Source organism: Algoriphagus boseongensis, assembly GCF_004362805.1.
Taxonomy (GTDB): Bacteria; Bacteroidota; Bacteroidia; order Cytophagales; family Cyclobacteriaceae; genus Algoriphagus; species Algoriphagus boseongensis.
This window is the reverse complement of record NZ_SNYF01000005.1, coordinates 57,672-115,342: the sequence shown is the minus strand read 5'-3', so window position 1 is coordinate 115,342 and position 57,671 is coordinate 57,672. Positions and strand designations below refer to the sequence as shown.

At 42.4% G+C, this 57,671-nt stretch carries 50 protein-coding genes and 1 tRNA gene; 21 read left to right on the top strand and 30 right to left on the bottom strand.

Annotation, left to right across the window (positions count from 1 at the left end; all coding sequences use genetic code 11):
* Positions 1–25: 25 nt before the first annotated feature.
* Positions 26–403, bottom strand: coding sequence for a DUF4174 domain-containing protein (locus DFQ04_RS00500; protein ID WP_262709433.1), 378 nt, complete (start codon positions 401–403; stop codon positions 26–28).
* A gap of 108 nt (positions 404–511) precedes the next feature.
* Between DFQ04_RS00500 and DFQ04_RS00495 the strand changes: the two genes are divergently transcribed.
* Positions 512–1,042 carry a GNAT family N-acetyltransferase gene (locus DFQ04_RS00495; RefSeq protein WP_133551623.1) on the top strand — a complete coding sequence of 177 codons (531 nt, stop codon included), beginning with the start codon at positions 512–514 and terminating at the stop codon, positions 1,040–1,042.
* Between the two features lie 84 nt (positions 1,043–1,126).
* Here the strand turns inward: DFQ04_RS00495 and DFQ04_RS00490 are convergent, their stop codons facing one another.
* Together DFQ04_RS00490 and DFQ04_RS00485 are read right to left on the bottom strand one after the other, a co-directional pair.
* The gene (locus DFQ04_RS00490) at positions 1,127–1,951 is read right to left on the bottom strand and encodes a ferritin-like domain-containing protein (RefSeq protein ID WP_133551621.1); all 825 of its coding nucleotides are present in this window, start codon (positions 1,949–1,951) and stop codon (positions 1,127–1,129) included.
* Positions 1,952–1,975: 24 nt separating this feature from the next.
* Positions 1,976–2,671 (bottom strand): ferritin-like domain-containing protein, encoded by a 696-nt coding sequence (locus DFQ04_RS00485; protein ID WP_133551619.1) that lies wholly within the window; start codon positions 2,669–2,671, stop codon positions 1,976–1,978.
* Between the two features lie 224 nt (positions 2,672–2,895).
* On the opposite strand from DFQ04_RS00485, the gene DFQ04_RS00480 reads away from it, so the two are divergent.
* Both DFQ04_RS00480 and DFQ04_RS00475 read left to right on the top strand, forming a co-directional pair.
* Positions 2,896–3,705: a creatininase family protein gene (locus DFQ04_RS00480; RefSeq protein WP_133551617.1), complete on the top strand. Its 810-nt coding sequence runs from the start codon at positions 2,896–2,898 to the stop codon at positions 3,703–3,705.
* 85 nt (positions 3,706–3,790) lie between these two features.
* Entirely contained in the window at positions 3,791–4,351 is a 561-nt protein-coding gene (locus DFQ04_RS00475; protein WP_133551615.1) for a pentapeptide repeat-containing protein, read from the top strand.
* A 40-nt stretch (positions 4,352–4,391) separates the two neighbouring features.
* Here DFQ04_RS00475 and DFQ04_RS00470 read toward each other — a convergent pair whose 3' ends face one another.
* On the bottom strand, positions 4,392–6,029 hold the full coding sequence (locus tag DFQ04_RS00470; RefSeq protein ID WP_133551613.1) for a M28 family metallopeptidase: 1,638 nt from the start codon (positions 6,027–6,029) through the stop codon (positions 4,392–4,394).
* A gap of 166 nt (positions 6,030–6,195) precedes the next feature.
* Here DFQ04_RS00470 and DFQ04_RS00465 point away from each other — a divergent pair, with 166 nt between their 5' ends.
* Together DFQ04_RS00465 and DFQ04_RS00460 are read left to right on the top strand one after the other, a co-directional pair.
* Complete coding sequence (locus DFQ04_RS00465) at positions 6,196–6,618, top strand: nucleotidyltransferase substrate binding protein (protein ID WP_133551611.1); 423 nt, start codon at positions 6,196–6,198, stop codon at positions 6,616–6,618.
* Positions 6,611–6,940: a nucleotidyltransferase domain-containing protein gene (locus tag DFQ04_RS00460; RefSeq protein WP_133551609.1), complete on the top strand. Its 330-nt coding sequence runs from the start codon at positions 6,611–6,613 to the stop codon at positions 6,938–6,940. Before DFQ04_RS00465 ends, DFQ04_RS00460 begins: the two co-directional genes overlap by 8 nt.
* A gap of 3 nt (positions 6,941–6,943) precedes the next feature.
* On the opposite strand, the gene DFQ04_RS00455 is transcribed toward DFQ04_RS00460, so the two are convergent.
* From DFQ04_RS00455 to lepA, 8 genes are all read right to left on the bottom strand, one after another.
* A complete protein-coding gene (locus tag DFQ04_RS00455; protein ID WP_133551607.1) occupies positions 6,944–7,738 on the bottom strand; it encodes a 3-keto-disaccharide hydrolase in 795 nt (264 codons plus the stop codon).
* A gap of 151 nt (positions 7,739–7,889) precedes the next feature.
* Positions 7,890–8,942: a M42 family metallopeptidase gene (locus DFQ04_RS00450; RefSeq protein WP_133551605.1), complete on the bottom strand. Its 1,053-nt coding sequence runs from the start codon at positions 8,940–8,942 to the stop codon at positions 7,890–7,892.
* Between the two features lie 123 nt (positions 8,943–9,065).
* Positions 9,066–10,949, bottom strand: a complete 1,884-nt coding sequence (locus DFQ04_RS00445; RefSeq protein WP_133551603.1) for an amidophosphoribosyltransferase — start codon at positions 10,947–10,949, stop codon at positions 9,066–9,068.
* Between the two features lie 157 nt (positions 10,950–11,106).
* Positions 11,107–11,649, bottom strand: coding sequence for a DsrE family protein (locus tag DFQ04_RS00440; RefSeq protein WP_133551601.1), 543 nt, complete (start codon positions 11,647–11,649; stop codon positions 11,107–11,109).
* Positions 11,650–11,742: 93 nt separating this feature from the next.
* Positions 11,743–11,826: transfer RNA gene (locus DFQ04_RS00435), tRNA-Leu, on the bottom strand.
* Positions 11,827–11,904: 78 nt separating this feature from the next.
* A complete protein-coding gene (folD, locus tag DFQ04_RS00430) occupies positions 11,905–12,786 on the bottom strand; it encodes a bifunctional methylenetetrahydrofolate dehydrogenase/methenyltetrahydrofolate cyclohydrolase FolD (RefSeq protein ID WP_133551599.1) in 882 nt (293 codons plus the stop codon).
* 54 nt (positions 12,787–12,840) lie between these two features.
* On the bottom strand, positions 12,841–13,194 hold the full coding sequence (locus DFQ04_RS00425; RefSeq protein ID WP_133551597.1) for a four helix bundle protein: 354 nt from the start codon (positions 13,192–13,194) through the stop codon (positions 12,841–12,843).
* 63 nt (positions 13,195–13,257) lie between these two features.
* Positions 13,258–15,045, bottom strand: coding sequence for a translation elongation factor 4 (lepA, locus tag DFQ04_RS00420; RefSeq protein ID WP_133551595.1), 1,788 nt, complete (start codon positions 15,043–15,045; stop codon positions 13,258–13,260).
* A gap of 289 nt (positions 15,046–15,334) precedes the next feature.
* Here lepA and DFQ04_RS00415 point away from each other — a divergent pair, with 289 nt between their 5' ends.
* From DFQ04_RS00415 to DFQ04_RS00380, 8 genes are all read left to right on the top strand, one after another.
* The gene (locus DFQ04_RS00415; protein WP_133551593.1) at positions 15,335–15,874 is read left to right on the top strand and encodes a DUF4924 family protein; all 540 of its coding nucleotides are present in this window, start codon (positions 15,335–15,337) and stop codon (positions 15,872–15,874) included.
* Positions 15,875–15,993: 119 nt separating this feature from the next.
* Entirely contained in the window at positions 15,994–18,570 is a 2,577-nt protein-coding gene (locus tag DFQ04_RS00410) for a cation-translocating P-type ATPase (protein ID WP_133551591.1), read from the top strand.
* Between the two features lie 295 nt (positions 18,571–18,865).
* Positions 18,866–19,243 (top strand): GxxExxY protein, encoded by a 378-nt coding sequence (locus DFQ04_RS00405; RefSeq protein ID WP_133551588.1) that lies wholly within the window; start codon positions 18,866–18,868, stop codon positions 19,241–19,243.
* Positions 19,244–19,990: 747 nt separating this feature from the next.
* Positions 19,991–21,295 carry an APC family permease gene (locus DFQ04_RS00400; protein WP_133551586.1) on the top strand — a complete coding sequence of 435 codons (1,305 nt, stop codon included), beginning with the start codon at positions 19,991–19,993 and terminating at the stop codon, positions 21,293–21,295.
* Positions 21,296–21,527: 232 nt separating this feature from the next.
* A complete protein-coding gene (locus DFQ04_RS00395; RefSeq protein ID WP_133551584.1) occupies positions 21,528–22,394 on the top strand; it encodes a cation diffusion facilitator family transporter in 867 nt (288 codons plus the stop codon).
* Positions 22,395–22,725: 331 nt separating this feature from the next.
* A complete protein-coding gene (locus DFQ04_RS00390) occupies positions 22,726–23,244 on the top strand; it encodes a hypothetical protein (RefSeq protein ID WP_133551582.1) in 519 nt (172 codons plus the stop codon).
* Between the two features lie 167 nt (positions 23,245–23,411).
* Entirely contained in the window at positions 23,412–24,044 is a 633-nt protein-coding gene (locus DFQ04_RS00385; RefSeq protein WP_133551580.1) for a hypothetical protein, read from the top strand.
* Between the two features lie 831 nt (positions 24,045–24,875).
* Complete coding sequence (locus tag DFQ04_RS00380) at positions 24,876–25,421, top strand: REP-associated tyrosine transposase (RefSeq protein ID WP_133551578.1); 546 nt, start codon at positions 24,876–24,878, stop codon at positions 25,419–25,421.
* Positions 25,422–25,509: 88 nt separating this feature from the next.
* Here the strand turns inward: DFQ04_RS00380 and DFQ04_RS00375 are convergent, their stop codons facing one another.
* Positions 25,510–26,712: an acetate/propionate family kinase gene (locus DFQ04_RS00375; RefSeq protein ID WP_133551576.1), complete on the bottom strand. Its 1,203-nt coding sequence runs from the start codon at positions 26,710–26,712 to the stop codon at positions 25,510–25,512.
* A 302-nt stretch (positions 26,713–27,014) separates the two neighbouring features.
* Positions 27,015–29,114, bottom strand: a complete 2,100-nt coding sequence (gene pta, locus DFQ04_RS00370) for a phosphate acetyltransferase (RefSeq protein ID WP_133551574.1) — start codon at positions 29,112–29,114, stop codon at positions 27,015–27,017.
* Positions 29,115–29,298: 184 nt separating this feature from the next.
* On the opposite strand from pta, the gene DFQ04_RS00365 reads away from it, so the two are divergent.
* The 7 genes from DFQ04_RS00365 to DFQ04_RS00335 all read left to right on the top strand — a co-directional run bounded on the left by DFQ04_RS00365 (position 29,299) and on the right by DFQ04_RS00335 (position 34,839).
* The gene (locus tag DFQ04_RS00365; protein ID WP_133551572.1) at positions 29,299–30,780 is read left to right on the top strand and encodes an APC family permease; all 1,482 of its coding nucleotides are present in this window, start codon (positions 29,299–29,301) and stop codon (positions 30,778–30,780) included.
* 1 nt (position 30,781) lies between these two features.
* The gene (locus DFQ04_RS00360; RefSeq protein ID WP_133551570.1) at positions 30,782–32,236 is read left to right on the top strand and encodes an aldo/keto reductase; all 1,455 of its coding nucleotides are present in this window, start codon (positions 30,782–30,784) and stop codon (positions 32,234–32,236) included.
* A 62-nt stretch (positions 32,237–32,298) separates the two neighbouring features.
* A complete protein-coding gene (locus DFQ04_RS00355) occupies positions 32,299–32,838 on the top strand; it encodes a methylated-DNA--[protein]-cysteine S-methyltransferase (protein ID WP_133551568.1) in 540 nt (179 codons plus the stop codon).
* A 38-nt stretch (positions 32,839–32,876) separates the two neighbouring features.
* Positions 32,877–33,230, top strand: a complete 354-nt coding sequence (locus DFQ04_RS00350) for a hypothetical protein (RefSeq protein ID WP_133551566.1) — start codon at positions 32,877–32,879, stop codon at positions 33,228–33,230.
* 6 nt (positions 33,231–33,236) lie between these two features.
* Positions 33,237–33,932 (top strand): DUF1003 domain-containing protein, encoded by a 696-nt coding sequence (locus tag DFQ04_RS00345; protein ID WP_133551564.1) that lies wholly within the window; start codon positions 33,237–33,239, stop codon positions 33,930–33,932.
* Between the two features lie 4 nt (positions 33,933–33,936).
* Positions 33,937–34,371: a hypothetical protein gene (locus DFQ04_RS00340; RefSeq protein ID WP_133551562.1), complete on the top strand. Its 435-nt coding sequence runs from the start codon at positions 33,937–33,939 to the stop codon at positions 34,369–34,371.
* Between the two features lie 39 nt (positions 34,372–34,410).
* Positions 34,411–34,839: a nuclear transport factor 2 family protein gene (locus DFQ04_RS00335; protein ID WP_133551560.1), complete on the top strand. Its 429-nt coding sequence runs from the start codon at positions 34,411–34,413 to the stop codon at positions 34,837–34,839.
* Positions 34,840–34,876: 37 nt separating this feature from the next.
* On the opposite strand, the gene DFQ04_RS00330 is transcribed toward DFQ04_RS00335, so the two are convergent.
* The 12 genes from DFQ04_RS00330 to DFQ04_RS00275 all read right to left on the bottom strand — a co-directional run bounded on the left by DFQ04_RS00330 (position 34,877) and on the right by DFQ04_RS00275 (position 52,680).
* The gene (locus tag DFQ04_RS00330) at positions 34,877–36,076 is read right to left on the bottom strand and encodes a hypothetical protein (protein WP_133551558.1); all 1,200 of its coding nucleotides are present in this window, start codon (positions 36,074–36,076) and stop codon (positions 34,877–34,879) included.
* A gap of 90 nt (positions 36,077–36,166) precedes the next feature.
* Positions 36,167–37,843 (bottom strand): peptidase associated/transthyretin-like domain-containing protein, encoded by a 1,677-nt coding sequence (locus DFQ04_RS00325; protein WP_133551556.1) that lies wholly within the window; start codon positions 37,841–37,843, stop codon positions 36,167–36,169.
* Between the two features lie 2 nt (positions 37,844–37,845).
* Complete coding sequence (locus DFQ04_RS00320) at positions 37,846–38,814, bottom strand: FecR family protein (protein ID WP_133551554.1); 969 nt, start codon at positions 38,812–38,814, stop codon at positions 37,846–37,848.
* Entirely contained in the window at positions 38,811–39,416 is a 606-nt protein-coding gene (locus DFQ04_RS00315; RefSeq protein WP_317129580.1) for an RNA polymerase sigma-70 factor, read from the bottom strand. Before DFQ04_RS00315 ends, DFQ04_RS00320 begins: the two co-directional genes overlap by 4 nt.
* Before the next feature lie 86 nt (positions 39,417–39,502).
* On the bottom strand, positions 39,503–40,594 hold the full coding sequence (locus DFQ04_RS00310; RefSeq protein WP_243739602.1) for a phosphoglyceromutase: 1,092 nt from the start codon (positions 40,592–40,594) through the stop codon (positions 39,503–39,505).
* An 83-nt stretch (positions 40,595–40,677) separates the two neighbouring features.
* On the bottom strand, positions 40,678–41,826 hold the full coding sequence (locus DFQ04_RS00305) for an efflux RND transporter periplasmic adaptor subunit (RefSeq protein ID WP_133551552.1): 1,149 nt from the start codon (positions 41,824–41,826) through the stop codon (positions 40,678–40,680).
* A complete protein-coding gene (locus DFQ04_RS00300; protein WP_133551550.1) occupies positions 41,823–46,148 on the bottom strand; it encodes a CusA/CzcA family heavy metal efflux RND transporter in 4,326 nt (1,441 codons plus the stop codon). Before DFQ04_RS00300 ends, DFQ04_RS00305 begins: the two co-directional genes overlap by 4 nt.
* An 81-nt stretch (positions 46,149–46,229) precedes the next feature.
* On the bottom strand, positions 46,230–47,588 hold the full coding sequence (locus tag DFQ04_RS00295) for a sensor histidine kinase (RefSeq protein ID WP_243739601.1): 1,359 nt from the start codon (positions 47,586–47,588) through the stop codon (positions 46,230–46,232).
* A 23-nt stretch (positions 47,589–47,611) separates the two neighbouring features.
* Entirely contained in the window at positions 47,612–48,277 is a 666-nt protein-coding gene (locus tag DFQ04_RS00290; RefSeq protein ID WP_133551546.1) for a response regulator transcription factor, read from the bottom strand.
* Positions 48,274–50,535, bottom strand: a complete 2,262-nt coding sequence (locus DFQ04_RS18260; protein WP_166637221.1) for a lipid-A-disaccharide synthase N-terminal domain-containing protein — start codon at positions 50,533–50,535, stop codon at positions 48,274–48,276. Before DFQ04_RS18260 ends, DFQ04_RS00290 begins: the two co-directional genes overlap by 4 nt.
* Entirely contained in the window at positions 50,532–51,272 is a 741-nt protein-coding gene (locus DFQ04_RS00280; protein ID WP_133551544.1) for a glycosyltransferase, read from the bottom strand. Before DFQ04_RS00280 ends, DFQ04_RS18260 begins: the two co-directional genes overlap by 4 nt.
* 184 nt (positions 51,273–51,456) lie before the next feature.
* Positions 51,457–52,680, bottom strand: a complete 1,224-nt coding sequence (locus DFQ04_RS00275) for a PepSY-associated TM helix domain-containing protein (RefSeq protein WP_133551542.1) — start codon at positions 52,678–52,680, stop codon at positions 51,457–51,459.
* A gap of 187 nt (positions 52,681–52,867) precedes the next feature.
* Here DFQ04_RS00275 and DFQ04_RS00270 point away from each other — a divergent pair, with 187 nt between their 5' ends.
* The gene (locus tag DFQ04_RS00270; RefSeq protein ID WP_133551540.1) at positions 52,868–53,641 is read left to right on the top strand and encodes a DUF6503 family protein; all 774 of its coding nucleotides are present in this window, start codon (positions 52,868–52,870) and stop codon (positions 53,639–53,641) included.
* Here the strand turns inward: DFQ04_RS00270 and DFQ04_RS00265 are convergent.
* The 4 genes from DFQ04_RS00265 to DFQ04_RS00250 are packed head-to-tail and all read right to left on the bottom strand — an operon-like array spanning position 53,638 to position 57,663.
* Positions 53,638–54,501 (bottom strand): transglutaminase family protein, encoded by an 864-nt coding sequence (locus DFQ04_RS00265; RefSeq protein WP_133551530.1) that lies wholly within the window; start codon positions 54,499–54,501, stop codon positions 53,638–53,640. The two genes, DFQ04_RS00270 and DFQ04_RS00265, sit on opposite strands and share 4 nt — an antisense overlap.
* Before the next feature lie 2 nt (positions 54,502–54,503).
* Positions 54,504–55,247: a peptidase gene (locus DFQ04_RS00260; protein WP_133551528.1), complete on the bottom strand. Its 744-nt coding sequence runs from the start codon at positions 55,245–55,247 to the stop codon at positions 54,504–54,506.
* 7 nt (positions 55,248–55,254) lie between these two features.
* A complete protein-coding gene (locus tag DFQ04_RS00255; protein ID WP_133551526.1) occupies positions 55,255–56,223 on the bottom strand; it encodes an alpha-E domain-containing protein in 969 nt (322 codons plus the stop codon).
* A gap of 12 nt (positions 56,224–56,235) precedes the next feature.
* A complete protein-coding gene (locus tag DFQ04_RS00250) occupies positions 56,236–57,663 on the bottom strand; it encodes a circularly permuted type 2 ATP-grasp protein (protein WP_133551524.1) in 1,428 nt (475 codons plus the stop codon).
* Positions 57,664–57,671 lie beyond the last annotated feature (8 nt).

The window sequence follows — 57,671 nt, the reverse complement described above, 5'->3', positions numbered from 1 at the left end:
ATAAAAAATGAGGAGTTTAAGCTCCTCATTTTTGTTTATTGTCCTTTCTCATTTCTGATTGTCGCATGGGCATAGAGTCAATCAAACGGAATAGCTCCTCCATTGGAAGTTCGCTTCCCCCTTGACTTTTTACTCCTCCATCTAAACCTACCAATGCCCAGGTAGAAGTCGGACGAATTTTTTCCTTTAATTCCATAAAGCCTGATACGTCGAGACTTTCCTCTGCATTGGTCCATATCAAATTTTTCCCAACCAGATGAACCAATAACAATTTCCTGTCCCGTATTTCCTGCCGGTGATTGGAAAGAAATTCTGAATCAAATCCCTCAGAGGAATAATTCACGATAATCCGCTTTTGCCATCGGAAATCCTCTGGTGACTTAGGTGGTGAAAACACACTCATATGTAGTAGCAAACTGAAAATCAAAGCATTCATATTATCAAAACACGTTTTATAAGCACTTGTTTAAAGAACGCTCAGGTTCTATTTTTGAAAATCCCCAAACTCCTGATGAGCGCCTACCTTTTCACCACACCCAGACTTGGATTTCGGACATGGAAAGAATTTGACTTAGATGACTTTGCCGCCATCAATGCAGACCCTGAGGTGATGCGCTTTTTTCAAAAACCCTACACTCGAGAGGATACCCAAGCCATGATGGAACGCATGCAAAACATGTTTGAAGAAAAGGGGTATTGCTATTTTGCTGTTGATCTTTTGGAGACCAAAGAGCTTATCGGAGCTATTGGTTTGGGTTGGAAAACGTTCGAGTCTGACTTTACACCTTGCGTGGATATAGGCTGGAGAATCGGGAAAAAGTGGTGGAATAAGGGACTAAGTTCCGAAGGGGCAAAAGCCTGTTTGGATTTTGCAAAGGAGAAACAAATCCAGGAAGTACTATCTATGGCCTCCACCGGAAATCTTGCTTCAATTCAAGTCATGAAAAAAATCGGCATGAGTTACTGGAAAGATTTTGACCATCCTGACCTTAAAAACCATCCTGATATCCAGCGTTGCAGTCTTTATCGAATTCAGTTCTAAACCGAATTTTCCTATTCCTCATTCATAATTACGAAAAAAAGCCACCCTCTTTCGAAGATGGCTTTAGCCCAACTACCACCCAACTTAGTTGGTACTTAAAAATAATCCTGCTATTCCTAGCACTTCGTTCATGGACAAAGGCTCATCCCAAGCCTCTGAAACAGCTCCGGCATCAATTCCGGTCAAATTGACCACATTCACCCCTGCATGGCTAACATTTTCCTCACCTGCATAGATCGCTTGTGTAGCTGCTGGAAGACTTCCAATAGAGGCATTAGTCACCCAACCCTTTTGGGTATCCAATCCCTTTTTAGTCCTTAGTCTTCTTACCATGGAAGCATGTCTTGCCTCCACCGAATGAATGGACAAAGCCGCCGTCAACACCACATCGCTTTCCATCACATTGGCGGCTTGTCCTTTATAGGCTCTTACCCCAGTATCTTCAAATGCCTGCGCTAAGGCCAAAAAGGTCGGATAATCCGAGAATGGTGCAAATGCCCCTCCCACAGTAAAATCGAATTTCGGCTCTGTCACCGGAGTGCCATTCAGCACATTGGCAATCACCTCAGTCAAAAACTTCACATGAGCCAATTCATGATCTCTTATTTTCTGGAAAATCGGTCTTTCAGAAGCCATAATCACCCCTGAGTCTAATCCCATTTGATAATAGCGGTATTCCAAATGTTCCAAGGTCAAGGCATAATTCAGCACCCCAATCAGAGAAGCAGTATCTGCTTTTGCGACCTTTGGAAGAGCGGTAAGGATCGAAAGTGGAACAGCACCCAAGGCGACTTTTTTACTAAAATCTCCAAACTGCCGAAAGGCATCCCTCCGGGAATAAAATCGGTCTTTCTCTTCTGGGGTATTCGTATCTGGACAAATGCTGTCCAATAGTTTGATCAAATTCATGTCTTTAGTGTTTTGGTGAAAAGATTAACTTGGAAGTTGGCTGAAGTCGATTTCAGTCTTCACATAGGTACTTGCAGCGGTCAAAACCTGCTGAAAATTCAGAGTCCGTTCCAAACCATTTACATCAATCAGATCATCCCCGGCAAAGTCCACAGAGTTAGGATTGATCAAATCACGGATGGCAGCGGCATGCCTTGCCTCCACAGAAACTATTTTTCCGGCAATCAAAAGCAAGTCTGCGCTTTCCAAAAATTGACCTGCTCCGTTGTAGGCAGCTACTCCCAAGTCTTCAAAAGTCTTAGCTGCGGCCAAAACAGAATTTCTACTGCTGAAATCAATACTGCTAAAATCCACTTCCAAATCCGCAATTGCGCTAGCTCCCAAAGCCACTTTGAAAAATTCTCTGTGGGCACGCTCATGCTTTTCCAAGTCTCCGAAAATGATTTTTTCCTCGGCTGAGGCATTGGCAAAGAAACTTCCCATCATCACCTGGGCATAAAATGCAGCTTCCAGTTGCTCCAAAGCATAGGCATAATTCAAGATCCCAGTGTCTCCAGAGCCTAAGCTCACTTTTCCGCTCATCATTGGCATGCGGTCCTCATCATCACATCCCATTAGCAGCAAGCCAGCTCCCGCTACGGTCAGTCCGCTCATTTTGAGAAATTGTCTCCGGGGATTGGCTGTCTTCAGCCCTTCCGGCATAAATAATTCGTTTTTCATTGGTCTTATGTTTAGGTTAAAATCCGGTTTAGAATTCCATGGAAAAATCTGATCATTGACCGATTTGGAAAGATCTACGAAGTGGAGTAAAAGCTTGGATTGACCTCCACTTGAAAAAAATCAGATTTTATTTTGCGGGAAAAATGAAACTCGAATTGGATAGGTAAAATGATAGCTAGGCGAAAACAGGATAAAACCTTATTTTGCTCCAAAAAACCACAACTATGAAAACACTTTTCTCCATTCTTCTACTTTGTATTTTTTCTACTCCAATATTTGCTCAAGGTCCATCCACCCGAGAAATGGATCGAATTAATTGGATGGAGTTTGCGGAATTTGTCCCGGAAAAAATCAACACCGTGCTTCTGCCAACGGGGACCCTAGAACCACATGGAGTAGTGAACAATGGAGCCGATAACACCGCTCCTTTTGCCATGGCAAAAGCGATGGCCAATGACCTCAATGCACTGATTGCTCCAACGCTTAATTATGGAATTACCGGTTCGATGGCCGCTTTTCCCGGTGCTTTTCAAATCACAGAAGAGGCCTATGCTCCATTTATCAAGGATATTTTAAAAGGCCTGGCAAAAAACAAATTCAAAAACATCATTATTCTCAATGGACATGGGGGCGGACAAACAGCAGTTCTACAAAAAGTGGCGGCTGAAGTGGCTAATGAACTAGGCGTACGAACCCTAGTAATCAATTGGTGGTCTTATGCTTCCGATGTGACTTTGGAGGTTTTCAAAGAAGACGGAGGACATGCCGGATTGAATGAAACGGCCTATATCCAAGCCATCGACCCCACTTTGGTTCATAAAGAAAGATATAACCCAGATCAAGCCACTGCTTATCCTAAAACCGGAACTTGGTCGGCCGTGCCCTTTCCTTCTTCCATAGGATTGTATCAGGAGAGCCAGGGCTATCCCAACTTTGACGAAAAACAAGCCAAGGAATACTTCGAAAAAGTGAATGCAAAAGTGCTGAAGCTGATTCAGGAAACGATTAGGAAGTGGGATTTGGCGGGATTGTAGAAATAAGATTTACGAATTACGATTTACGAGGCATTACCCAAATTCAAAGCTTATCTCCCAACGCTGAAGGCTTCAAACTATACTCATGCTGTTTTTCTCAGATAAGATATTTCAAAACCAAAACGCTGCTGATTTCCAGATCGGGGAGTATGATTCCTGTTCGTTTGTGGGCTGCAATTTCTCCAACTTCAATTTTCATGGAGCCAGTTTCGAGAACTGCACCTTCAGAGATTGTGACTTAAGCAATGCTAAAGTTTCGGGAGTAAGTTTTCAACAAGTCAAGATGGAGCGATGCAAAGTCTTGGGTGTGCACTTCAATTCAGCCAATCCTTTTTTGTTGGAATTCAACTTCCAAAACTGCCAGTTGGACTACTGCAATTTCTTCAACCTCCAACTCAAAAAATCCATCTTCCAAAACTGTCGACTCTTGGAAGTAGACTTTTCCCAAACTGACCTCAGCGGAGCTAGTTTTTTGGGTTCAGATCTCAGCGGAACAGTCTTTGACCGCACCAATCTGGAAAAAGCCGATTTCCGGGAAGCTATCCATTACCGCCTAGACCCTGAAACCAACAAAGTCAAAGGAGCAAGATTTGATCTGGAAGGATTACCGGGATTGTTGGGGAAATGGGGGATTAAGATTGGATGAAGCAAAAAAAACCGGACCTCAGAGCCCGGTTTTTTAGTCCTTATTTCTTCATGTATCCATCGCGGATGGCTTTGAATTCGGAGCCAGCTTTCCAATTTGGCCATTTGTCCGAATTGGCTAGACTTTTACCGACGTTGTAAAGCACCTGCACATCGTCTACTGCCCCATCCAGATTCCAGCGGCTGGTATCGTATTGATCGGATGGTTTGTGGTAGTAAACCGCCACATACTCCTCCTGAAGCTGCTTGCCGTATTCTTTTCCTTTTTCGAAATGGTCTATTCCAGTTCCAAAATAAAGGGCTGGCACACCGACTTTGGCAAAGTTGAAATGATCTGAACGGAAGTAATAACCTGCCACCGGATTAGGTTCAGGAGCGCTATATCTACCTAATTTTTCCAATTCCACATTGAGCAAATCTTCCATTTCGGATTGACCTACACCGAAAATTGAGACATCCTTCATTTTTCCGTAAGGATTGATTCCATCCATGTTGATATTGGCTACGGTCTTTTCCAGAGGATAAATCGGGTTTTCGGCATAGTAGGCCGAACCCCAAAGTCCTTGCTCCTCTGCGGTAACTGCCAAGAAAATGACTGAACGATCTGGCTTTTCATCTGTTGCATAGGCCTTGGCCAAAGCTAAAAGCGCCGCAGTTCCAGAGGCATTATCCAATGCTCCGTTGTAGATGCTATCTCCTGTTTCATCCGGCTTTCCAATTCCGAAATGATCCCAATGCGCGGTGTAAATGATGTATTCCTCCGGTTTGGTCTTTCCAGTCAATTTCGCAACCACATTCTGGGAAACATTATATTCAGCTTCAACTTGGATGGAAGTGGTCAAATTCACTCCCAAAGACTCACCTTGAAAACCTTGCTTTCTGGCTGCTGCTAAAAGTTCAGAGTCATTTTTTCCGGCCAATTCAAAAAGCTTCTTGGCTGAAGGCAAAGTCAACCAACCCTCAAATCCAAGCTTGTAATTTTCCTTTCCTCGATCATCTAGGTATAAAATCGGTTGATGATGTTTTCCCTGAACTACATTGAAACCATAGCCAGCAGGGATGGTATTGTGCACGATCAGGCAACCCAAAGCTCCTTGACGGGCGGCTTCCTCATACTTGTAAGTCCAGCGTCCATAGTAAGTCATGGTATTTCCTTTGAAAAAGGTGGCGTCCTCGGTTCCAAAACCAGGGTCATTGACGAGTACGACTACGATTTTTCCTTTGACATCCAGTCCTGCATAGTCATTCCATCCATACTCTGGTGCTACGATCCCAAAACCCGCAAATACTACTTCCGCATCTTTGATTTCTACCAAAGAATCGGTTTTTTGGGTCCAAATCACAAAGTCCTGGAAACCGTTTAGCGATACGGAAGAACTTGAATTCTTCAGCTCCATTGTCTCAGCAGACTTGCTGACGATGGATACCATTGGCACATCCTGATAGTAAGAATCTCCATTTCCGGGCTCCAGTCCCAGATTTTTGAATTCTGTTTCCAGAAAAGATGTGGTGATTTTTTCCCCTTCGGTGAAAGGTCTACGCCCCTGAAATTCATCTGAGGCGAGTTTGATCAGGTTGGGCTCAAGATCAGAAACCTGAAATTGATAGTGTGTTTCCTCTTTGGCGCAGCCCGATAAAGCTGCTATAGCCAAAAAGGCGATTGGAAGAATTCTTTTCATATTTTAGAATAAGTTTGTTTCAGTTACAGCGGTCGTTTTCGAATTGGCTTTTCGCTAAATCAAATAGTTTTTCAAGTCTTAAGTTATCCAATTTTGTGTGTTATTGAATCAATTTCTTTTTGATGCAAAACTGGAAAGCCAAGAATAAAACCTTTAAATTTCATTTATGATGGAAGATATTCGCTGGCACCAGAGGCTTAGTCATTTTTCAAAAGCACTCATTCAACTAGAGGAAGGTGTGACCCTGTCGGCAAGTCGAAAATTAAGTTCACTGGAAGAACAAGGATTAATTCAGGCCTTTGAATTCACGCATGAATTAGCCTGGAATGTGCTCAAGGATTATTTTACTTATCAGGGGAACCCGACAATTACCGGTTCTAGAGATGCTTCGAGGGAGGCTTTCAGAAGAGGATTAATTAAGGATGGAGAAGGTTGGATGGAAATGATTAAAAGTAGAAACCAATCTTCCCATACCTACAATGAAGAAATCGCATCTGAAATAACTGATAAAATTAAATCCACTTATTTTTCTTTATTTAAAGATTTGGAAAACAAGCTTATGGCAATTAAAAGTCAGGAAAGTGATTAGATTTGGTCTTACAGATAAAGTCATCAAAAGCTTAAATAGAGTTTTTCAACTCCATCCCAATGTGGAGAGAGTAATCATTTATGGCTCCAGAGCAAAGGGTAATTTTCTCCCTAATTCAGATATCGATCTGGTGATCCAAGGTGAAAACGTAAATTTTTCAGAATTGCTTGAGATTGAAAATGAATTAGACGAACTGCTGCTTCCCTACCAGATCGACTTATCCCTTTTTCATTTCCTATCTTCCAGTAAGGATTTGCTAGGGCATATCGAAAGAGTCGGAAAGACTTTTTTCAAGAAAAACTCACTGAAAATAGAAGCATGACAATCAAAGCTCCCGGATTCGGATATTTTTAAACAGTACTCCCTGACCCTCGCTTTGTAAACCGATATAGCCTGATTTGAGTGGAGTGCCATCTACCTTAATTGCCGGGTCAAACCGATTGGCCACGCCTCCGCCGATCTGCGGAAAGCTGTAGGTCAAAACAGTATCCCCATTGACCAAATGATGAACAATTGAATCTCCATAGACGATCAATTCGGCTTTCACCCATTCGTCCCATTTGAAAGTTGGAGAACTGGAATTGATGCAATGTCGCTCGTCGATTTTTCCTTCAAAAACCACATCTGTGCCGGGACTACACATATTTCCGGTTGGTCTTGTTTCTCCTTCTTTTTCCTCTGCCAGCATCTGATATTCTACAGAAATCGGCCAGTCCTGTTCTTTCAAAATCGTCTCTGGAGCCTGGGAATGAAACATTACCCCGGAATTCCGATAGGTATAGCTAGGGGCTGATTCCAGAAATTGATCCGTAAACCGATACTCCCAAACTAAATGAAAACTTGCAAAGGACTTCTCATAAAACAAGTGTCCAAAGCGATCTTCAAACTGATCATACTCCTCATAATTCACGGCTATTGCTCCATTTTCTACGCGGAAGGTATTAGCGTAATTGTCCCCTAAATCATGGTGATGGATTTTGGGAGTCCAGCCTGTGAGATCCTTTCCATTGAATAGCTCTTGCCAATCAGGTTCCTCAGCTTGGGATGAAGCAGCTTCTTTCTCGGCCTTTTGGCAGGAGAAAAAGAAAAGGATTACGATAAATGAAATGTGGATTTTCATAGGTCGGAAGTAAAGTGGTCTGTGAGGACACAGACCACTGAGATTTTTAAACTACTTCGATATTCGATATTCTTTATTCGATATTCGAAATTAAAGACTTTAAAATATCGAACACCAAACGCTAAATGATGAATATTGAAGTAGGTTTTGATCAATGACTCCAATCGTAGCTGTCGACTTGTTCCAAACAAGCCACCAAAAGCGAAATTGAATCCGCAATATCTTTTTTATGCGCCATCTCTATTACCTGATGCAAATGACGGGTCGGGATGGAAATCGCTCCGGCAATTGCTCCTTGCTTACCCATTCGCTGCACACCAGCGGTATCTGTGCCTCCAGCGGTCAGGATTTCCGGTTGCCAAGTAATGGCTTCCTTGGTAGCAGTTTGCTTCATAAACTCCACCATACGGTAATCACAGATCGTCATCGCATCCATAATTTTAATGGCAGTTCCTTTTCCTAGTTCGGTGACTTTCTCATGTGGAGATGCTCCCGGTACATCAAAAGCAATCGTAGTATCCAAGGCAATTCCAAAGTCGGGATTAATCCCGTGAGCTGCCACATTGGCTCCCCTAATCCCAACTTCTTCCTGTACAGTAAAGGTCGCATAAACATCGTAAGCTGGATTTTCAAGCTTTTTCAAGGCCTCAATCAGGATAAATACAGCCACTCGGTTATCGATAGACTTGCAATTCACGCAATCCCCCATCTCAATCAATTCCCGATCCCGAGTCACCGGATCGCCAATGGTCACATACTTTTCAACTTCTTCTTTGGACATTCCCAAATCGATAAAAAAGTCAGTGGTTTTAGGAAGTTTGGCTCTTTCTTCTTGAGTCATCACGTGGATTGGTTTACTTCCCATCACGCCAACCAAGTCCTTTTTCCCATGGACAATCACCCGCTGTGCAGTCAAGGTCTTTGGGTCAAATCCTCCCAGCGTATGAAATCTCAAAAAACCCTGCTCATCGATATGGGTGACCATAAACCCGATCTCATCCAAGTGAGCAGCGACCATCACCCGCTTACCGTCTGGGTTTCTTTTGCCTTTTTTAATAGCAATGACATTGCCCAGATTATCGGTTTTGACTTCATCTGCGAGAGGAGTGACTAACTCAATTACCAGATCACGAACTCGTTTTTCAAAACCAGGAGCACCGGCGATTTCACAGATTTGTTTAAGAAGGGGGACGTTTATTTCCATAATAATTAATGATTCAATTTTGGTTGAAAATAGAAATTTTGAATCCAAGTACCACGGCCAAAAATGGAAAAAGGCACAAAGAAAAAATCTTTGCGCCTTTTCAAGATGTTCATCTCATATTTTTTAATAAGCCCTCACCGTCTTGCCCTCCATGTAATTCACAAAGGCACGGTTAACGACTCGCATGCCGCCTGTTGTAGGATAATCTCCTGTAAAATACCAGTCGCCCAAGTGATTTGGAATACACTTGTGTAGGTTTTCTACAGTTTGGAAAATCACTTTTACCTCAGCTCGGATTTCCGGGGTAGTCACAATATCTGCAACTTTGTCTGAAATTTCCTCATCAGTAAAATTGCTGTAAACTCCCTTTACAAAATTCTCCATGGAGTTTGGCTGAGCCACGCATTGCTCATAGACTGCATCCAGCACATTTTCCATCTTTCTCTCCTTGATCAAGGCAATCGCAGCACGGAAGGCGATGAATTCCTTCATTTTGGACATGTCAATTCCATAGCAATCTGGGAATCGAATCTGTGGAGCCGAAGACACGATGACAATTCTTTTTGGATTCAACTTATCTAAAGTGGTCAAGATGCTTTTCTCCAAGGTTGTGCCACGAACAATACTATCGTCTATCACCACCAAGGTATCTACACCCGGACGGATCACTTCATAGGTAGTATCGTAGACACTGGCCACCATGGTATCTCGATCTTCATCATTGGTGATAAAGGTTCGAAGCTTGACGTCCTTGCTAACCAATTTTTCCACCCTTGGACGGAAACTTAAAAGTTCATCCAAGTCACCAACATGAGGTTTTCCGTCCAATAAAACTTCTTTCCTTTTGGAAACCAAATACTCATCCAAGCCCTCAATCATTCCCAAAAAGGCTGTTTCTGCAGTGTTTGGGATATAAGAGAAAACTGTGTTTTTGAGATCAAAATCAATGGCCTTTAGGATCTGAGGAATCAGCGCTTTTCCTAAATTTTTTCTTTCTTGATAGATATTCGGATCAGTTCCTCTGGAGAAATAGATTCGCTCGAATGAGCAGGATTTCTTTTCTCTTGCAGGCAAAATCTCATCCTCGGAGTACGATCCATCTTTATTGATTACAATCGCATGTCCGGGCTTGATTTCTTTGATTGCCTTGAAGTCGATGTTGAAGGCAGATTTGATAGCCGGTTTCTCTGAAGCAATCACCACCACTTCATCATCAGCATAATAAAATGCAGGCCGGATCCCAGAAGGATCTCTTACTACGAAGGCCGAACCGTTACCAATCATTCCAGCCATTGCATATCCACCATCAAAATCCCTGCATGATCTTCGGAGAATTCTCGCTACGTCCAACTCATCTTCAATCAGGTGAGTGATTTGCTCGTTGGTATAGTGATGCTTGTATTTGTCGAAAAGTCGCTGATTTTCTTCATCCAAAAAGTGTCCGACTTTTTCCATTACGGTTACGGTGTCGGTTTTTTCTTTAGGGTGCTGACCTAATTGGACCAGCTTGCTAAAAAGTTCTTCATTGTTTGTCATGTTGAAGTTACCCGCCATGACCAAATTTCTACTTCTCCAGTTATTTTGTTTCAAAAATGGATGGCAGGTCTCGATGCTGTTTTCCCCATGAGTTCCATACCTCAGGTGTCCCAACCAAACCTCACCGGAGAAAGCGATATTTTCTTTGAGCCATTCTGCATCATAAAGTGCATCACTTCCTCCCAGTTTTTTCGCCTTTCTATATTTCTTGTTGATCTTATCAAAAATATCATTGGCAGCTGAGGACTCCACAGATCGATATCGGCTGATATACCGGGTTCCAGGCTTGGTGTCAATTTTGATATTGGCCACACCAGCGCCATCTTGACCACGGTTGATTTGCTTTTGCATCAGGACATACAGCCTGTTGGCTGCGTAGGAAGCCGTCCCGTATTTGTCGATGTAATACTGAAGAGGCTTTCGAAGGCGGATCATTGCGATTCCACATTCATGTTTGATGGCATCACTCATCTGGGAGAGGGGAAGTTATATTGGAGTTCAAATTTAATGACTTTTTAAAAGAAAATTTGGAATAAAAGTTCCAAATCCCCGGATGCAAGACATAAAATTTGGATTTTTTTGTCTTTCGATTTTTTAAAACAACTCCTCTGAGAATCAATATGTTTTGTTAAAACTTCAAAGGAACGTACCCTTGTTGAACGTAGGTAGTGATAGTTGTCAAAGCAGAATGGGCGATTCTTACCCCCGGCCATAGATCATCCTGCTTCAAATTTCTGGCGATCAATGACTGTCCACAAACCATAATATCTGCTCCAGCTTCTTTTAAAGCCTCATAAACTTTAATATTGGGATTATCTACTTCAAATCTTTCTTTGTAATTCTCGTCATTCAAAAGTGTGAAAATTCCACCTCCATGAACCACTACTTTCACTTTAATTTTTTCCTTAGGCACACCAGCTAGGCCGTGAAGATTCATCATTCTTGCCACATTATCCACCCATCGAGAAATTTGCTTATTGTCTTCCGCAGCACTGGTCAAGTCCACGATGATTTTATATTCTATGGTTGGATCAGGACGCTCAGTAGCTTCCGGAATTTCATAGATTCCTCCATAACCTTTCACTATTGGATACTGTGGGGTTTGAGAAAAGGCGTCAATGGAAAGGAAGAGGGCAAATGCCAACAGAGCGATTTTGGAATAAATTTTCATAGCAATAGAATTGATGCCAAAAGGTAAAAAAAAATCCTCCCTGAACTAGGCCGCTCAAAGAAAAAGCCCAACCGAAAAATCGATTGGGCTTTGTGCGCATGAGAAGATTCGAACTTCCACACCCGAACGGGCACCACCCCCTCAAAGTGGCGTGTCTACCAGTTTCACCACATGCGCGTTTGGGGTCTGCAAAAGTAGAAAGTCAGCCTATTGGAAGCAACTGCTGCCAAAGCTTTTCTCCAGTTTTTTTTGATTTCAACCAAAAACCTTCTTTTCTGCAGATTGAAGGGTATTATAGAGCAAAGCTGCAATGGTCATTGGACCGACTCCACCCGGAACAGGGGTAATTGCTGAAGCCAAAGGAGCTACTTCGTCAAACTTCACATCTCCAATCAAACGGAAACCTGACTTTTTGCTGGAATCCTCAATTCGGTGAATTCCCACATCGATTACCACTGCTCCTGGCTTCACCATATCTCCCGTCACGAATTCAGGTTTTCCAATTGCTACTATAAGAATATCGGCGGTTTTGGTGATTTCTGAAAGATTTTTGGTTCGGCTATGTGTCAAAGTTACCGTTGCATTTCCGGGATAGCCATTTCTAGCCATCAAAATACTCATTGGACTTCCCACGATATGGCTTCGACCAATGACCACACAATGCTTTCCAGAAGTTTCAATATTGTATCGCTTCAATAATTCCACGATTCCATAGGGAGTCGCAGCTACATAGGCTGGCCAATTGAGCGTCATTCTTCCCACGTTGGCTGGAGTAAAACCATCCACATCCTTTTCAGGACGGATTTTATTGGTCACTTTATCTACAGAAATATGCTTGGGCAAAGGAAGCTGAACAATCAATCCATCGATATCCGGATTGTTGTTGATGTCCTCCACGACTTGAAGTAATTCGGCCTCAGAAACGGTTTCTTCTAAGCGAACAAGAGTAGACTTAAACCCAACTTCTTCGCAGGCTTTCACCTTGGCTCCAACATAGGTTTGGCTAGCACCATCATTTCCCACCAAAACAGCCGCCAAATGTGGAGTCTTGCCGCCTTCGGATTTGATTTCAGCTACACGGGTGGCGATTTCATTTTTTATTTCGGAGGATGTTTTTTTACCGTCGATTAATATCATTTTAATTACGAGTTACGAGTTACGAGTTACGAAGTCTACCTGAACCTCAAATTTTTAAGAAGTCCTTGCTGTCTTTAAACTAGAAACCACAATTGCTATAATCTCATTTATTTCCTTGATCAATCGCTCAATTTCAACAACCAATTCAGGATTAGAATTTACTTTTAAAATAAGCTCCAGGAAGAACTGACTCTCATCAGCCTCTTCTTCCACAATTTTCAATTTATTGATGAAATCAGCCTTCGATTTCGCCCTTCCAACTGCCCGGAAATTTGCACCAACCGAACTTGAACACCGCAAAAGCTGATTGACATAATTAGTGTATTCTCGAGAATGAGGGATTTTTGAACAAAGTAACCAAACATCAATTGCGAACTGTTTTGTCCTCAAATTCATATCCTGTTTCATAGTGGAAATAAGTTTTGAAGTTCAAAATCAGCTCGTAAATCGTAATTCGTAACTCGTAAATCCCTAGTCTAATTTAAGCACCGCCATAAACGCCTCCTGAGGGACCTCGACGTTGCCGACTTGTCTCATTCTCTTTTTACCTTTTTTCTGCTTTTCGAGAAGCTTTCTCTTTCGGGAAATATCACCACCATAACACTTCGCCAAAACGTTTTTCCTTAAAGCTTTGATAGTTTCCCTGGCAATGATTTTTTGCCCGATAGCCGCTTGGATTGCAATCTCAAACATCTGTCTTGGAACCAATTCACGAAGCTTTTCGCAAAGTCTCTTACCCCATTCGTAAGCTTTATCGCGGTGAACTACTGCAGAAAGTGCATCGACAGGCTCTCCGTTCAACATGATATCCAAACGAACCATGTGAGACTGCTGAAAGCCTTTCATCTCGTAATCCAAGGATGCATATCCTCGGGAAATTGTCTTCAGTTTGTCAAAAAAGTCAAATACGATTTCCGCCAAAGGCATATCAAACTGGAGTTCCACCCGATCAGCTGTCAAGTAAACCTGATTTTTGATCTGGCCTCTTTTTTCCATACAAAGCTGAATAACAGGACCTACATAGTCAGAAGCTGTAATAATTGAGGCTTTTACAAAAGGCTCTTCAATATGATCCATTTTGGTTGGATCTGGCATATCACTTGGCGCATTGATCAGCTGAACAGACCCATTGGTCATGATCGCTCTGAACTGAACCGATGGCACAGTAGTGATTACCGTCATATCAAACTCGCGCTCCAAACGCTCCTGAACAATCTCCATATGAAGCATTCCTAAGAAACCACAACGGAAACCGAAGCCCAAAGCAGCAGAGGTTTCAGGTTCCCAAACCAAGGATGCATCATTCAATTGGAGCTTTTCCATGGAGGCTCGAAGCTCCTCAAACTCGGTAGTATCAACGGGATAAATCCCCGCGAAAACCATTGGTTTTACGTTTTCAAAACCTTTGATCGCCTCTTTGCATGGGTTTTTCACGTGAGTGATTGTATCACCAACCTTGACTTCCTTAGCCACCTTGATACCTGAAATCAGGTAACCAACATTTCCGGCAGCCATTGTCTGCTGAGGAATTTGATTGATCCCCAAGATGCCGATTTCGTCGGCAAAATATTCTTTTCCTGTATTGACAAATTTGATCTTATCTCCTTTGTTGATGGTTCCGTTGAAAACGCGGAAAATTACCTCAACACCTCTAAATGAGTTGAATTGAGAGTCAAAGATCATAGCCTGAAGTGGGGCTTCAGGATCTCCCTTTGGAGCTGGAATTCGCTCTACCACCGCATTTAGAATATCTTCAATACCGATTCCTTCTTTTCCTGAGGCCAAAATAATATCCTCTCTGCTGCAACCGATCAGGTCAATAACCTCATCAGCACGGCTTTCAGGATCAGCACCCGGTAAATCGATTTTATTTAAAACAGGGATGATTTCAAGATCATGACCCAAAGCCAAATACAAGTTGGAAATAGTTTGAGCCTCAATTCCCTGAGATGCATCTACAATCAACAATGCCCCTTCACAGGCAGCAATGGATCGGGAAACTTCATAAGAAAAGTCAACGTGACCAGGGGTATCGATCAGGTTGAGGGTATATTCTTCACCTTGGTAAGTGTACTTCATTTGAATCGCATGAGACTTGATCGTGATGCCACGTTCACGCTCGAGATCCATATCGTCCAACACTTGGTTTTGCATTTCCCGATCGGAGATCGTATTGGTAAACTGCAACAACCTATCCGCCAACGTACTCTTCCCATGATCAATATGGGCGATGATACAGAAGTTTCTAATGTTTTTCATAAGCTTTTCGTGCGGCAAAAGTAGGAAAAAAGAAGGGTTTGATTGATACGGATATGGAAATTGACCAATCTATACGCCAATACTTAAGAAATACATTGGAAATACTTTTTGCGATGCAAAAAGAAAAACGCCTTCGGCGAAATAATTTCGCCTAACAGCTCCAGATTTGAGCCGATTCGCGAAACTTATTTCACCTCGCGCAGCGAGGTTTATTTCCATAGTATTTCTATCGTATTTCGACTGTATTTCCATTGTTTCCTAACTTTACCACCTAATCAACCTCATTTCAATGAAATCTGTTGCCGAAAAGAAAAAATCTCAAAACATCGGGGAATACCTCATTTACATGTACCAAATGGAGGATTTGATCCGATCCTACCAGGGCAATTTGGATGAAATTCAGCAATATGTGATTTCTCATTATCCTGTTTCTGATGAAGAAAAGGAAGAAATCTTAGGCTGGTTTGAAGGTTTGGTTCAGAAAATGAAAGCTCATGGAATTCTTGAAAAAGGACATTTGAATGAATTGAATGAGTTGGTAAAAAATCTCACCCAACTGCATTACGAATTGGTAAAAACTGATCGTAGCTACTTCGAAACTTACCATAAAGCCAAGCCTCATATTTTGGATGCAATTACAGCTGCCAATGGAGAAAATCTGGGTTCCGAAATTCAAATCTGTCTCAATGGAGTCTATGGACTTTTACTTTGCAGACTTTTGGGAAAGAAAGTAGAAGAAAAACAGTTGAGTGCTGCCGATGCTTTTGGAGAGGTTTTGAGTTTGCTCAATTTCAGCTACCAACAGAGGATTTTTATGTCTCCTAACTAATGGAGATTTTTCTTGGGCTTGGCTTATTATTCATTCCAACTTTGGTCCATTCAAGGGCTTTTTCACTAGTACTGTAAGCAAGTAATTTGTACTTTTAGGAATAGTCAATCATCCCTAAGATGTCATTTTACCAGTCTTCTCCTGAAACCATTTTTAAAGAATTCCAAACAGGAAAAACCGGACTGACCGAAGACCTTGCGGAAAAAAAACTTCAGGAATACGGCCCCAACCAACTTCAGGAAAAAAAGAAAAAACCGACTTGGCTTTTGTTTTTAGGCCAATTCAAGGATTTCATGATACTGATTTTGGCCGCAGCAGCGATCATCTCTGGAATAGTCGGAGATCTGACGGATACGATCATCATTCTCGTAATTATTTTACTCAATGCCGTCTTGGGATTTGTTCAGGAATACCGGGCCGAAAAGGCCATGGAATCCCTCAAAAAGCTGACAGAAACTCAAAGTAAGGTTATTCGATCAGGGAAAACACTTTCCATTTCCTCTTTGGAAATAGTCCCGGGAGACTTGGTCATTTTGGAGGCGGGAAACATGGTGCCTGCGGATTTACGATTAATTGACACCTTTTCCTTAAAAATTGATGAATCCTCCCTGACTGGGGAGTCCGTTGCCATTGATAAATCACCTGAAGTCCTTGAATCACCAAGCTTAAGTCCAGGGGATCAACTGAATATGGCTTTTAAAGGGACCTTGGTCACCAACGGTAGAGCAACAGGAATCGCAGTAGCCACGGGAATGGATACCCAAATCGGGAAAATTGCAGACCTGCTTCAAGAGGAGACCCCAAAAACTCCTCTCCAACAGCGTATGCAGCGTTTTGGAAAGGTAATTTCCTACTTGATTCTGGGAATTTGTGCGGTGTTATTTATTACTGGAATTCTCAGAGGAGAGGAAATTTTTCCGGTTTTATTGCTTTCCGTGAGCTTGGCAGTTGCAGCTATTCCTGAAGCACTTCCTGCCTTGATTACCATTTCTCTTTCTTTAGGAGCGGCAAGATTGGCTAAGAAACATGCGCTTATCCGAAAACTTCCCGCCGTTGAGAGCCTTGGTTCAGTAACTTTTATCTGCACGGATAAGACAGGTACCCTGACCCAAAATAAAATGTCTGTGGTCACTTCTCAGAAATTTGAGAAGGAAGGGTTTTGGAAAAATATAGCGGAGGCTCCGGCCTTCTCTCCATTTGAACTTTGCCTTGCTCTGAACCATGACATTCATTTCGGAGAAGAAGGAAATCCAGAAGGGGAATCTACTGAATTAGCCTTGGTGGAGTTTTTTATCAAAGAAAAATCAAAAGAAAGCTTCCAAAAAATCCAGGAGCAATTCCCTAGAGAAGAGGAAATCCCTTTCGATTCGAGCCGGAAGAGAATGACGACTATTCATCCTTTGGGAGAGAAATTTTTGATTCTTTGCAAGGGAGCTTCGGAAGCAATCAGCGAAATTCTTGAAAAGAAAGATGATGCTCAGTCCCTGGAAAAAGCCTCAAAGGATTTCGCCCAAAAAGGGCAAAGAGTACTTGCATTCGCAGGGAAAATTGTCTCAAAACTCCCCGAATCCCTTAGCGATTTAGAGTCTAAGCTTGAACTTTTTGGAATAATCGGTCTCATTGACCCAGCCCGAGATGAAGTGAAGGATTCCATTCAGGAATGTCAAACTGCAGGAATTAAGGTGGTGATGATCACAGGGGATCACCCGGAGACGGCAAAGGCAATCGCTGAACAAGTAGGAATTTGGAAACCAGGCGATGTGGTCTTGACTGGAAAAGAACTAACAGCTCTATCCGATCTTGATTTTTCCAATCAAGTGGAAAAGGTAACGGTCTATGCCCGGGTAGCACCAGAACAAAAATTGCATATCGTCAAAGCACTTCAACAAAAAGGTCATTTCGTATCCATGACCGGAGATGGGGTAAATGACGCGCCATCACTTAAGGCCTCCAATATCGGTGTCGCGATGGGAATCTCCGGCACGGACGTGAGCAAGGAAGCCGCACATATGATTTTGCTGGATGATAATTTTTCAACCATTGTCAATGCCGTAAAGGAAGGACGGAGGATTTTTGACAACATCGTCAAATTCATCAAATACATCATGACCTGTAATGGAGCTGAAATTTGGACCATCACTTTGGCTCCATTTTTAGGTCTTCCTATTCCCCTACTTCCTATCCACATTCTTTGGATAAATCTAGTAACTGACGGTCTTCCTGCACTTGCTCTTGCCGGGGAGCGGTCTGAAAAAGACATCATGAAAAGACCTCCCAGACCACCCAAACAAAGTCTCTTTTCAGATGGAGTCGGCTATCATATTCTGTGGGTAGGGGTTTTAATGGCAGGAGTTACCTTGTTCACCCAATTCTGGGCGATTCGTCAGGGTTGGCATTGGCAAACCATGGTTTTTACAGTTCTTTCCATGTCCCAACTTGGCCATGTAATGGCTGTCAGAAGTAACAGAACCCTCCTTTTCCGTCAGGGATTTTTTAGCAATAAGCCATTACTCCTTTCTGTTATTTTCACGTTTATTCTACAACTATCGGTTGTTTACCTTCCATTTTTCAATGAGATTTTCCATACTCAAGCCTTAAACTTAAAAGAGCTGGGATTTGCTCTTGGGATGGCTTTGGTGGTCTTTCATGCAGTAGAATTGGAAAAAATCGTGCGGAAATTAGTTTCTCACAAATAACTCAGATAAGCACAGATACTTTTTATTAATTAATCTGTGGTGATCCGTGACACCCGCCTGATACGGGAAGGTCTGTGAGAGATTAGTTTTCTCACAGATAACTCAGATAAGCACAGATACTTTTTATTAATTAATCTGTGGGAATCTGTGCCACCCGCCTGATACGGGCAGGTCTGTGAGAGATTAGTTTTCTCACAGATTACACGGATGAACACAGATGATTTTTATAGAAAAATTTCTTAAATCCTATCGACATTTATTAGATTGATCTGATTCACTTTTCAATTGCTTTTTTATGGATTTAAATGATCTAACTTTCAAAATACGAAGGGCTGCTTTTACTGTTCACAATGAACTAGGACCCGGTTTACTTGAAAGTGTTTATGAAGCCACTTTGGCGTATGAGCTGATAAACCTAGGTCTGAATGTAAGAACCCAAGTTCCGCTACCAGTGGTTTACAAGGAAATCAAACTAGACCTCGGATTTCGAATTGATTTATTAGTGGAGGATTCGGTCATCGTAGAAATAAAATCTATCGAGCTACTTCACGACGTCCACAAAAAACAACTGCTCACCTACCTGAGACTTTCCGATAAGAAACTTGGGTTACTCATAAATTTCAATTCCATTAGATTAGTTGAAAAAGAGACTATTATTCGAATAATTAATTGATTTTTTTATATCTGAGAGAATCCGTGACACCCGCCTGATACGGGCAGGTCTGTGAGAGACGCTTTATTAGCTCACAGATTACGCAGATGAACACAGATACTTTTCTATTAATTATCTGTGGGAATCCGTGACACCCGCCTGATACGGGCAGGTCTGTGAGAGTTTTTTATCTGTGGTGATCCGTGACACCCGCCTGATACGGGCAGGTCTGTGAGAGATTAGTTTTCTCACAAATAACTCAGATAAGCACAGATACTTTTCTATTAATTATCTGTGGGAATCCGTGACACCCGCCTGATACGGGCAGGTCTGTGAGAGTTTCTTATCTGTGGTGATCCGTGACACCCGCCTGATACGGGCAGGTCTGTGAGAGATTAGTTTTCTCACAAATAACTCAGATAAGCACAGATACTTTTCTATTAATTATCTGTGGGAATCCGTGACACCCGCCTGATACGGGCAGGTCTGTGAGAGTTTTTTATCTGTGGGAATCCGTGACACCCGCCTGATACGGGCAGGTCTGTGAGAAATCTTTTTAGCTCACAGATTGCGCAGATGTACACAGATGATTTTTTCAGTTTTTATATCTGTGGTGATCCGTGACACCCGCCTGATACGGGCAGGTCTGTGAGAAATCTTTTTAGCTCACAGATAACGCAGATGAACACAGATATTTCTTTTTTAAAATTCTTAGAAAATCCGTGGGTACTCTGAAAGACTCTTCCGATTTTAGCCCAAATTGATTTTATGCCCGAACTGAAAAACCCAGAAGATACCCAAGAAAAACTACCCCGCAACCTCGGCCTTTGGGGAGTTTGGATGCTGGTGGTAAATGGGCTGATCGGTGCTGGAATTTTTGGTTTACCTAGCGGGGCTTATGCCTTGGCAGGGGAATACAGCGTTTTGATTTATGTCTTTTGCGGACTTCTCATGCTTCCCGTTATTTTAAGTTTTGCGGAAGTAGGAAGTTATTTCAGAGGCACAGGAGGTCCAATCAAATATGGAAAAGAAGCCTTTGGGTCCTTCATTGGCTTTCAAGGAGGCTGGCTGTATTACCTCGCAAGATTAATTTCCTTTTCAGCAAACACGGTTTTGCTCACAGACAGCATTGCCTATTTTCTTCCAATAGCAGATTCAGGAACTGGGCGATTGATTTCTTTGGCCCTGACCTGCGGATTTCTTTCCCTGATCAATATTTTGGGTTCTGTGGAGTCCATCCGCTCGATGACCATTTTCACCATTATCAAATTTGGGGTATTGATCGGGCTGGTTTTTGGAGGATTTGTCTTATTGGGTTCGGAGGTTATTCCGGCTTTCCAAAGTCCTGTACCGGATAGTTCTGATTTGGGAAAAGCTGCCCTACTCCTGATCTATGCCTTTGTGGGGTTTGAAGGAGCGGTAGTTCCAGCCGGAGAAGCCAAAAGACCTGAGCGAGACATGCCTCTTGGTTTATTGCTAGGCCTGGGTGTCGTTGCCTTGCTTTACATTTTAGTACAGCTGGTCGCTCAGGCGGCGGTTCCGAACTTGGCCGATTCCAAGGCCCCTCTTTTGGATGCCTCCTCCAACTTATTTGGACAAACAGGAGCTGTGATTTTGATGGTTGGGGTGGCTACATCTGTATTGGCCAACTTGGTAAGTTCCATGTTTTCCGCCACCAGAATTACCTACGCACTTTCTTTGGAAAAGTCTCTCCCAAAATGGTTTGGTGAAGTCCATTCACGCTTTTTGACTCCGGCAAATTCCGTTTTATTCTTTGGTTTGGCGGCATTTTCATTAGCGGCCATGGGTTCATTTCGATTCTTGGCAGCCATGACCGTGCTTTCCAGACTTTTGCTCTTTATCATGACCTGCGCTTCCATTCCCAAACTTCGTCCGAGATTCAAAGGAGCTGGCCGTTTTATCCTGAAAGGCGGATACATTGTTCCAATTCTTGGGATTTTAGCCTGCTTGTGGTTGATGCTTCAGGTAAGTTTCACCTCAGTATGGCTCACTGCGGTTTTATTAGGAATCGGAACCGCGCTGTATTGGATTGGAAAAAAAGCTGAGCGTTGATCGCCGGAATCTAAAAATTCGACATTGAATATCCCACGTTAGCTAAAGGTATCCTTCTGAAAAAGCCCATGAGGTTCCTCACCCCCTCGTAAATCGTAACTGGTAACTCGTAATTCTTTAAACTCCAGATTTCCCCTTAAATGTCCTCCTCTTGAATAATGCCCTTGAGGTCCCTCAGCCCCTCGTAAATCGTAATTCTTAAATCGTAACTCAATAATTTCTATTTTTAACAATGTCCTCCCCCAATCTCGCCATCCGAACTGTGATTTTCAGTCTGGTTGGGAATGTGTTCTTAGCCGGTATCAAATTCCTCGCAGGCGTTTTCGGGAATTCCTACGCATTGATTGCGGATGCCATTGAGTCTACGGTGGATATTTTTTCCTCGATTTTAGTCTTGGTGGGCTTGAGGTATTCTGCCAGACCTGCTGACGACAATCACCCCTATGGACATGGAAAAGCCGAACCTCTGATTACTTTTTTGGTGGTTGGATTTTTGATTTTTTCAGCTGGAACGATTGCCACTCAAGCTATCGAAAATATCCAGACTCCCCACGAACTACCCAAATCCTGGACTTTGATCGTTTTGGGAGCCATTATTCTTTGGAAGGAATTATCCTACCATATCGTGTTACGGAGAAGCAAAAAATTGAAAAGCTCTGCCCTAAAAGCCGAAGCCTGGCATCACCGGTCCGATGCCATCACTTCAGTGGCTGCTTTGATCGGGATTTCCATCGCCTTATTTGGTGGCAAGGGATACGAGGTAGCAGATGATTACGCGGCTTTGGTGGCTTGCGGATTTATCCTTTACAACTGCTATGGGATCTTTCGTCCGGCCCTTGGAGAAGTCATGGATGAAAACAACCATGAAGACCTGATTGAAGAAATCAGAACGGTAGCCCTTACTGTCCCGGGAATCAGCGGAACCGAAAAATGCTTTATCCGAAAAGCCGGGATGAAATACCATGTGGACCTCCACGCCAATGTAGACGGGAAACTCTCCGTCAAGGAAGGCCACCATATAGCCCATGTGCTCAAGGATACGCTGCGCAGAGAAATCCCACAGCTGGGACATGTACTGATTCATATTGAGCCAAGCTAAAATTGGAATCAGATAAAAATAATTCCTCCTCTTTTACAGGATTAGTTTGGAAGAAATGGGAACAGCATTTATCTTGAAGATAGATTTTTAGGGGAAAGCCAAATAGGCATTTTTGGAAGGGTCTCATTCCTTATACAAAAGACCTAGAAAATCTGAATACGGATTTAATTGAGAAATACCCGAAACCAGTTTCGTATAGCGTGCCTATTGGAATGCTTTGCGAAACGGGTTTCGCATATACAAACGTTGGCGTGCATGTAAAATGACTAGAATCATACTCATATTGACAATTACGCAATTACTTTTTGCTTGTGGACAAAACACAAAGTCTATGGACATAATTGAAAATCAGACGGACGACAAATCCGAGTTAATCTATAAACCTGAATCATCGACATTTTCAGGAAATCAATTAAAGATTATCCCGACAAATCCCAATTACGAACCGTCAACTGAACAACAGAAAGGAGCAATAAAATATTTGGCGACTATATTTTCGAAAAATGAGATAAGTTCAGTTCTAACGAAAAATGTTGAATTCATAGACTCAGGTGAAAATTTTGAATCAGTCAATTGTAACCTTTGTGGACAGACAATAGAAATCGAAAATTGGCAAGAAGTGATGGACAAAGCCTATCAGACTTCGTTTTCAGACTTGACTTTTTTAACACCTTGCTGCCATAAAATGACGAGCCTTAACGACTTAGAATACGACCTGCCTATGGGGTTTTCAAAGTATGTAATTGAGTTAATTGACCCTGACATAAATGACGATCAGAATATTGACTTGACTAAAAATCTAAAGGAAATACTTGGACAAGACATAAAATTGATTTGGGCACACTATTAAAAGAAAAAAACACGACACGCCAACATCGGCTATAGCAAATGCGGGTTGACTGCTTAAATATGAAGATATTACAACTAAATAATATTCGGTCTGGCGGACAAAGATTCGGTTTCAAAATCCCGCACTTGCCATAGCCAAACCGTTAGGCACAATAGTAAGACGACACAATGCAAATAGAAAAACTATCAGACAATTGGCTTTTTGAACGACACTCTAAACAGACAATTAGAGAGTGGTTACGACAATTGCGGTATTTTTATTTTAAACGAGCTTGGGGCGGACATGCAGGAGACGGTGACGAATTTCAAGTTGCCTTTTCATTTACAGATCGACAAGACCTAATAAATAAGATTGAACAACTTGGTTTGACTTTACACACAATACCAGACGACTTTCCAAGACCAGTAATAGGACAATCATACCCAGCAGACGAATTCAATAAATTTAAAAGTGACATAAAACAATTCACTGACTTGGAACAACCTGGACATTCAGTAATTTTGGGACACAAAGCGTTTATTTGGGTTCACGACAATTCATTTCAAATAGCTATTTCAGGGACACGTGACGACAACCGTTATGATGTAACAGAAGACGACCTGAAAGTTTGTATTGAATTAGAAAAACAATTTGACAATTTAGGTTGGCAAAAAATCATTGACAAATCATTGGAGAATAGTGTTTGTTGTATTTCACAGACAAAATATCCAGAACTATATGGAGAAGAAACTACTGTGCCTAACAGCACCTTGCCAAAAGCGGGGCGGACGTGGTTACAGAAACTTTTCGGCTCCGAATAAACATTAGTGGTAGCTTGACAGATGGTGCTTCGAAAGCCCCCCCTCTGGGAGTAGAATAACTTGATTAGGACTAGGCGTAGTTTGAAACTACGCCTTTCTATTTTTTCCTAATTTGTAATTTGGTTTCTATAGGCCGGGAGAACTTTGAAACCTTATTCAATTTAAGTTGTCCCCTTTGAGCGTAGTCAAAATAGATTTAGGACTGGGTGTAGTTTCTAACTACACCCTTTTATTTTTCAGGAATTTGTAATGGTCAAATTCCCCTTCACCCCACTTCCTAGGTCTACAAGAGAGCCTTTTTACCTCAAGGTTGATTCTTTTTTCCTATATGTTGAGTCTTTTAGTATTAAGCTTGATACTTGAACTATCAACCTTGATTCTTTTTGTATAACCGTTGAGTCTTTTTTCCTCAGGCTTGAGTCTTTTTATATTAAGCTTGATACCCGGAGTATGAACTTTGAGTCTTTTTGTATCAACGATGAGGCTTTTTTCCTCAAGCTTGACTCTTTTTGTATAAACGTTGAGTCTTTTTTCCTCAAGCTTGATACTATTTGTATAAACCTTGATACACTACCTATCAATCTTGAGGCCTTGACCCCTCTGAGTGTAGTCAAAATAGAATTAGGACTAGGCGTAGTTTGAAACTACGCCTTTCTATTTTTTCCAAATTTGTAATTTGGTTTCTCTAGGCCGGGAGAACTTTGAAACCTTATTCAATTTAGGCTGTCCCCTCTGGGAGTAGAATAACTTGATTAGGACTAGGTGTAGTTTGCAACTACACCTTTCTATACAAACAAATTTGTAATTTGCTTCTATCGATAAAATTGTTTTATGGGGGAGGCCTATCAGATTCGGGATCAAGAAATGCCCTATTTCCTTACTTTTCAGGTGGTGGGTTGGGCAGATGTTTTTACCCGAAAAGTATATCGGGATTTGATTTTGGAGAACCTTTCTTTTTGCCGGTTAGAAAAAGGTTTGTACTTATATGGGTATGTGATCATGAGCAATCATATCCATTTGGTCGTTCAGCAAAAAGACGGTAAGCTTTCGGATTGGGTACGGGATTTCAAAAAGTTTACAAGTAAAAAATTATTGAAATTGGTTCTAGAAAATCCACAAGAAAGCAGGCGAGAATGGATGAAAATGATTTTTGAGTACCATGCTGAGTTTAATAAGCGATCAGGCGATTTGCAGTTTTGGACTCATGACAACCATGCGATTGAATTGTATCAGCCCGAAATGATTGAAAGTAGGATGAAGTATATTCATGAGAATCCAGTTAGGGCAGGAATTGTCGAAAAGGAGGAAGAATATTTATACTCGAGTGCTAGGAATTATTCTGGCTTGAAGGGTTTGATAGAAGTTGATTATTGGTAATAAAAGTTTCTAAGCCAATTGCAAATTGGGAAGGATATAAGGGTGAAGTTGCAAACTTCACCCAGACCCAGACTAGGCGTTTTTGAAATTAATCCTTCCCCACCACCCCAAAACTCTGTCTGGCAATCTCCAATTCCTCATTGGTTGGGATAATCAGGATTTTGACTTTGGAGTGCGCAGACTGGATTTCTCTGATTCCGGAACCTCGAGTTTCATTGGCCTTTTTATCCAGTTGGATTCCCAGATAGTCCAGGTTTTCGCAGACCAGTTTTCGGGTTAGGGGATCATTTTCCCCGACTCCCGCTGTGAAAACAATCCCATCCAAGCCATTCAGAATCGCAGCAAAAGAGCCGATATATTTTTTGATTCGGTAGGCATAGAGTTCGTAAGCAAGTTTGGCATTGGGATCTCCTTCCCGAACCAACTTTCCGATGTCCCGCATATCGCTGTAGCCGGTGAGCCCCAGCATCCCGCTCTTTTTATTCAAGAGAATATTGACTTCCTCAAGGGAATATCCCAGTTCCTTCACCAAATGAAAAATAACCGACTGGTCTATATCTCCCGCCCGGGTTCCCATGATCAACCCATTCATCGGACCCAAACCCATGCTGGTATCCACGCATTTCCCATCCTGAATCGCAGCCATGCTACAGCCATTTCCTAGGTGAATGGTTATGATTTTTGAGTTTTCTTTTCCCAAATAGGCTACTGCCTGCTCGGAAACATATTTGTGGCTGGTGCCATGAAATCCATAAGATCGGATCCCCTCTTTTTCATACAATTCATTGGGAATCGCCATTCGAAAAGCGACCGGAGGCATGGTCTGATGAAAGGCCGTATCAAAAACCGCCACCTGCTTGGCCTTGGAAAAAATCTCCTCAGCCACTTCTATTCCCAAATAATTGGGCGGATTGTGCAGGGGAGCAAGAGGAAAGAGCTCCCGGATTTTTGCCTTTACAGCCGGAGTAATCAATTGGGTAGAGGCGAATTTTTCTCCTCCATGAACTACCCGATGCCCCACCACTTCCACCTGATCCGGATCAGCAATCACCCCTATTTGCGCATCTGTCAATAATTCTGCAACGGCCTTTAAACCCGCTGCATGATCTGGAATTGGGATTTCCCTGCTTTGATTCACCTCGCCTGAAGGCAAAAATGCATGATAGTCCAGCCTTGAACTTTCCTGACCGATTCGATCTACCATTCCCGAACAGATCACCCGAGCTTCCGGCATGGAAATCAGTTGGTACTTGATCGAGCTGCTACCTGAATTGATGACGAAGATGTTCATGGGGATTGAGTTTGAAGAGGGAAGACGGAAGATAGGAGACGGGAGACGGATGACGGAAGATAGGAGACGGAGGACGGAAGTAATTTGTAAGACTGAGCACTTGAGAGACGAGAGTCTCGAAATCGAAGTCGGATGACCGATGACCAGTGTTGGATGTGGGATTTTTGGTTTTGAATGTTCTCAAATAGTCGATATCGAGATTTCTTGTCAAAGAGATGGTTTGAATAAAGATTAACCTTAAATCATAAAGAAAGCCTCGTAATTCGTAAATCGTAACTCGTAAATGAATTTCTTCTTCAAAATCATTTCACACTTGACTCTTGCGCTTGAATCGCCGTAATCACCACCGTATTGAAAACGTCAATCACAGTACAGCCTCGGCTCAGGTCATTTACGGGTTTATTGAGTCCCTGAAGCATTGGACCAATGGCAATGGCCCCTGTCTCCCGCTGAACAGCTTTGTAAGTATTATTTCCTGTATTTAAATCCGGGAAAATAAGCACGCTAGCCTGACCAGCCACTTCTGAATTGGGGAGCTTTTGCCTTCCCACTCCTGGATCCACCGCGGCATCGTATTGAATTGGCCCCTCTACTTTTAGATCAGGTCTTCTTTCTTTTACCAAAAGGGTGGCTTTTCGAACTTTTTCCACTTCCTCCCCTTCTCCCGAGGTACCTGATGAGTAGGAAAGCATGGCGATTTTCGGTTCAATCCCAAACATCATTGCAGATTCCGCAGAAGAAATCGCTATATCCGCCAATTGCTCTGAAGTAGGATTCGGAACCACGGCGCAATCTCCGAATACCGAAACACGATTTGGCAGGCACATGAAAAACACGGAAGAAACCGTATTTACCCCGGGTTTTGTCTTGACAAACTGAAGGGCGGGTCGAATGGTGTGCTGGGTTGTGTGAACCGCTCCAGAAACCATCCCATCTGCTTCACCTTTGTAAACCATCATGGTCCCAAAATAGGATACATCCTGCATCAGGTCTTTGGCCATTTCCAAGGTGACTCCCTTGCTTTTTCGGAGTTCGTAAAGCGTCTGTGCATAGGCTTCAAATCTTGGAGAATCGGTAGGATTTTCAATATTCACCTGATCCAAATCAAGGGAAAGGTTGAGTTTCTTGACGGCTACTTCTATTTCTTCCCGATCTCCCAAAATCGTCAGATCTACCACCTTTTGCCGAATTAGCATATCAGCTGCGATCAGGATTCTCTCATCTGTCCCCTCCGGCAATACAATATGTTTCTTTTGTTCTTTAGCCCTTTTGACTATTTGGTATTGGAACATTCTCGGAGTCATGATTTCAGAATTGAAATTCACTATCCGATCAGAAAGGGCTTTTTCGTCTACATTTTCTTCGAAAAGACGGATAGCCAAAGCAATTTTTTCCTTGTCCGAAGCTGAAATCCTTGCCCTGATTTGATTCACCTGAGTGACTACCATGAAGGTCCCATCTTCCACCTGAAGAATCGGAACGATGGTTTCCAGCCCCTCGATCAACTTCACAATGGAAGGCTCAGGATACATCCCTCCGGAAACAATGATACCCGCCACCTTTCCAAAATTCCTGGAAACATTGGCCTGAAGTGCCCCAATAATGATATCTCCACGGTCTCCGGGAGTCACAACCAAGGTATTGTTTTTCAGCCTTTCCAAAAAATTATGCAACTGCATGGCCCCAACAATGGAGTGATCCACACGGTTCGTCAGCAGCTTTTCTCCAAAAAGCAATTTTGCACCCAAGGATTCCCGAATCTCTTCCAAGGTGGGATTACTCAAGGATTCATGGGTTGGAATAGCGGTAACCAAAATACTGGAAGGCAAGACATGATTCAATCTTCTCAGCACTTCTTCCAGTTTTGTTTTTTCGACCTTATTCGCGACCACTGTCAACACCTGAACTCCCTTGACCATAAAGCTATTGGTGGTTGCCATAGCCAAATCCAAGATTTCTGAAGGAGTTCTTCCTGCACAATTCAAGATAATGGCAGCAGGTATTCCCAGATTTTTTGCGATAGCCACATTTCCGTCAAACTCCACATTGGTATTCACATCGGTAAAGTCTGTGCCCTCGACTACCACAAAATCAGCCTGATCCTGAAGGTTTTTAAACTTATCGATGATGGTATCGATCAAAAAAGACTCATTGCCTTTGTTGATTTCTTTGATCGCCTTTTTCCTGGTGAAGGCATACATTTCCTCATAGCCTTGAGGCAGGTTGAAATGCTTCCCGATCAATTCCAATCTTCGGTCTTTTTCCGTCTTATTTCCGGAAATTATCGGCTTGAAATAGGCTAAGCGATCGGTTTTGGAAGCTAGAAAATTCATCAAACCCAAGGCAAAAATTGATTTTCCTGAGTAGGGTTCGGTGGTAGTTAAATAAATAGCATTGGTCATTTTTTGAAGATTTAAACGTAAAACTTCAGTGCCCAAAGTACAGGAAAGAAGGGTAAAAAAAAGCTGACAAAGGTCAGTTCAGGAAAAAATAATGATCAAATCCTCCTTGCGAAAGAATTTACTCTCGGCAAATCAGGTATCGTTATGTTTTGCCTGACAAATCTTTTATTTTCCCCTCCGAACTATGAGTCAAGCTTCTCCTACCCTTTCCCGACAACTCGGACTTCTTGGATTAACCGCCACCGGAATCTGCTCCATGATTGGGGCATCCATCTATGTGGTGCCATTTATGATCCAGAGAAATGTTCCCGGGATTGGCCCCTACGTTTTACCGGCTTTTCTTTTTGCAGCTATTCCTGCGGTTTTTGCGGCTTTTGCCTACACGGTTTTATCCTCGGCCATGCCAAGAGCCGGTGGCTCCTACCTCTATGCCAGTCGGGCCTTGCATCCATTTTGGGGATTTGTGGCCAGCTTTTCCCAATGGTTCGGATTATCCATAGTCATTGGCGTAATCGCCTACGTGGTCGTTCCCTTTTTCAGGGATGTGGCCTTGGCTTTAGGCTGGGCAGAGATTGGTGATTGGCTGGAAATAGGAACAATTCGAGTGACGCTCTCACTCCTTTTGCTTTGGACTTTTGTGGGGATCAACCTAAAAGGAATCAAATCCTACGAAAAAACCCTGATTCCCCTGATGATTCTGATGTTTGTTTTGGGAGGGTTGGTGATCATTTCCGGTTTCTTTTTTAATCAGAATGATTTTATAGAAGTCTTAAAAACCAAGGAAAACCGGGAGGTCATTTCCCTTCCTGCTGTTTTCGATTGGGGTACTTTCCTGTCAGCTTCAGCCTTGCTTTTTTCAAGTTTCATCGGTTTTGATGCCATTGCACAGGCAGGAGGAGAGGCAAAAAATCCTAGTAAAAATCTCCCTAGAGCCATTGGATTGGCCATTTTCGGAGTTGGGATATTTTATTTCAGTTTTACCAGTGCAGTGTACCATGCCATTCCTTGGGAATTTGTAGCCTCGGAAGCTTTGGAAAAAGACCTGAGTGCCGCGGGTCTTTTGGCCTACTTGCTACCTTCGTCTCTTGGAGTTGTAATTCTTTTGGGAGCAGCTATTGCTTTATTGAACGATCTACCTGCAATGATTTTATCCGTTTCCAGGCTGGTATTTTCTTGGGCTGAGGATGGAATTTTCCCGAGATCCTTGGCCAAAATTTCCTCCAAAAACCAAACTCCAGCCAGAGCCATTGTAGTCAGCGGTTCGGTCTCAACAATTGGAGTTTTGGGAAGTCATTTTGCCGGAGACTTTTTTCTGGGAATCGACATCATGGTCACTTCCATGCTGGTCAACTTTCTGCTCATGTGTTTGGCTTTGGTTTTTTTCAAAAAAAGAAATCCCTCCCTTCATGCCCGAGTTTCAGTATTCAAAAGCGACTCTCTTCAGCTGCTGATTGGAATCGGAGGAATTCTTTTCTTGACTTCCTTCTTAATCATTCACGTGAGTAAAGACCTCAAAGCGGATGTGTCTGAGTGGTATTTTCATTCCACTTGGGTTTGGCTGCTCGTGATGGGAACGGCTTCCCTTTACTTTTTTTACCGATGGAAAAAGTTAAAACAAGAAAATCCTGAGCTGGAAAAAAGCTTCAAAGAACTACCGGAAAATTAACATGACAGCAAATCGATATACAGAATTAGCCCCTGGACTTAAAATCAGCAGAGTGCTCAATGGACTTTGGCAGATCGCCGATATGGAGCGTGATGGGACAAAAGTGGACCCAAATCTGGCAGCTAAGGCCATGCACGCCTATGTTGAAGCTGGCTTCACCACCTTTGACATGGCCGATCACTATGGATCGTCTGAAGAAATCGCCGGAGTCTATCGCCAGACCTATGGGAAAAACTCAGCCCAATTCTTCACCAAATGGGTGCCTTCTCCAGATCGAATCACCCAAGATCAGGTGAAAAAGGCAGTGGAAACTGCGCTTATCCGGATGAAAACCGATCAAATCGATTTGATGCAATTTCACGCCTGGCAATATGCTCATCCCAGTTGGGTGGATTGTCTGTTTTGGCTTCAGGAATTGAAAAAGGAAGGAAAAATCAAGCATTTGGGTCTGACCAATTTTGATACTGCACACTTGAGCATTGTCTTGAATTCAGGGATCGAGGTGGTTTCAAATCAGATTTGCTACTCCCTTCTCGACCAAAGAGCTGCTGGGGAAATGACCCAATTATGCCTCAAGCATGGAGTGAAAATTTTAGCTTTCGGGACAGTTGCCGGAGGATTTTTATCTGAAAAGTGGCTGGATAAAGCTGAGCCGAAGCTTGACGAATCTTTGACTTGGTCTCAGATGAAGTACAAACGATTTATCGATCAGGCGGGCGGATGGGCTTCATTTCAAAGTTTGCTAAGAACCCTACATCAATTAGCTCAAAAGCATCAGGTAAGCATTGCCACCTTGGCAAGTCATTACATTTTAAATCAGCCATCAGTTGGAGGAGTAATTATCGGGGCAAGACTGGGGCAAAGTGAGCACATTACCGATCAGGAAAAACTTTTCTCAATTTCCCTGAATCAGGAAGATCAAAAAATGATCAAAGAACAATTGGAAACCCTGCATAAAATCCCCGGAGATTGTGGAGATGAATATAGAAAACCTCCATTCCTTACTGCCTCAGGAGATTTAAGCCATCATGTAGAAAGCTTTCCCGCTCCCTACCCTACCCAAGCTGGGGGAGATGGAAGAACCAAGGCTTTGAGTGGTACGATTTGGGAGGACATCGCGGGGTTTAGCAGAGCAGTTCGAAAAGGGAATCGAATCCTGGTCTCCGGAACTACCGCCACACATGGCTCAAGGGCAATGGGCGGATCGGATCCAGGAGCTCAAACTCATTTTATCTTGGATAAAATTGAAGGAGCCATTCTTTCCTTGGGTGGAAAAATGGATCAGGTCATCAGAACACGCATCTTTATCCGAAATGTAGATCAGTGGGAACCTATCTCCCGAGCACATGGACAGCGTTTTGCCGGAATTCAACCCGCAAATACCATGGTTAGAGCTGACCTGATCGGAGATGATTATCTGGTAGAAATCGAGGCAGAAGCTGTCGTAGAAAATTAAAGTCAAACGAGGTCCCGACTTTCTTTTAGGTACCTTTCGATCCATTCAACCCATTAAAACTCATGGAAAAAATCCTAACCCAATCCTACAAAAGTCCCTTGGGGGAATTGGTTTTAGGGGTGTTTCAAGATCGGCTTTGCCTCTGCGACTGGAAATTTCGCAAGATGAGACAGGCTGTGGATGAGCGTCTCAAAAAGGGTCTAAATGCTGAAATGGAGGAAGGTTCCCACCCGGTTTTAGAACAAACCATTTCTCAATTGGATGAATTTTTCACCGGAAAAAGAAAAGACTTTTCAATTCCCTTGTTAACTGTGGGGACAGATTTTCAGAAAAGTGTTTGGGATAGCCTGCTAGCAATTCCTTTTGGAGAAACCAGAAGTTACCTCCAGCTTTCCCAAGACCTTGGAAATCCTGATGCCATTCGAGCCGTTGCTTCTGCCAATGGAGCCAATGCAATTTCTATCCTGATCCCCTGTCATCGAATTATAGGTTCGGATGGAAGTCTGGTCGGTTATGCCGGTGGACTGGATGCGAAGAAAAAACTTTTGAAACTGGAAGGAGCCAAATCTGCACAACCTCAGGGCCAGATACCTCTTTTTTGATTTTTTTGCTTACCTTTTTAATACTAAATCAAGAACTTATGAAAGCTTTAAGTTTGAGTTTTTTACTCGCCTCACTCCTAGTTTTATCATCATTTACGCAAAAAGACATTGACCTTACCGGAGCCTGGGTGGTAGAGGTGGAAACCGATATGGGAAGCGGCTCCCCTAGTTTTGTCCTGAAGCAAACAGGAGAAAACATCACCGGAACCTACAACGGAAGCCTTGGAGAATCCCAGGTAAAAGGGACTTTGAAAGGAGATGTCCTTCACCTGGAATTTGAAATTCAGGGAAACAAGATCACTTACGATGGGAAAGCCACTCAAGATGAAATCAGCGGCACCGTGGATTTGGCGGGGATGGCAAAAGGAACTTTCAAAGGAAAAAGGAAATAAGCACCTGTGAAACTTAGCTACCTCAGTAAGGCGCACATTCCCAACGGGGAGGCTGTTTTGGGAAGTGATATCCGATCAGGAATTTTTGAACTGATACAGCTGGAGCATCCCGGGTTTCAGGCCAGCGATTATATTTCCCTGAGTGAATTAAACCATTACAGAAGACTCTATCTGACTACTCTCATTGAGCAGGAAAAAGGAGAACTTGCCCTGATCGATAGAAATGTGATGGAAGCGATCAGGAACAATTCCACGCTTTCGGAAAAAATCCAGGAAGAGGAAGAAGCCCTGACTTTTGGGGATAGATTGGCGGATAAGATTGCTTCCTTTGGTGGGAGTTGGACCTTTATCACGATCTTCTTTAGCTTCCTGTTTATCTGGATGGCGATCAATATTTTTATTTTGGTCAGCAAACCATTTGATCCTTATCCTTTCATTTTGCTTAATCTAATCTTGTCCTGTCTGGCAGCTATCCAGGCTCCGATTATTATGATGAGCCAAAACAGACAAGAATCCAAGGACAGGAAGCGAGCAGAACATGATTACCAAATCAACCTCAAGGCCGAACTGGAAATCAAACTCCTCAGCGAAAAAATGGACCATTTGCTTGTTCACCAAAACAAAAAATTACTCGAGATCCAAGAAGTCCAAATCGACTATTTGGAAGATCTTTTGAATAAAGTCAAAGAAAAAAAGGCCTAACCCTATGAATCCAATCCTCAAAAACTTCGCGGCAGTACTTGTAGGCCTTTTGGTAGGCGCTACGGTAAACATGGGACTTATTCTAATCAGTGGATCTATCATTCCCCCACCGGAAGGAGCAGATCTGACTACAATGGAAGGACTCACTGCTGCCATGCCACTTATGGAGCCAAAGCATTTCCTTTTTCCATTTTTAGCACATGCCTTAGGAACCTTGGTTGGGGCTTTTTTGACTGCAAAAATTGCTGCTAGCTATAAATGGTATTTGGCCATGTTTATTGGCTTGATGTTCTTTATCGGAGGAACAATAAATGTGATGAGCTTACCGGCTCCACTTTGGTTTAATGTGGTAGACCTTTTGGGAGCTTATTTTCCAATGGCATTTATAGGCGCTTCACTAGCTGGGGCAAAACGAACTAGCAGCCCCAAAACCAAATAAGCTATCGATTCTCAACCTTCTAACGCAAACCCAAAACCCATGAAATATTTCTTGATCACTTGTTTTTGTCTGATAAGTCAATTGGCTTTTTCTCAATCTCAAATGGAAGTAATTACCGCAGTGGAAAAACTCCGGGTAGCCATGCTGGCGGAGGATCATGTCACTTTGAGAACCCTAACCTCAAAAGATCTCAGCTATGGACATTCCAGTGGACAAATTGAAACTCAGGAGGAATTTCTAAAAGTCTTTGAGACCAAAAGTCAGGATTATCAGGTTTGGGATGTCAGTGACCTTTGGGTGGCTTTTCATGGAGAAAATCTTGCGATGGTCCGCTACAATGTCCATGGAGAAATTGCCAACCAAACCAATGTCAATAAGCTCGACTTAGGTTTGCTCATGGTCTGGATCAAAGAAGACGGAAGCTGGAAGCTTCTGGCCCGACAGGCATTCAGAAAGCCGGTATCCTAAAAAAGAGGAGTTAGCTCCCCTTTTTTATTGTTTTATTTTAAAAGAACCGGAATCCAGCCTTGAAGCCATACCACATTTGGCTGCCTATGTTTTCAGCATAGAATTTTTCATTTCGTATAGTCGGAAAGGAATAGGTAAAAAGGTCGGGATGCCCTTCAAAGTCAGTTTCATAAACTCTAAAATTGATGGTCGGGCCCGCATAAATCGCAAACCGCTTGGTCGCCTGCCATTCCCCTCCTACATAAAATCTATTGATCAGGTTTACCGCTTGGACATTTCCCTTATTCAATTGCTCTGAACTTACCTCAATATTCAAAAAGAGTTTTTGGCCAAGTCTGGGAGAGGTACCCACGCCATATCCAAAAGACCAGGTTACTTCTCTGTCCAAATCAGGACGGATTCCAGCCTGAAAAAAGGTGTAAAATTCCCGCTTCCCACTTCTCAAAGCCAAATTAAAGGGCAGAATATCCGTGGCTCCAAACTCAACCGTATGGTATCCTCCACGCACAAAACTCATCAAGCCGACTGGCACTCCACTCATGCTATCCGCATAGTTAAACAAGCCGAGTTGGAAGCCATCCACTTTCCCAGCGAAATTCAGCAATCCAACCTGAGAGCCTTTCACCTCATGAGCGGTGAAATTAACCAGCCCGGCAATTTGGGAACCTTCTAAATCTGCTGCAGAAAAATTAAGCAATCCTGCCAATTGAACTCCTTTTACAGCTTTGGGAGAAAAATTTGCCAGCCCGGAAATCTGAACCCCCTCCACTGAACCGGTTGTAAAATTGGTCAATCCGGCTAGCTGAACTCCCCTGACCGAATCAAGATTGGAATTGAAAAGTCCTGCCAGCTGCACCCCATCGACTTTTCCTCCTACTTGGTTAAAAAGCCCCGCCAATTGGACTCCTGACATCTCTCCTCGGTTGATATTGAATAAACTGGCCATCTCAAAAGATGTGGTACCCGCAGAATAGCCTCCAAAGAAATTGATGGATACCTCATTGATCACATTTCCGGAATTTGTCCCATTCGTTCCGACAAAAGGAACAAAAGAGAACTGAAAAGGAACCGTTACCGTATCTGAGAAATCCTTGCTGAATGGATTGAACTGAATGGAGCTGGATCTCTGGTTTTCTACTTTTTCCTCGCTTTTGTCGGAGGATTGAAAGGCAGCTGCATGGAAAGGATGTGCAAATCCAAATGCAGCCACCATCAAAAATTTATGAATCGTTTTCATACTACTTGGTTTAGTTTTCAGTAGTAGGACAATTCAGCTTCGCCTTACCCCTATTCGGAAGGAGAAAAATTTTTGATTTTTTTTTAGCCCTTAGAAAAAGCGGATTCCAGCCTTGAATCCCCACCAGACTTGCTCTCCGATTTGACTATCGGTTTGGACTCTCTCTTTCAAAAATTTGGGGAAATAACCCGTAAATAAATCCGGGTGGAAAAGATAATCAGCCTCGTAAACCCGATAATTTATAGTCGGCCCTGCAAAAACAGCCACCTTTCTTGCTACTTGATATTCCAAAGCAAGATTAGCCCGATTGATTAAATTCAGTGCTGATACTGTTCCCTGATTCAGTTGCTCAGAGCTGAAGTCTATATTCAAATAGAGTTTTTTCCCAAGACGGGGAGATGTTCCAATCCCATAACCAAAAGACCAAGTGGTAGGACCTGTAGATTCAGGCCTGATTCCTGCAAATAATAAATTATAAAAGGGTCGGGTACCCGTCCTAAGCGCCAAAGACATTGGCAAAACTTCATTGGAGCTGAGTTCTACCACGTGATAGCCAGTTCTCACAAAACTGATCAATCCGACAGGAACCCCATCCGAAATGCTATCCGCATAATTAAGCAAAGCGATTTGACTTCCGGTGACTTTCCTACCAACATTAAGAACAGCTGAGACCTGTGTTCCTGTCACATCCTGATGAGTATAATTTGCCACACCAGCCACTTGGGCTCCAGTGGTACTTCCTGTGGAAATATTCACCACCCCAGCCACTTGAGCCCCTTCCAAATTTCCAGCAACCAAGTTTGCAAGCCCAGCAGCATGAAAGGCCTTGGAAGAATCCAGATTGACGTTTGCAAGACCTGCTGCCTGAAAACCTCGAACTAATCCCCCATTGTAGTTAAAAAGTCCTGCCGCTTGGAATTTCCCAACCTCTCCCCGATCGATATTAAATAAGCCCCCGATTTCCGCTTTCTTGGTTCCTCCTGAATACCCCCCAAGGACATTGACTGACCAATCATTGACCACGCTTCCACTCAGCTTTCTATTGGTTCCTAAAAAGGGTAAAAGGGAAAGTTGAAAATCACGGTAAATGGTATCGCCCATGTTAGCGATATTCTTTGCTCCAGCAGAATTCTTATTCCAAAGCCAAAAATCCTTGGTTTGGCCTGTGGAATCTTTTGTCCAAGCCAGAAGCTTTTCAGGATCAATTTTTAAGGAGATATTTTGAAAATAGGAGCGTTTACTTTTCGCAAAAACCAAGGTATCTGCATAGTTTTCTTTTTTCACAATCAGCTGAAAATCCTCTTCAGCAGGGTTTTTCACCTGAAATTCAAAAAATCCAAACTCATCTGTAGTGGAAGATCGTAAGGTAATCGGATTATAAATCGTTGCATTTCGGACACGCTCCCCTGTGGACTCATTAACCACGTAGCCGCTGATGGTTACTTCCTTTTCAGAAACTGGAGCCGGTGTCAAAATAAGATACACTCCCCTCTCTTTGTACAAAACTGACCCCTGAAAAACCCCTTCCAAAACCTCCCGGGTACTTTGATTAGTAAAGCTTCCGGAAAAATTCTTGCTGACATCAATGGCTGATGAACTGTAGGAAAAAACGCAGCCAACCTCTCCGGAAAGTCTTTTTAAAAAAAGATCGATTCGTTCATTTTGAGCCTGGATGCTTACCCTTTTTTCCAAAAGAGGAACACTTTGGGAAAAGACATTCCCTATCACCATCAGAAGAAAAATTACAAAGGGTAGAATTCGCCTCATGGTTAAAAACAGCCTTCTCCTTGGAGAATTATTTGATTCCCAACTTTTCGAATTTCTAAGCCCATGGTTTCGGATAAAATTTCCAAAATGGTATCCATATCCTCATTTTCAAATCCAACGGTCACTTTACAGGAACCTACAGGGCCGGAAAGGATAATTTCCTGGTCATACACCTCGCTGATCAAATCCACCACCTCTTGTAGGTTTTCTTCTGTAAACTGGAAAGATCGGGTCTTGAAGGAAACTACATTGGTATCAGCTTGAGTTTTGCTGTATTGCTTGGAAATCTTATCATAAACTCCCATTTCTCCAGCCTTAAGCAGAATTCCTTCTTCTCCTTTTTCATAAAACTGAACGGCACCTTCCAAAACTGAGACTTCAATCATTTGATCCTCGGGATAGGCTTTGACATTAAAAACAGTCCCAATATCCTTGATCAGTAAGTTTTCAGCCTCCACTATCCATTGAATGTCTTTTTCTTTTCCAATACTGATAGTAGCCTCTCCCTTCAACTGAATTGTTCCAGTCTTCTTTCTTGGGTTATAGTCTACCTTTATTTCGGATTCCCGATTGAGGGAGATTTCTGTTTGGTCAGGTAAAGTCTGGGTCAAAACTTCATTCTCGCTCAAATAGACAAATTCCTCTCCCGGCGCCATATACCAATAAAACAAGTAGGCCACAACTGCCACGAGGATCAAACTGGCAGCGATTTTCCACAAACTGATAATGGAGCGGACTTCTTTTCTGGTATCCCGAAGTTTGGGACCAACCTTAGACCAGGCTTTTTCCGGATCGAATTCGGCAGAGGAAGGGAGCTGAGATTTTTCAATGATCAACTTGGTATCCTCGAGGTACTTTTGATTTGCTGAACTTTGGGCACACCAAGTTTCCACCTCCTTGATTTCCTCAGGATTTGCTTCACCCAGAAGGAATTTCACCACCAGGTCCTCGATGTACTCTTGCTCGCTCATAGATCCAAAAATCCCCTCATCAGGACGATAATTAATGGTAAATACTCCTTCAACTGCTCCCTCATTATTCGCAAAGCTTTTCCCATTTGATTTTCTACAGTCTTGATGGAAAGCCCCAATTGGTCCGCGATTTCCTGGTATTTCAATTCCTCAAATCGACTCATCCTAAAAATCAACTGACATTGCTCCGGAAGTTTGCTGATGGCTTCCTGGATTTTCACTTCCAACTCCTGCTTCATGGCAATTTGGTCGGAGGCTTCCGATTGAGGCTCCCCGTCTTTCACTATTTCATCTGCATGTAGCTTTCTTACTTTTTGACGCTTCAATTCATTCAGGCAGGCATTCCGTACGCTTCGATACAAATAGGCCTTCAATGAAGTATCTATTGCGATACTCTCCCTTTTCTCCCAAAACCCGATAAAAGTAGACTGAACGATTTCCTCGGCATCTTCAGAATCCTGAAGATAGGACTGGGCAAACCTGCATAAGGGGGAATAATGCGTCTTGAATAGCATCTCAAAGGAAGAAATATCTCCGGTACGAATGGCAGAAAAAACCAAATGATCTGAACCTTGCATGAAAAGTGGGATGCTTTCCTGCAAGTTACGGGTTTGGTTCTCTTTTAAAAAAGACAACTGAAACTGAAGATACCCCTATCTCTTTCGAGAAAATGGATGAAAAAAATCTCCTACTTCACCATTTCCTTGACAAAAGGCGCTGCCTTTGGGTCGGGATAATCTAATCCAAGCAGTTTGAAAACTGTTCTGGCGACCATGGAAGAATTCCATTGACCTTCCATTTTCATTTCCCCTGTTGCGGGAGTGTCAGGCCCCATGGCCATCAGCCAAATTTGACCAGCCTGGGGAATGGATTCCCCATGACCTTTCCAACTTGTCTTGGTAATTCCCCTTCCGTGGTCTACTCCGATTAAAAGTGTGGTTTTATCCTTGTAATGAGGATCTTTTTGGATCGTCTCCCAAATCTCCTGGATATACTTCCCCGTTTGTCTCGCAGACCAAAGGTATTGGTCATATTTCCCTCCATGGGCCCAATCATCCGTCTCTCCATAAGCGATGTAAAGCACTTTTGGCTTTTTGGTTCGGATCGCTTCCAAGGCATAATGATGCGTAAATGGATCTAATCGAACCTCTCCCCAAGGACCTCGGATCTCTTGCTGTAAGCGATTGAGGGTTTTCTCTACTTCGGTAAGATTTTCTCCCTCTGCCAAATCAAATCCAGCATTGACAGGTATCCCGCTTCTTTGCTTATTGATGATATAAGGGAAAACATCCCAGCTTCCAAAAGCCATCACTTTTCCCCGGTATTCTGGCATTCGGTTGAGGTATTCCAGGAAGGTCACATTGGGATTGTTGATTTTCGAATTGGAGGTAATTCGTTCATCATCTGCAAAACCGCTCAAAATCTCATTATAGCCCGGGTAGGAAAACCACATTTTGTTGGAGTTGTCTACCTTATTTCCATAAGCTCGATTGCCATAGATTTGTCCATGTTGAGCAATTGTATTCCAGAAAAACGGAAACAACATTTCCCTTCTTTTTTGGGGATCAGGGTGCCAAAAATCCTTCAAAAGCGAACCCGGAGTTTCAATCAATCCTGTATCGTCCACCAGTAAAGAATCTGCTCCGGTAAAAAGCTCCTGCCAACGAAGTCCATCAAAGGTGATCAGAATGATATTTTCTGTTTGGGTGGTCTTTTGAGCAAAAGAATTTAACCCTAAAAAGAATAAACCCAGAAACCAGAATAAGCGCATTTTTAACATGACGGAAGGAATTTAGGGTAAGATAAAAGATACCTTCCGAATTCCTTTTTTCAATCCATTGAATTTTAAAATCAATCTCCGAATTACATCAGGTAAAAAGCGCCCCTCACCAAAACCTCAACTTCAGGATCCATTCCTGCTGGGAGTTCGATTGCAGTCACCTCGGGATTAGTTTCAAAGGTCTGAACCTTAATTTTCTTCATTCTGATTCCTCCTGCTTCCTGAGTCATTTTTACTAAGATGAATTGCTCACCTTCTACTTCGATGATAGCTCGGGTAGGAACAGACCATCTCTCAGTAGGCTCGAGTTGGAGTTTGGCTTCCAAGTACATTCCAGGAACCAATTTTTCCTCCTTGCTTTCGTCCAAAATATGGCAATGGACCATAGTCTGGCGGCTTTCATTGATTACCTGCCCCACCATATAGACTTCGGCTTCCATCATTTCACCGGGGATATCTATTGAACTCAATTTCACCTTTTGTCCTTTGTGAATTTTAGTAACATCCTTTTCAAAAACCATCAACTCCACATGTAAATGCTCCTTACTGATCAGGGAAACAGCCTTTCCTGAAGCGGGTAAAAAAGCTCCAGGAACCACGAAAAACTGATCCACAAATCCTGTAATCGGCGAAACCACTGGAACCTTTGAGCGGATAGTTTGTGGAGTTAGCTGATCTGCATTGATTTGAATCAAGGAAAGCTGTTTTTTAAGACTTTGGGTCTTAGCCAAGCTTGCTTGGTAATCTGCCTCAGCTTTTAGGAAGTTCTTTTGCGAAGCGATTTGCTCCCCATAAAGAGTTTTCTGTCTTTCAAATTCTGATTTGAGGTAAGCCAATTGACTGCTGGTCTCCAGATAATCCTGCTGAATTCGGATGAAATCAGGGTTTTCCAAATTAAAGAGCACTTCCCCTTTTCTAACCGGCTGACCTTCTACCAATTTGAAATCACTGACAAATCCCCCGAAATAAGCAGAAACCTCAACCATTCCCTCTACAGGAACTTTCACCATTGCTTGGAGATTTACTTCTTCCGAAAATGTCTCCTTTTCAGGCTTGCCCCATTCCATGTTCATGGCATTAAACTGGTCTGAGGTCACAAAGACTTCCGAGTCATTTCCCGCAGCCTCTCCAACCTCGATGGAAGAATCTCCTCCACTTTCACCAGAACCACATCCGGTTCCCAAAAGAATCAGGGCAAAAACAAAAACGTGTACTTGAAGAATTCGCTTCATGGCAAAGTTAGGTATGTGATTTCGAGTAGATTTAATTGATAATCCAATTTGCTTTGGAGGTATTGTAAGGCCAGATTTTTTGAGTTTTCGACCAACTGAACGTATTGGAGAAAGTCAATTTCCCCTTCCTTATAGGATCTTCCGGCTTGATCCAGCAACTGTTGGGAAAGAACCCTGCCTTCCTTTTCATAATAATCGATGACTGTTTTATTCTGGGCTAAAGCTCTTTCAATAGTAGCTTTCCGGGTTTCCAATTGCTGGGAAAAGGCCTCAGATTCCAGAGTAAGTTGCTCTTGATAGAATTTTCCAGCCTTGATTTTTGCACTTTGGGAGCCAAAGAAAAGCGGGATCCCGATACCAGCCTGAAAGCCTGGATATATTTGTGAATTAATAGACGGGTTGGTTCCTCTGAAGAAATCCAAATTCAAATCCGGGAGCAAGGTTCGTCTTTCCACTTTTACCCGATTTTCCGCCAGACTCAAATGAGCCTGATAAACCGCCAAACCGGGATGAAGCGTTTCTTCCGATTCTAAAGGGGAAAGTTCTTCCTCCACCAGCTTTAGATCACCTTCCCAATTGAGCAATTGTCTGAGTTGATTCAAGGCAATAGCCACATTTTGAGAAGCCTCGGCTCGTTTTAGTCCGATTTCCCTTTGTTTACTTTCTCCGGTGAGTTTTTCCAGAAGGTTGCTTTCTCCGGTTTCAAACTTTCTTCTCGAAGCCCGAGCAAATTCCCCATACAAACTATCCAAATAGCCATAGTCTTTTTCGAGATTTTGCCAGTAAACTGCGGTAATGAAGGCTTTGGAAACCTCCTTTTTCAATCTCATTTCAGCCAAATCTACCTGAGCTTTTTGGGCTTCGGCTGCAGCTTGGAGCGTGTTCTTTTGGGCGGAATACAGACTTGGGAAATCGAATCTTTGACGGACTCCTATTTTTCGGTTATAGTCCCCGTTCTCTGCAATATCATTTTTGTCAAAACCGTAGTAGACCTCTGTTTTATCTATGGTCCAACCTGCTTTGCTTTGCGCATCAGCAACATCCAAACTCTTTCTAGCTGCCTGAATAGATAGATTTTGCTGCAAAGCTCGATCAAGAGCCTGCTCTAAGGTCAAAGGCTGGGAGATTTCCTGCGCATAGCTACTGGAAAAAGACAAGAATAGACCAAGGAAAAGAATGATAGAAAGGTGTTTCCCAGGCTTGAAGGAGAAAGACTTTTCATTAAACATCACATATAAAACCGGTAGAACTACCAAGGTCAAAACCGTGGCTGAAATCAAACCTCCAACTACCACAGTTGCCAAAGGTCTCTGCACCTCAGCTCCGGCAGATTGGGAGATCGCCATAGGCAAAAAGCCCATTGCAGCCGCAGAAGCTGTCAACAACACCGGTCGCATCCTTTCTTTCGCACCGGTAATCACCAAGTCCCGAATGTCAGTAAACTTATGTTTCATGGATTTAAAGTGTTCGATCATCACGATTCCATTTAGTACAGCAATACCAAATAGAGCGATAAAGCCAACACCCGCCGAAATACTGAAAGGCATATCCCTTACCCACAAGAGGGCAACCCCACCGATAGCAGAAAGCGGAATCGCGGAATAAATCATCAAAGCTTCTCTAGAAGAAGAGAAAGCGAAATAGAGGAGAATGAAAATCAAGATCAGGGCAATAGGAACAGCGATCATCAGCCTACTTCTGGCTTGCTGTAAGTTTTCAAATTGACCACCATAGGCCACTCGGTACCCCTCAGGAATGGTCACCTGATTTTTCACAATGGCTTGCACATCGTCCACCACTGATTGGAGATCTCGATTTCTCACATTAACTCCGATTACAATTCTTCTTTGGGTGTTATCTCTGGAGATTTTTGCAGGACCTTTGGTGTAGGTGATTTTAGCTAATTGTGAAAGCGGAACACTGCCTCCATTCGGTAATTGAATGGTTGCATTTTCCAAGTGAGTAATATCTTTTCTGTAAGGCTCTGAAAATCTAACCACCAGATCAAATTGCTTTTCCCCTTCAAAAACACTTCCTGCTGTCATTCCTGCAAATCCCATTTCCACCACATCATTCAGGTCAGAAACATTCAATCCAAACTGGGCTATTTTCTTCCGGTCAAATTCAATTTTCATTTGAGGCAAGCCATCCACTTTTTCCAAAATGATATCAGCAGCTCCTTCTACCCCTTGAATTGCAGACTCTATATCTTCGGCAGTTTTTAACAAAACATCCAAATCCTCCCCGAATACCTTGATAGCCAAGTCAGCTCTTACCCCGGTGATCAATTCATTGAATCGCATTTCGATTGGCTGGGTGAATTCATAGTCCAATCCAGGAATCACTTCCAAAGCCTCTTTGAACTTGTCTGCCAATTCGTCTTTGGTTTCTACGGTAGTCCATTCCGAAGGAGGATTTAAGGTCACAATCACATCGCTTTCTTCCATGGACATAGGATCGGTGGGGATTTCTGCCGCACCAATTCTGGTCACAACTTGCTTCACTTCAGGAAACTGCTTGAGGATTTTCTCGATTTGGGTGATAGTTTCTACGGTATTTGTTAGTGGAGTTCCAGTTTTCAAAACCGGTTGAATTACAAAATCTCCTTCGTCCAAAGTGGGAACAAATTCAGAACCCATTCTGCTAAAAATGAGTACAGTGGCAATCAACAACGCCCCTGCTGCAGCAAGGATTGCTTTGGAATGATTCAAGGCAAACTTTAAGGTTGGCTCGTACAATCCATTTAAAAAATTGATGATTCGAACGGAAACGTTCTTTGGTCCAGGTGCCTCAGATTTTAGAAAAATAGAAGAAACTACCGGCACGTAAGTCATTCCCAAAATCATGGCCCCGATCAAGGCAAAACTGAATACTTCAGCCATTGGGCGGAACATTTTCCCTTCAACTCCAGAAAGAGATAAAATCGGGATAAATACGATGATGATGATAATCTGTCCAAAAATGGCCGAATGCATCATCTTGGAAGATCCGTTGAATGAAATCTTATCCTTTTCAGTCTGAAGCTCTTTTTTAGAAAGCCCGGTTAATAAACTTCCTGATTTGGTGAATTGAAAAGCAATGTATTCTACGATGATCACTGCGCCATCAATGATGATCCCGAAGTCAATGGCACCTAAGCTCATCAAGTTGGCATCCACCCCAAAAACGTACATCATTGAAAGTGCGAAAAATAAGCTCAATGGAATTACCGAAGCGACGACCAGTCCTGAGCGGAAATTTCCCAAAAGCAAAACCACCACAAATACCACAATCAAACATCCCAAAATCAAGTTTTCAGCGATGGTGAATGTGGTTTTGCCGATTAGCTCAGATCTATCCAAAAACCCATTGATCACAATGCCTTCAGGAAGGGTGTTTTCCATTTCCGCAATTCGCGCTTTAACGGCATCAATGGTTCTTTTCCCATCAGCTCCTTTGAGCATCATGATCTGACCGAGGACCTTCTCTCCTTCTCCATTGGCTGTGATCGCACCAAAGCGATTGGCAGCACCATATTTTATTTCTGCAACATCCCGGACATAAACCGGAGTGCCTTCTCTGACCTCCAAGACGATATTGCCAATGTCTTCCAGGTTATTGATCTGACCTTCACCTCGGATGAAAAAGCTCTCGTTGGTTTTCTCGATATAGCTACCTCCGGCAATGGAATTGTTGGTTTGAAGGGCCAAATAAATTTGCTGAAGGGAGATGCCCATTCCCTTGAGTCTTTCGGGATTGACAGAGACTTCATATTGTTTTAAAAATCCTCCCCAAGTATTGATCTCCACCACACCAGAAATCCCGGCAAGCTGTCTTCTCACTACCCAATCCTGGATTGTCCGAAGATCCGTTATGCTGTATTTATCCTCATATCCCGGCTTGACATCAATGACATATTGATAAATCTCCCCAAGTCCTGTGGAAATCGGCCCCATGAAAGGTTTTCCAAAACCAGCTGGAATTTTTTCCTCCGCAATTTTTAACCTTTCAGCGATAAGCTGACGAGGAAGGTAGGTTCCCAAGTCTTCCTCAAAAACGATGGTAACCACAGAAAGTCCAAACTTTGAGATTGATCTGATCTCCTTTACCCCGGGGAGATTAGCCATTTCCAATTCGACCGGATAGGTCAAGTATTTTTCCACATCTTCTGTGGCAAGGTTTCGAGAGGTAGTGATGACCTGAACTTGGTTGTTGGTGACATCAGGAACTGCACCGATCGGGATATTTCCCAGTGAATAAATGCCGAAGCCAATCCAAACAGCAATAAAAATTCCGATTATCAGTTTATTGGAAATACTCCAATGGATGATCTTATCTAGCATGAGGAAAAGGAAGATTTCCTCAAAATTGAACTGCCAGACTTAGACGAGGCTTAACCAATTCTTAAGATTTGCTTAAAATCTTTAATCGGCAATTTGAAGCCAGAGGGTAAACTGAGTTCCCTTGCCTTTTTCGCTTTCTAATTCGATTTGAATTTGGGCTTCTTCGGCCAGTTTTTGGACAATTGCCAAGCCCAAGCCCATCCCCTGAATCGGCTCTCCTCCGACTTGTTGTTCTCTAAAAAATGGATCAAAAACACTTCCTTTCGACTCTTCTGAAATACCAAGGCCTTGGTCTTTAACCGCAATAAAAGCCCGATTTCCTTCCCTGCCAGTTCTCAAAATCACATCCTGATCCGGTCCTGAATATTTGATGGCATTATCCAATAAATTAGAGAGAATAATCCGCAAGGACTTTTCACTGCTCATCAGGTAAATGGGGGTACCTGATTCAGTCTCAAACCGAACTTTTCTTCCTGATTCCTGGGATTTTTCGTCAGCAATTTCTTCCAAAAAGGTGATCAATTCGATCTCCTCTTTAATGATGTTTGGACCATTTTCCACCCTAGCCAAAGTCAACAACTGATTTGTCAGCTCCGACATTTTATCAATGCTTCCCAAGGCAGTTTGGATTTTCTGGACGTATTCCTCTTGGGTTCTCGGCTTGCGAATCAATACTTCCAAAGTCCCTCTAAGGACAGACAAGGGAGTTCTGAGCTCATGAGAGGCATCGGAAGTAAATTGCTTCTCCCGAACCATAGCCTTTTCGAGTCTTTGAAGAAGCTGATTGATGGACTGGGTCAGGGCAGATATTTCCTCATTGGTCTCTTGGGTAGAAACTCGCTGGTTGAGGTTGGTTTGGGAAATCTGATTGGTTTGGTCGATTATCTGCTGAATTGGCTGAATGCTTTTTCCAGCCAAATATCTCATGGTCAAGAACAGGGAAATTAATATCCCCGGGTAAAGCAGGAGAAGGATATTTCTCAGGTTGGTCAGGATATGTCTAGCATCCTCAAAGGATTGGGCGATGAGCAGATATCCTTCATTTTGTCCAGCATTGGTTAGAAGAATCTGCATCTGCCTTACTTCTTCCGCTCCAAGTTTGACCGTCCATGCTTTTCCGGAGTTAGCCCGATCTGGGAAAAAGCTTAAATGATTTTCCCTCAGATTGGGAGATCGATCCATGGAATTCCCTTCCATATCCACGATCTCAATGAAAATGGGTTTGAGCTGAATTTGTCTATGCTCTTCTTCCTGCCACTCCCCTTTATGCAAAAACTTGATCTGCCCATCCACCAAAAAAATCTGCCCCTTGTGCTTATCCAGTTCTAGCTGGATTTCCTGATCTATTCTGTTGACTACGGTCAATTCCACAACCCAATAAATCAAAGCAAAGACAATCAGCACCAAAAATGCTGTCACCGCCGTAAGTCTGCGGGCCATGCGGATTTTAAAAGATTGCTGATTCATTCTTTAGCCATGTAACCGACCCCACGAATCGTGTGGATGAAATCCTCGTCTTTTTGCAATTCCAGTTTTTTCCGAAGGGAATTGATGAAAACATCGATCACACCGGTATTGTACTCGAAGTGGATATCCCAAACGCTTTCAATGATTCTGGTTCTTCTGCAAACTTGATTTTTATGCCTGATCAAAAATTCCAAAAGAGCAAATTCCTTCTGGGTCAATTGAATCTCCTTTTCCCCTTTAAAAACCTGAAACTTTTCAGGATACATCACCACATCGCCTATGGTTAATTTTTGCTCAGAATTGGTCTTCAACCTTAGCTGGACTTGGATTCTAGCCAAAAGCTCTTCGAAATGAAATGGCTTTTTGATGTAATCATTCGCACCAGTCTGCAATCCAAACACCGTTTCATCCAAAGTGTCCTTGGCGGTCAGGAAAATGATGGGGGTCTGTGGATATTCTTTTCTAAACTGACGTGTCAATTCAATGCCGCTGATCCCCGGCACCATCCAGTCCAAAAGCAGCAAGTCGTAATTTCCTGTAAGGGCAAGGTCTAATCCGGTTTTTCCATTATCTGCCACGTCCACGACAAATGCTTCCTCTTCCAATCCCTGCTTTAGGAAATTGGAAATTCCGGGTTCGTCTTCTACAACAAGGATTTTCATGGCTCTTTTCGGGCTATTTCCATAATCTTCCACCCATCAACTTCTTCCAAGACTTTCCAGTCTAAAGAATCCGGAAGCGCGGGCAATGTCTTAGTTGCTTTGGCTATCCAAAGTCCCTCCTGATTTGATTTTTGAGTAATCCATTCAGGCTGATTTTTCAGATCGATCAATGAATTCTTCCAGGAATCGTCTCTTTGAAATTGAGTTTCTCTATTCAAACTCTCATCACCGTAGTAGATTGAAATTACCGATCTTTCTGTTTCAAAAGGAACAGAAGGTAGGATTTTGTCAAAAATCACAATCCTCGTCGAATCATCAGTATGCTCTTCAATCCAAGCTGTGACTTTTTTTGTGTCATTGACCAATTTGGAATTATTGCTGAAGACATAAGTCGACATACCGGTAAGCATCATGGTAAAAATCCATGTACTGATCAAAACTCGATCTGAATTTTTTATCCCAGACAGGTACATTCCCAAAAGCAAACACAATAGAATTACTCCTAGAAAATAAAATTTCAAATTCAGATAGAGACCTTCCACGAAATACGGCGAAAGGAATAGCGTAAGAATCACAATCACCTGAAAAATGGTCTGAGCTATTCCCCATTTCTTCTGAACACGTTTATTCATTTTATCCCAAATTGCGATAGAGGCAATGGCTAAACCGCCAAACAAGGGAAGAATGTAAAGGATCAGTTTAGAATGACTTAGGGAAAAGATCAAAAGAGGGACAAATACCCAAACCCAAAACTTGGCAGCGATAGGGATTTTCCCTGAAAAAATCGACTTTGTCTTATACAACAAAATCAAAAACCAAGGAAAAGCTGCAAGCAAGAGAATTGGAATGTAATACCAAAAAGGCTTGGTTCTGTGGAAAACATCACTGGAAAAGCGCTCCACGGTTTGCCTCAAGACGAAGTAGTCAAAAAACCTAGAATCCTCTCGGAATAACATCAGGAACCACGAAAGTCCTATAACCAAGAAAACTAGAATTCCGAAAAGGGTATTAGAATCGACTTGGAATTTTCTGGTAGTAAAAACCCGATAAGCCCAAAGGGAAACAGGAACGAGTAAAATCACCGGTCCTTTGGTTAGAAATCCTAGGCCTAGGAAAAGGTAGAAGAGCAGATTATCTGACTTTCTCCCAGTTTTACTATACCTAAACCAGAAATAAATCGCCGCCAATAAGAAAGTGGCCAAATAGGTATCAGTGGTCAGAGCCCTTGAACCAATAATTACCACCGGGAAAGAAGCATAAAGCAGGGCCGATTTGAAGGCTTTACTTTTATCTTCAAAAACCATTTTCCCCAGTTGATAAATGAGCAAAATCTGAAGGAGAACTGCTATTTGAAGGAAAAATCTGGCCGCAAACGAATTGATCCCAAAAAGCTGATAGGAAACTGCAGTGATCCAATAAGTCATCGGAGGCTTATGGTAATGATAAATTCCCATCAATTGAGGATGCAGCCATTCCCCAGTTTGCACCATTTCCTTACTGATCTGGGAATACCTCGCCTCGCTGGTTTCTGTTACAGACCAAACGTTCAGGTTGAAAAACAAAAAGAAAGAAGTGACTCCTAAAAACAGCCCCATTCTGTACTGGATGATCTTTTCCAAAAAGTTGACCTTACTTCTATTCTGATACCCGAAGTGGATCATGATATTTCTCAGGTAGACAATCAAGCCAAATGCCTGCCCGATGAATAGGACAGCATCTTTTCTAATTATCGCATAACTGGTGATCAGCAAAGCCCCGAAAATACTGATGTACCAAAAGCTTGGAGGGAAATAGGACTTTCCACTTTTCTCAGAATAATACCATTGGATCAGGAATCGGGAAGTAAAAACCAACTGTCCCAAACTTCCCCAAGTCAGCAGAAAATAGCTGATATCCGGATTATTGAGAAGGAGTAAAAATTCTGAATTCCAAAAGAAAATGAAATAAAGGGTAAAGAGAACTGGCAGGCTAAAGAAAAAAGCCTGAAGAAGTTTAGGGAATTTCTTCCATTCACCTTGGATCTGAAGGTTTCGGATATAGACAAAATAACCTAATATCTGACCTCCGAATATGGCTAAATCATGCCTAAAAGCGCCATAAATCATCAATAAAGCAGAGGCAACCAAACTCAATTGCCAAAAAATAGAAGGTGAAAGTACCTCTCCCTTTTTCTCGGATTTGACTAATTGGATCAGGAATCTGGCGGAAAACAAACCCTGAGCGAGAAAGCCTAAACCCAATAGAATTGAACCTTTCATTGCTTAACCTTGGCGTCTGTAGGTAGATTTGACTCGGCAACCTTATAGGATATTTTCCTTTTGGACATCCACCAGACCGCAAAGGTATCTTGCAAAGGAGACAAAAGTCTATTCCATAAATTGAACTTGCTTTTACCGGTCATTCTTGGAAAATGCGAAACTGGAACCTGCTTTACTTTTCCTCCATAAATCAGTACTAAGGCTGGAATGAATCGGTGCATTCCCTTGAAGAAAGGCAGGGAAACCGCAAGATCTCTTTTGAGAATTTTAAGAGGACAACCGGAATCATTTACTCCATCATTGAGCATAAAATCCCTGAAATTGTTGGCTATCCTTGAAGAAAGATTTTTCACAAAAGAATCCTTTCTGCTAGCCGACCTATCTCCTAAAACCAAGTCAAACTCATTGAGAAAGGGCTCCAACTTTAAGAAGTCATTCGGAACTGTTTGCAAATCTGCGTCGATATAGCCCACATAGCTGGAAGTGGCTACATCGAATCCAGCCTTAATAGCTGCACTCAGGCCTGAATTCTTTTCTAGAGAAATGTATTGGAAACGATCGTTCGAAGCACAGAGCTCTTTAATTCTCTGCAAACTCGAATCTTTTGATCCGTCATTTACCAATAATACTGTTGGATTTAAGGCACTGGATTGAAAATAGGATGAAAATGCCTGGGGAAACTCTGGAATCGCTTCTTCCTCATTGAAGATCGGAACGATAATACAAAGTGATTCCATAGATTGAAAATTTGAAAACAAAATTGACCTTTTAGATCAGATTCAAATAATTATTAGCCTTAAAATATTCTTAAAATTCCCGTAAATCAACAAAAAAGAGAATCTTAATTCCCAAAGATATGGGAATCAGTTTCTCCTTTTGAAATGAAATTTATTCTTAAATCAGGGGAATCGCTCCTAGAAATTAGGCTACTTCCATAGCAGAAGATTGAGCCTTCTTTCTTTGGGATGATTTTTTCTTACCTCTCTTATTCCACCAAATCAGGGTACCCGTGATTGGAAGCGAGGTGGCAATTAGACAGCCGAGGAACCAGAGGAATTTGGTAAACTGACCGAATATTTCGCCAGTATGCAAAGCCTTCACTGATCTCCCAATCTGTTGTCTAACAGGAAGATCTGAAAATAATTTAGTCTCCTTTACTGCAAGGCTATTGGGATCAAGCGTCAATTGATCTGATCCGGATTTAGCAAAAAAACCTGTTCTGGATTTACTGATGGAAACTTCTCCTTTTCCATCTGAAGGAAGGGAGATTCGAACGAAGCCAGCGTAATCCAAATTTTGATTGCTCACCTGCAAAACCTCGTCCAATGAAATCAGTGGAAGAACTGTTTCTTCTTCTACAATCTCAGCAGTGGAAATTTCTTCAGACTTACTCTGGGGGGCAGGATTGCTGGGAGCTTGGTAAATATCCCAGGTCTTTTGCCAACCTTCTCTATACCATTGGTAGGACCAAAACGGACCGGTCACCGCCATCAAAAACAAAGTCAAAAGGGAATAAAAAGCCATGGTATTGTGAAGGTCATGGTTTACTCTTTTCCAATTTCCAGACCACTTGATTTTTAATCCTTGCTTCCAATTCTTCACTTTTTGAGGAAACCAAATTACTATTCCTGTAATCACTCCCAAGAGAAACAAAAGCGTAGCAATTCCATTGATAAATCTTCCCAAATCACGATTTCCCATGCTTTCTAAAATCGGTTCCTCTACCCGATCTAAAAGCAACCAACGATGTAGGGAAAACATGTATCCCATGAATTCTTCTGATGCAGTCCTTTCTTTGGAATCAGCTAAAATCGCTGCAGAATAGGGATTTACAAAATAGGTAACAGGTCTCTCCTCACCTTCCAATTTGACACTGAATTGAACTGATCGATCATCTGATTCATAGACGTTCACTCCTACCACCTCGGCTCCAAGTTGCTGCTCAACTTCACTTTTTAGCTTATCCAAGGATAAGCGGTTTCCTCCCTTTTGGACGAAATACCTTTCCGAATCTGCAAATTCACGGATTTCTGTATTGTAGACATAAATCGTCCCGCTAAGACAAACTGCAATCACAATCAATCCACTGATCAATCCAGCGTATAGGTGAATGTCATTTAAAAATTTTCGGATCGGTTTCCACATAATAGGTTTGGTTTGCTAGGACTTAGACTTAACGACTGGACAAAAGTAAAAAAGGATTCTTATTATTTAGAATTAGTCTAAAGAAAATTTATAAAAATCTTAATGCTTCTGGATCTCTAATTTTTGAAAGGACTTTTTCTAGGAAAAATTTTGGGTTTATTTACCTTGCTGATTCAAACAGAAATCCATGAAATTCACCCAAAGCCTTTTAGCAATTCTTTTAATTTTTGCCTTTTCCTGCAAGCAGGAGCCATCAACCCCTAATCCTAGATTAGAACAGCCTGAAGAGTTCAAAAAGCTTTTGGATGCTCATGGGGACTGGAAACAATGGATTGATGCCAAATCCTTTTCCTTCAATATGGTGCACGAAACCAACCTTGCTTGGGAAAATCATTACATAGATTTGGTCGGAAGAAAAGTGAGAATTGATGGGGACACTTGGCAGATCGGGAACGATGGACAAAATGTATGGATTAGCCCAAACAGACAGGCATTTCAGGGTCAATCCGTTCGCTTTTACCATAATCTGTATTTCTACTTTTACAGCATCCCTTACATTTTTACCGACCCGGGAGTGATTGTGAAAAAAACAGATCCGAAACTATTGAATGGAGTTAGTTATGAAGCTTTTGAAGTAAGCTTTGAGCCCGGCACAGGAGATAGCTCCAAAGACAAATACTTCATGCTGGTAGATCCAGAATCTGGAAGGTTAGCTTGGCTGCTCTATTACGTCACCTTTTTTGATCAAAACAACACCAAACTCAACGCTTTGAAGTATGACGATTACCGAGATGCGGATGGATTAGTCTTCCCAAGAATTTTGACTGGGTACGAATTAGTGAATGATTCCACCAAAAATATCCGCTACCAAGTAAGTTTTACAGGTCCTTTATTAGTCAATGAAGCCTTGGATGACAAGTTGTTTAAGATGCCTGAAAACAATGCGGTAGTGGCTAATTAACGGGTCTTATGTAGCAACTTGATATCCACTCGGGTAGTGAGTTCGGAATCGGCCTTTCCAGCAAATGTTCCCTGAACGGGTAAAGTCCTAAATGGATTGGGATGCGAAGCCAGGGGAATATGGTGATGGTCTGTAAGGAGTCCCAAACTGGGATCTAATCCTATCCAACCTGCTCCCGGAAGAAATACCTCCACCCATCCATGCAATTCATGTCCTTCCTCCAATTCTGGATTGAAGGCATATCCACTTACAAATCGGGAAGCTAAACCCAACTCTCGAAGCATCTGGATTTCCATCAAAGCCAAATCCCGGCAACTCCCGGTCTTATTCTCAAAAGTATACCCAGGCTCCCAAATGTTTTCTTCGGCTCTGATCTGATGCTCCCATCCTTGATACACAGCCTGGGTTAGGTTTACCAGAAAGTCTACCAAACCCGTGGATAACTTTTTGATTTCCATCAAGAAGTCTGTAAACTGATTTTCTTCCTTATCCTGTAAAAAAGGAATCAGGAAGGCAGTATTCTCTTCGTAAGAAAATTGAAAAAAAGGATCATTCCAGCCCTTATCCTCAAAAGACTTATCCAAAATGAAGGCAAATGGATTGAATTCCCTGAGTTTGAAAATCCACTCGGTGGATATTTCCAATTGTTCCGTTTCTCCTGTAAACCAGCTTTGGCTATACCAATTACCGGCTAGGTCTTGGCGGAAATTTTGTCCACTTGGAATGGGTAAAATCTCAAATTTTTGGTGCTCTATTCTAAAATAAGGCCGATGCTGTGGGTGTAAATACAACTTGTGAATTCCCAGAACAACCGGTGAGGAATATAGATACTGTGTATGGTGCCAAACTTGAATGAGCATGGTTAATTGTTTTCAACCAAGCTTTCCATGTCTTCAAAAGCACTACTTAGCACCTGAGACGGCAATTCTGCGATGGCATTTTTTAGTCGGTTATTCCAGAAGTTTGAAATATGCTCCAACTCTTTCTGTTCAAACCGCTTCTCCTTGGTGAAATATTCGTCGTTTTTCAAAACAACCGTGTCGATTGGGAAATCCACATCATTAGCTGAAATCCGGGTAGCATCAAAGGCCAAAAAGGCACATTTCAGGGCATATTCCAAAGAATCATCGTAATGCAAAGAACGCTTCAAAACAGGATTTCCAAAACCCGTATTTCCAATAATCACAAAAGGAGTTCCTTTGCGAATCTCTATCCAATTTCCCTGAGGATAAAGCAAATACAACTTGGGTTCGGGATCATTTTCCAACTGTCCTCCAATGATTGAAAACAGATTAAACTGTAATCCAGCTTCCTCCAAATAGGACTTATCCTCTTTTGCGACGATTTTCACCTGATTTCCAAACTCGTTTACCGCTTGGTACATTTTGGTAAACTTATCGTCCTTTTGATCAATTACCTCGGAGAAATAGGTAATGGCTTTGTCTCTCACTGAGCGCAAGCCGGAAGTCATGATAAAAAACGAATGTTTTTTTCTGTTGACTGTATAAACCTTCTTGGAAGTAGTAGTTTCATTCCCCGAGGTGATTCGGGTATCGGAAAGGCCTACCAATCCATTTTTTGTTTTGATGCCGAGGCAAAAGGTCATGTTTGAATTAAGATTTGACAATCACATTTTCCTTCAATTGGAAAAAGTTGCTGTCGATGAGGTCCGAAATATGGTTGATTTTTATTTGGAGTGTATCCAAATATTCATGAAGTCCTGTAGAAATTATATCATCTACCTCAGAGAACTCTAAGCGGGACTTCAACTCCCCCATTGCTTTCTCGGCTGAGTTTTTGAATCCTTCTGAATTGTTTTCTGAAATCAGGTGAAGGTATCGTTCGGATTCTTTGAGGCAATAATAAATTGATCTGGGGAAATACTTGTTCAACACCAAGAATTCAACCACACCGGAAGGATCAATGGTTCCATACAACCTTCGATAGGTATTGAATCCTGTTACAGACTTCAATAAAGCCGTCCAATGCAAAAAGTCCAAAGGAGTACCCACCTCCAAAGGAGAAGGTAAAAGGATATGGTATTTTACATCCAGAATTCTTGAAGTTTTGTCGGCTCTTTCCAGCATCTGTCCCAATTGGCGGAACAACCAGCCTTCGGTTCTAGCCACAGTCGCATCTGCCAGACCATAAATCAACAGGATTTGGTTTTTGACCATTTCAAAAAACTTCCTGGGGTCTTCTTTTTTCCAGACTTTTTTATCGCAGCCATCCTGAAGCATGTAATACAGCTCATTGATTTTTTCCCAGGTTTCCTTACTCAAGTTTTCCCTGATAATCCTCGCATTCTCCCGGGCCTTAGTCACTGCAGAAATCATGGAATTTGGATTATCCCGATCAAAGGCCAAAAACTCCATCACCTCATGGCGATCAAAGGTTTCATGTTTGGTTTTATATAAATCCAAATCCCCCGTTGCTGCAACTAAGGGCTGCCACTGCTCCTTCAGATCCATTGGAAGGTCCTGCATCAAATTGAAATTCACATCGATGAAGCGGGCATAGTTTTCGGCTCTTTCCAGATACCTACCCAACCAGTAAATATGACTTGCTACTCTACTTAGCATACGTTATTCAAATTATTTATACAAAACCCAAGTATCCTTACTTCCTCCACCTTGGGAGCTATTGACGACCAGAGAGCCTTTTTTAAGCGCTACTCTCGTCAGTGATCCAGGAATTACCTCAATCTCTTCTCCATATAAAATATAGGGACGCAAATCCACATGTCTCCCCTCTAGCCCTTCCTCAGTCAAGCAAGGAACTGTGGATAAAGACAAGGTCGGCTGCGCGATGTAATGCTTGGGATTTTCCTTGATCAAGTTCCTGAATTTCTCATGCTCCTCTGGGCCTGCTTTTGGACCTATCAACATTCCATATCCTCCCGCAGCATCTGTTTCCTTGACCACCAAGGATTCTATATTTTCCAAAACATACTTTCTATCCTTCTCCTCTCGACAGAGATAGGTGGGCACATTATTCAAAATAGGTTCCTCTCCGAGATAGTATTTGATGATTCTTGGGACATAGGCGTAAACGGCTTTATCATCAGCCACTCCTGTTCCAGGAGCATTGGCAAAAGCTATATTTCCGGCCTTATAAGCTTCAAAAATCCCAGGAATTCCAAGCATGGAATTAGGATTGAAGGTCAAAGGATCCAGAAAAGAATCATCGATCCTTCGATATATCACATCAATTTGCTCCAGTCCTTTGGTCGTCTGCATATAGACTTTTTTGTCCTTTACGGTCAAGTCCATTCCAGTCACTAATTCCACTCCCATCTGAAGTGCCAAGTAGGAATGTTCAAAATAGGCAGAGTTATAAATCCCCGGAGTCAAAACCCCAACCTTTGGCTTTGGCTTGTCCGAAAGGAATCGGAGCATTTTCAGAAGCTTGGTAGGATAATCAGAAACTGGCATCACTCCCTCGTCATTGAACAATTGAGGGTAAGCACGTTTGATGATTTCCCGGCTTTCCAACATATAACTTACCCCAGAAGGGCACCTGAGATTATCTTCCAGGATGTAATATTCTCCATCCTTGTCTTTTACCAAATCCGTCCCAGTAATATGGCACCAGATCCCTTTGGGCGGAGTCAAACCTATACATGGACGCAAGAAATCTTTGGAACCCAAGATCAAATCCTCCGGAACAATCTTATCCTTCAGGATTTTTTGTTCATTGTAAATATCCTGGAGAAAAAGATTCAATGCATGAACCCGCTGCTTTAATCCTGCCTCTATTTTACTCCATTCCGAATTGGGAATAATTCTAGGAATAATGTCAAGATGAAGGATTTTCTCCAGTCCTTGATTGTCATGGTAGACATTAAAAGTCATCCCCATGGCCTTTTGGGTCTTATTCGCAGAAAACTGCAACTGATGCATCTTCTTGGAGGAGGTTTTCCTTAAAAATTGAGCAAACTCCTGGTAATGAGGTCTGATCTCCCCATTTTCATCAAACATTTCATCATAGTGCTCCCCGTGAGCATATCCTTCTGTTTTCATCGGGCTTA

What these genes read in the sequence shown, in the direction of transcription:
- DFQ04_RS00485 (WP_133551619.1), bottom strand. Translation starts at nt 2,671, where the DNA reads ATGAAAAACGAATTATTTATGCCGGAAGGGCTGAAGACAGCCAATCCC.
- DFQ04_RS00275 (WP_133551542.1), bottom strand. Translation starts at nt 52,680, where the DNA reads ATGTGGAAACCGATCCGAAAATTTTTAAATGACATTCACCTATACGCT.
- DFQ04_RS00385 (WP_133551580.1), top strand. Translation starts at nt 23,412, where the DNA reads ATGCAAATAGAAAAACTATCAGACAATTGGCTTTTTGAACGACACTCT.
- DFQ04_RS00380 (WP_133551578.1), top strand. Translation starts at nt 24,876, where the DNA reads ATGGGGGAGGCCTATCAGATTCGGGATCAAGAAATGCCCTATTTCCTT.
- DFQ04_RS00500 (WP_262709433.1), bottom strand. Translation starts at nt 403, where the DNA reads ATGAGTGTGTTTTCACCACCTAAGTCACCAGAGGATTTCCGATGGCAA.
- DFQ04_RS00465 (WP_133551611.1), top strand. Translation starts at nt 6,196, where the DNA reads ATGATGGAAGATATTCGCTGGCACCAGAGGCTTAGTCATTTTTCAAAA.
- DFQ04_RS00270 (WP_133551540.1), top strand. Translation starts at nt 52,868, where the DNA reads ATGAAATTCACCCAAAGCCTTTTAGCAATTCTTTTAATTTTTGCCTTT.
- DFQ04_RS00425 (WP_133551597.1), bottom strand. Translation starts at nt 13,194, where the DNA reads ATGAAACAGGATATGAATTTGAGGACAAAACAGTTCGCAATTGATGTT.
- DFQ04_RS00355 (WP_133551568.1), top strand. Translation starts at nt 32,299, where the DNA reads ATGGAAAAAATCCTAACCCAATCCTACAAAAGTCCCTTGGGGGAATTG.
- DFQ04_RS00390 (WP_133551582.1), top strand. Translation starts at nt 22,726, where the DNA reads ATGGACATAATTGAAAATCAGACGGACGACAAATCCGAGTTAATCTAT.
- DFQ04_RS00440 (WP_133551601.1), bottom strand. Translation starts at nt 11,649, where the DNA reads ATGAAAATTTATTCCAAAATCGCTCTGTTGGCATTTGCCCTCTTCCTT.
- DFQ04_RS18260 (WP_166637221.1), bottom strand. Translation starts at nt 50,535, where the DNA reads ATGAAAGGTTCAATTCTATTGGGTTTAGGCTTTCTCGCTCAGGGTTTG.
- DFQ04_RS00255 (WP_133551526.1), bottom strand. Translation starts at nt 56,223, where the DNA reads ATGCTAAGTAGAGTAGCAAGTCATATTTACTGGTTGGGTAGGTATCTG.
- DFQ04_RS00335 (WP_133551560.1), top strand. Translation starts at nt 34,411, where the DNA reads ATGAAATATTTCTTGATCACTTGTTTTTGTCTGATAAGTCAATTGGCT.
- DFQ04_RS00330 (WP_133551558.1), bottom strand. Translation starts at nt 36,076, where the DNA reads ATGAAAACGATTCATAAATTTTTGATGGTGGCTGCATTTGGATTTGCA.
- DFQ04_RS00470 (WP_133551613.1), bottom strand. Translation starts at nt 6,029, where the DNA reads ATGAAAAGAATTCTTCCAATCGCCTTTTTGGCTATAGCAGCTTTATCG.
- DFQ04_RS00300 (WP_133551550.1), bottom strand. Translation starts at nt 46,148, where the DNA reads ATGCTAGATAAGATCATCCATTGGAGTATTTCCAATAAACTGATAATC.
- DFQ04_RS00375 (WP_133551576.1), bottom strand. Translation starts at nt 26,712, where the DNA reads ATGAACATCTTCGTCATCAATTCAGGTAGCAGCTCGATCAAGTACCAA.
- DFQ04_RS00350 (WP_133551566.1), top strand. Translation starts at nt 32,877, where the DNA reads ATGAAAGCTTTAAGTTTGAGTTTTTTACTCGCCTCACTCCTAGTTTTA.
- DFQ04_RS00450 (WP_133551605.1), bottom strand. Translation starts at nt 8,942, where the DNA reads ATGGAAATAAACGTCCCCCTTCTTAAACAAATCTGTGAAATCGCCGGT.
- lepA (WP_133551595.1), bottom strand. Translation starts at nt 15,045, where the DNA reads ATGAAAAACATTAGAAACTTCTGTATCATCGCCCATATTGATCATGGG.
- DFQ04_RS00415 (WP_133551593.1), top strand. Translation starts at nt 15,335, where the DNA reads ATGAAATCTGTTGCCGAAAAGAAAAAATCTCAAAACATCGGGGAATAC.
- DFQ04_RS00405 (WP_133551588.1), top strand. Translation starts at nt 18,866, where the DNA reads ATGGATTTAAATGATCTAACTTTCAAAATACGAAGGGCTGCTTTTACT.
- DFQ04_RS00260 (WP_133551528.1), bottom strand. Translation starts at nt 55,247, where the DNA reads ATGACCTTTTGCCTCGGCATCAAAACAAAAAATGGATTGGTAGGCCTT.
- DFQ04_RS00495 (WP_133551623.1), top strand. Translation starts at nt 512, where the DNA reads ATGAGCGCCTACCTTTTCACCACACCCAGACTTGGATTTCGGACATGG.
- DFQ04_RS00325 (WP_133551556.1), bottom strand. Translation starts at nt 37,843, where the DNA reads ATGAGGCGAATTCTACCCTTTGTAATTTTTCTTCTGATGGTGATAGGG.
- DFQ04_RS00410 (WP_133551591.1), top strand. Translation starts at nt 15,994, where the DNA reads ATGTCATTTTACCAGTCTTCTCCTGAAACCATTTTTAAAGAATTCCAA.
- DFQ04_RS00305 (WP_133551552.1), bottom strand. Translation starts at nt 41,826, where the DNA reads ATGAAGCGAATTCTTCAAGTACACGTTTTTGTTTTTGCCCTGATTCTT.
- DFQ04_RS00290 (WP_133551546.1), bottom strand. Translation starts at nt 48,277, where the DNA reads ATGAAAATCCTTGTTGTAGAAGACGAACCCGGAATTTCCAATTTCCTA.
- DFQ04_RS00295 (WP_243739601.1), bottom strand. Translation starts at nt 47,588, where the DNA reads ATGGCCCGCAGACTTACGGCGGTGACAGCATTTTTGGTGCTGATTGTC.
- DFQ04_RS00475 (WP_133551615.1), top strand. Translation starts at nt 3,791, where the DNA reads ATGCTGTTTTTCTCAGATAAGATATTTCAAAACCAAAACGCTGCTGAT.
- DFQ04_RS00395 (WP_133551584.1), top strand. Translation starts at nt 21,528, where the DNA reads ATGTCCTCCCCCAATCTCGCCATCCGAACTGTGATTTTCAGTCTGGTT.
- DFQ04_RS00265 (WP_133551530.1), bottom strand. Translation starts at nt 54,501, where the DNA reads ATGCTCATTCAAGTTTGGCACCATACACAGTATCTATATTCCTCACCG.
- DFQ04_RS00400 (WP_133551586.1), top strand. Translation starts at nt 19,991, where the DNA reads ATGCCCGAACTGAAAAACCCAGAAGATACCCAAGAAAAACTACCCCGC.
- DFQ04_RS00360 (WP_133551570.1), top strand. Translation starts at nt 30,782, where the DNA reads ATGACAGCAAATCGATATACAGAATTAGCCCCTGGACTTAAAATCAGC.
- DFQ04_RS00280 (WP_133551544.1), bottom strand. Translation starts at nt 51,272, where the DNA reads ATGGAATCACTTTGTATTATCGTTCCGATCTTCAATGAGGAAGAAGCG.
- DFQ04_RS00365 (WP_133551572.1), top strand. Translation starts at nt 29,299, where the DNA reads ATGAGTCAAGCTTCTCCTACCCTTTCCCGACAACTCGGACTTCTTGGA.
- DFQ04_RS00310 (WP_243739602.1), bottom strand. Translation starts at nt 40,594, where the DNA reads ATGTTAAAAATGCGCTTATTCTGGTTTCTGGGTTTATTCTTTTTAGGG.
- pta (WP_133551574.1), bottom strand. Translation starts at nt 29,114, where the DNA reads ATGACCAATGCTATTTATTTAACTACCACCGAACCCTACTCAGGAAAA.
- DFQ04_RS00445 (WP_133551603.1), bottom strand. Translation starts at nt 10,949, where the DNA reads ATGAGTGATGCCATCAAACATGAATGTGGAATCGCAATGATCCGCCTT.
- DFQ04_RS00480 (WP_133551617.1), top strand. Translation starts at nt 2,896, where the DNA reads ATGAAAACACTTTTCTCCATTCTTCTACTTTGTATTTTTTCTACTCCA.
- DFQ04_RS00455 (WP_133551607.1), bottom strand. Translation starts at nt 7,738, where the DNA reads ATGAAAATCCACATTTCATTTATCGTAATCCTTTTCTTTTTCTCCTGC.
- DFQ04_RS00320 (WP_133551554.1), bottom strand. Translation starts at nt 38,814, where the DNA reads ATGAGCGAGCAAGAGTACATCGAGGACCTGGTGGTGAAATTCCTTCTG.
- DFQ04_RS00340 (WP_133551562.1), top strand. Translation starts at nt 33,937, where the DNA reads ATGAATCCAATCCTCAAAAACTTCGCGGCAGTACTTGTAGGCCTTTTG.
- DFQ04_RS00490 (WP_133551621.1), bottom strand. Translation starts at nt 1,951, where the DNA reads ATGAATTTGATCAAACTATTGGACAGCATTTGTCCAGATACGAATACC.
- DFQ04_RS00250 (WP_133551524.1), bottom strand. Translation starts at nt 57,663, where the DNA reads ATGAAAACAGAAGGATATGCTCACGGGGAGCACTATGATGAAATGTTT.
- folD (WP_133551599.1), bottom strand. Translation starts at nt 12,786, where the DNA reads ATGATATTAATCGACGGTAAAAAAACATCCTCCGAAATAAAAAATGAA.